This window comes from Bacillus carboniphilus (genome assembly GCF_020524035.2).
Classification (GTDB): domain Bacteria; phylum Bacillota; class Bacilli; order Bacillales; family JAIVKR01; genus Bacillus_CC.
On sequence record NZ_CP129013.1, the window covers coordinates 2652882 to 2697500 of the forward strand.

At 36.1% G+C, this 44619-nt stretch carries 33 protein-coding genes, 4 tRNA genes, 1 rRNA gene, 4 pseudogenes and 1 other annotated feature (2 of these 43 running past the window's edge); of the genes and pseudogenes, 14 read left to right on the top strand and 28 right to left on the bottom strand.

The window, feature by feature from the left end; genetic code table 11:
- Both walK and yycF read right to left on the bottom strand, forming a co-directional pair.
- On the bottom strand, nucleotides 1-940 hold the 5' portion of the coding sequence (gene walK / locus LC087_RS13565; protein WP_226541370.1) for a cell wall metabolism sensor histidine kinase WalK. The gene continues 893 nt to the left of window position 1, outside the view; the window shows 940 of its 1833 coding nt (coding positions 1-940); the start codon lies at nucleotides 938-940; the stop codon falls past the left edge of the window.
- Between the two features lie 5 nt (nucleotides 941-945).
- Nucleotides 946-1653 (bottom strand): response regulator YycF, encoded by a 708-nt coding sequence (yycF, locus tag LC087_RS13570; protein ID WP_226541368.1) that lies wholly within the window; start codon nucleotides 1651-1653, stop codon nucleotides 946-948.
- Nucleotides 1654-2226: 573 nt separating this feature from the next.
- Between yycF and LC087_RS13575 the strand changes: the two genes are divergently transcribed.
- The 5 genes from LC087_RS13575 (at nucleotide 2227) to opp4C (ending at nucleotide 7986) form a co-directional block, all read left to right on the top strand.
- Complete coding sequence (locus LC087_RS13575) at nucleotides 2227-3222, top strand: ABC transporter ATP-binding protein (RefSeq protein WP_371932602.1); 996 nt, start codon at nucleotides 2227-2229, stop codon at nucleotides 3220-3222.
- Complete coding sequence (locus LC087_RS13580; RefSeq protein WP_226541364.1) at nucleotides 3219-4187, top strand: ABC transporter ATP-binding protein; 969 nt, start codon at nucleotides 3219-3221, stop codon at nucleotides 4185-4187. Before LC087_RS13575 ends, LC087_RS13580 begins: the two co-directional genes overlap by 4 nt.
- Before the next feature lie 100 nt (nucleotides 4188-4287).
- Entirely contained in the window at nucleotides 4288-6006 is a 1719-nt protein-coding gene (locus tag LC087_RS13585) for a peptide-binding protein (protein WP_226541362.1), read from the top strand.
- Between the two features lie 84 nt (nucleotides 6007-6090).
- Nucleotides 6091-7053: an ABC transporter permease gene (locus LC087_RS13590; protein WP_226541361.1), complete on the top strand. Its 963-nt coding sequence runs from the start codon at nucleotides 6091-6093 to the stop codon at nucleotides 7051-7053.
- 12 nt (nucleotides 7054-7065) lie between these two features.
- A complete protein-coding gene (opp4C, locus tag LC087_RS13595) occupies nucleotides 7066-7986 on the top strand; it encodes an oligopeptide ABC transporter permease (RefSeq protein WP_226541360.1) in 921 nt (306 codons plus the stop codon).
- 193 nt (nucleotides 7987-8179) lie between these two features.
- Here opp4C and LC087_RS13600 read toward each other — a convergent pair.
- From LC087_RS13600 to LC087_RS13675, 16 genes and pseudogenes are all read right to left on the bottom strand, one after another.
- Nucleotides 8180-8252: transfer RNA gene (locus LC087_RS13600), tRNA-Phe, on the bottom strand.
- A 21-nt stretch (nucleotides 8253-8273) separates the two neighbouring features.
- Nucleotides 8274-8349, bottom strand: a tRNA-Asp gene (locus tag LC087_RS13605).
- Nucleotides 8350-8411: 62 nt separating this feature from the next.
- Nucleotides 8412-8483 (bottom strand) — tRNA-Glu (locus tag LC087_RS13610).
- A gap of 25 nt (nucleotides 8484-8508) precedes the next feature.
- Nucleotides 8509-8581: transfer RNA gene (locus LC087_RS13615), tRNA-Lys, on the bottom strand.
- Between the two features lie 211 nt (nucleotides 8582-8792).
- Nucleotides 8793-10079 carry an adenylosuccinate synthase gene (locus LC087_RS13620; RefSeq protein WP_226541359.1) on the bottom strand — a complete coding sequence of 429 codons (1287 nt, stop codon included), beginning with the start codon at nucleotides 10077-10079 and terminating at the stop codon, nucleotides 8793-8795.
- 180 nt (nucleotides 10080-10259) lie between these two features.
- Nucleotides 10260-11624 (bottom strand): replicative DNA helicase, encoded by a 1365-nt coding sequence (dnaB, locus tag LC087_RS13625; protein WP_226541358.1) that lies wholly within the window; start codon nucleotides 11622-11624, stop codon nucleotides 10260-10262.
- Nucleotides 11625-11761: 137 nt separating this feature from the next.
- Nucleotides 11762-12208, bottom strand: a complete 447-nt coding sequence (rplI, locus tag LC087_RS13630; protein WP_226541357.1) for a 50S ribosomal protein L9 — start codon at nucleotides 12206-12208, stop codon at nucleotides 11762-11764.
- A pseudogene (locus LC087_RS13635) lies at nucleotides 12205-14222 on the bottom strand (DHH family phosphoesterase). Before LC087_RS13635 ends, rplI begins: the two are co-directional and overlap by 4 nt.
- A 384-nt stretch (nucleotides 14223-14606) precedes the next feature.
- A complete protein-coding gene (gene rpsR, locus LC087_RS13640) occupies nucleotides 14607-14846 on the bottom strand; it encodes a 30S ribosomal protein S18 (RefSeq protein ID WP_226541355.1) in 240 nt (79 codons plus the stop codon).
- Between the two features lie 21 nt (nucleotides 14847-14867).
- Complete coding sequence (ssb, locus tag LC087_RS13645; protein WP_226541354.1) at nucleotides 14868-15380, bottom strand: single-stranded DNA-binding protein; 513 nt, start codon at nucleotides 15378-15380, stop codon at nucleotides 14868-14870.
- A gap of 92 nt (nucleotides 15381-15472) precedes the next feature.
- Nucleotides 15473-15760 carry a 30S ribosomal protein S6 gene (gene rpsF / locus LC087_RS13650; protein ID WP_226541352.1) on the bottom strand — a complete coding sequence of 96 codons (288 nt, stop codon included), beginning with the start codon at nucleotides 15758-15760 and terminating at the stop codon, nucleotides 15473-15475.
- Nucleotides 15761-15899: 139 nt separating this feature from the next.
- Nucleotides 15900-17000, bottom strand: a complete 1101-nt coding sequence (gene ychF, locus LC087_RS13655; RefSeq protein ID WP_226541350.1) for a redox-regulated ATPase YchF — start codon at nucleotides 16998-17000, stop codon at nucleotides 15900-15902.
- A 324-nt stretch (nucleotides 17001-17324) separates the two neighbouring features.
- On the bottom strand, nucleotides 17325-18572 hold the full coding sequence (locus LC087_RS13660) for an MFS transporter (protein ID WP_371932702.1): 1248 nt from the start codon (nucleotides 18570-18572) through the stop codon (nucleotides 17325-17327).
- Between the two features lie 72 nt (nucleotides 18573-18644).
- Nucleotides 18645-18899 (bottom strand) — a binding site (T-box leader).
- 106 nt (nucleotides 18900-19005) lie between these two features.
- The gene (locus LC087_RS13665) at nucleotides 19006-19203 is read right to left on the bottom strand and encodes a DUF951 domain-containing protein (protein WP_226541346.1); all 198 of its coding nucleotides are present in this window, start codon (nucleotides 19201-19203) and stop codon (nucleotides 19006-19008) included.
- Nucleotides 19196-20101 carry a mechanosensitive ion channel family protein gene (locus LC087_RS13670; protein ID WP_226541344.1) on the bottom strand — a complete coding sequence of 302 codons (906 nt, stop codon included), beginning with the start codon at nucleotides 20099-20101 and terminating at the stop codon, nucleotides 19196-19198. The genes LC087_RS13665 and LC087_RS13670 overlap by 8 nt, the downstream gene beginning before the upstream one ends.
- A gap of 144 nt (nucleotides 20102-20245) precedes the next feature.
- Nucleotides 20246-21259: a YkvI family membrane protein gene (locus LC087_RS13675; RefSeq protein ID WP_226541342.1), complete on the bottom strand. Its 1014-nt coding sequence runs from the start codon at nucleotides 21257-21259 to the stop codon at nucleotides 20246-20248.
- Nucleotides 21260-21432: 173 nt separating this feature from the next.
- Between LC087_RS13675 and yyaC the strand changes: the two genes are divergently transcribed.
- Nucleotides 21433-22062: a spore protease YyaC gene (gene yyaC / locus LC087_RS13680; RefSeq protein ID WP_226541340.1), complete on the top strand. Its 630-nt coding sequence runs from the start codon at nucleotides 21433-21435 to the stop codon at nucleotides 22060-22062.
- Between the two features lie 142 nt (nucleotides 22063-22204).
- Here yyaC and LC087_RS13685 read toward each other — a convergent pair whose 3' ends face one another.
- From LC087_RS13685 to rpmH, 10 genes are all read right to left on the bottom strand, one after another.
- Nucleotides 22205-23059: a ParB/RepB/Spo0J family partition protein gene (locus tag LC087_RS13685; RefSeq protein WP_226541338.1), complete on the bottom strand. Its 855-nt coding sequence runs from the start codon at nucleotides 23057-23059 to the stop codon at nucleotides 22205-22207.
- Nucleotides 23052-23813, bottom strand: a complete 762-nt coding sequence (locus tag LC087_RS13690; protein ID WP_226541336.1) for a ParA family protein — start codon at nucleotides 23811-23813, stop codon at nucleotides 23052-23054. The genes LC087_RS13685 and LC087_RS13690 overlap by 8 nt, the downstream gene beginning before the upstream one ends.
- Nucleotides 23814-24012: 199 nt before the next feature.
- Nucleotides 24013-24867: a nucleoid occlusion protein gene (gene noc, locus LC087_RS13695; protein WP_226541334.1), complete on the bottom strand. Its 855-nt coding sequence runs from the start codon at nucleotides 24865-24867 to the stop codon at nucleotides 24013-24015.
- 156 nt (nucleotides 24868-25023) lie between these two features.
- A complete protein-coding gene (gene rsmG, locus LC087_RS13700) occupies nucleotides 25024-25746 on the bottom strand; it encodes a 16S rRNA (guanine(527)-N(7))-methyltransferase RsmG (protein WP_226541333.1) in 723 nt (240 codons plus the stop codon).
- 108 nt (nucleotides 25747-25854) lie between these two features.
- Complete coding sequence (gene mnmG, locus LC087_RS13705; RefSeq protein WP_306019654.1) at nucleotides 25855-27741, bottom strand: tRNA uridine-5-carboxymethylaminomethyl(34) synthesis enzyme MnmG; 1887 nt, start codon at nucleotides 27739-27741, stop codon at nucleotides 25855-25857.
- A gap of 102 nt (nucleotides 27742-27843) precedes the next feature.
- A complete protein-coding gene (mnmE, locus tag LC087_RS13710) occupies nucleotides 27844-29229 on the bottom strand; it encodes a tRNA uridine-5-carboxymethylaminomethyl(34) synthesis GTPase MnmE (protein WP_226541331.1) in 1386 nt (461 codons plus the stop codon).
- Between the two features lie 600 nt (nucleotides 29230-29829).
- On the bottom strand, nucleotides 29830-30549 hold the full coding sequence (gene jag / locus LC087_RS13715) for an RNA-binding cell elongation regulator Jag/EloR (protein ID WP_226541330.1): 720 nt from the start codon (nucleotides 30547-30549) through the stop codon (nucleotides 29830-29832).
- Nucleotides 30550-30551: 2 nt separating this feature from the next.
- On the bottom strand, nucleotides 30552-31319 hold the full coding sequence (spoIIIJ, locus tag LC087_RS13720; protein ID WP_226541329.1) for a YidC family membrane integrase SpoIIIJ: 768 nt from the start codon (nucleotides 31317-31319) through the stop codon (nucleotides 30552-30554).
- 491 nt (nucleotides 31320-31810) lie between these two features.
- Nucleotides 31811-32155, bottom strand: a complete 345-nt coding sequence (gene rnpA / locus LC087_RS13725) for a ribonuclease P protein component (RefSeq protein WP_226541328.1) — start codon at nucleotides 32153-32155, stop codon at nucleotides 31811-31813.
- Nucleotides 32156-32387: 232 nt separating this feature from the next.
- Entirely contained in the window at nucleotides 32388-32522 is a 135-nt protein-coding gene (gene rpmH / locus LC087_RS13730; RefSeq protein WP_226541326.1) for a 50S ribosomal protein L34, read from the bottom strand.
- Between the two features lie 812 nt (nucleotides 32523-33334).
- Here rpmH and dnaA point away from each other — a divergent pair.
- The 8 genes and pseudogenes from dnaA to LC087_RS13770 all read left to right on the top strand — a co-directional run.
- Nucleotides 33335-34685 (top strand): annotated as a pseudogene (dnaA, locus tag LC087_RS13735) (chromosomal replication initiator protein DnaA).
- Between the two features lie 173 nt (nucleotides 34686-34858).
- The gene (dnaN, locus tag LC087_RS13740; RefSeq protein ID WP_226541322.1) at nucleotides 34859-35995 is read left to right on the top strand and encodes a DNA polymerase III subunit beta; all 1137 of its coding nucleotides are present in this window, start codon (nucleotides 34859-34861) and stop codon (nucleotides 35993-35995) included.
- Between the two features lie 148 nt (nucleotides 35996-36143).
- Entirely contained in the window at nucleotides 36144-36365 is a 222-nt protein-coding gene (gene yaaA, locus LC087_RS13745; RefSeq protein WP_226541321.1) for a S4 domain-containing protein YaaA, read from the top strand.
- 50 nt (nucleotides 36366-36415) lie between these two features.
- A pseudogene (recF, locus tag LC087_RS13750) lies at nucleotides 36416-37534 on the top strand (DNA replication/repair protein RecF).
- A gap of 572 nt (nucleotides 37535-38106) precedes the next feature.
- Nucleotides 38107-40029: a DNA topoisomerase (ATP-hydrolyzing) subunit B gene (gene gyrB, locus LC087_RS13755; protein WP_226541412.1), complete on the top strand. Its 1923-nt coding sequence runs from the start codon at nucleotides 38107-38109 to the stop codon at nucleotides 40027-40029.
- 96 nt (nucleotides 40030-40125) lie between these two features.
- Nucleotides 40126-42610: pseudogene (gene gyrA / locus LC087_RS13760) on the top strand (DNA gyrase subunit A).
- A 394-nt stretch (nucleotides 42611-43004) separates the two neighbouring features.
- The gene (locus LC087_RS13765) at nucleotides 43005-44063 is read left to right on the top strand and encodes an HD-GYP domain-containing protein (RefSeq protein ID WP_226541318.1); all 1059 of its coding nucleotides are present in this window, start codon (nucleotides 43005-43007) and stop codon (nucleotides 44061-44063) included.
- A 274-nt stretch (nucleotides 44064-44337) separates the two neighbouring features.
- Nucleotides 44338-44619 (top strand): 16S ribosomal RNA (locus LC087_RS13770); it runs 1278 nt beyond the window's last position.

Below are 44619 nucleotides of genomic sequence, written 5' to 3' on the forward strand. Positions count from 1 at the left end.
GAGTGACGTCCGTTCCGATTACTTTTTCATGAGCAATACTCAACATTTTTTCAGCAGGTCCATTTAGTAAAATAATTTCTCCCATGTGATTCGTTGCGATAACGCCATCTGTCATATGAGAAATAACAGAGGATAACTTTTTCCGTTCTTCTTCCGTCGTTTCTTGAGCATCCTCAAGCTCTGCGGTTAATTGGTTGAATGTCATGGCGAGCTGCCCAATTTCATCATCTCCGTATACCTTTACCCGATAATCAAAATTTCCTTTTGCAAGCTGCTTTGCTTGTTTGCGCATCTCTGTAATAGGCTTAATGATGGTTCGTGCAACTAAACTACCTAACACGGCCGTAATTGCTAAAGCGATCAACGTTCCTGTAGCAAAAATTTTATTAATGGCACCAATTTGGTCATACGTATTTTCGATGTCTGCTTCAACATAAATGACCCCTAATAATTCTTCTTCATTTTTCTCGATCGCTCTTGTAAATACGATCACTCGCTTATCATCTTGATTGACCATCATATCCTCTTGATTTTGTCTCGAAATTCCTGTTCCCGTTATCATTCGTTGATTTGTTTTTTTTCCTATGGTTAGGCTGTTTGTATCTCCAACAGACCCAACTACGACTATATCTTTATTAACAATCGTGATCTCGCTTATATTATCTGCTCCAATAATATATTCTTGTAGCAAATTATCGATGTTCGTATAGAGTGTTTCAGGGTCTTGCTGTCCTTCTTTGCTAAGCTCTTTTTCAATACTATAAGAGAGCGCTTGTATACTTGAATCAACCGATTCCTTAAAGTTGTCAATTAAGGACTCTTCCAGCTCATTGACAAAATAAACGCCGATAATTTGTAAGGTGACTAATGTAAGTAGCGCATAAATAATCGTTAACTTGAAGTGAATGGAGCGAAAAAAACTGACTTTCTTTGTATTCATTTACCTTACTCCTGTTCAGGGTTTCGTAAATAATAACCGACACCTCTTCTTGTCACAATCCATGCAGGGTGGCTTGGGTTATCTTCTATTTTCTCTCGCAACCTTCTTACGGTCACATCAACGGTGCGAACATCACCAAAGTAATCATAGCCCCACACGGTTTGCAAAAGGTGCTCTCTCGTCATGACTTGTCCAATGTGCTTTGCTAAATAATGTAACAACTCAAACTCTCGATGCGTTAACTCAATTTTTTCTCCTCTTTTTGAAACGATGTAGGCATCAGGATGAATCGTTAGCATCCCAATTTGAATCTCTGTAGACCCGTCCTCAGCAGCGGTATCAACAGAACTATGTCTTCGTAAGTTTGCCTTCACTCTGGCTAATAATTCCCTTGAGCTAAAGGGCTTTGTGACATAGTCGTCTGCCCCTAATTCTAATCCGAGTACTTTATCGATTTCCGAATCTTTTGCCGTTAACATAATAATGGGAATCTCATGTTTTTTTCGAATCTCACGGCACACTTCCATTCCATCTTTGACTGGAAGCATAATATCTAACATAATTAAATCCGGCTTGATTTCCTCTACCTTATCAATCGCTTCTTGACCATCATAGGCACAGTGAACCTCATAGCCTTCTTTGATAAAATTAAATTCCAATATATCGGCAATTGGCTGCTCGTCATCCACTACTAAAATTCGTCGTTTATCCATGTGGGAACGCTCCTTTATGTTAAATGATCATTTAGTTTATAGAGATTGTTTAACTTTCTATGGTGAAAAAGTTGAATTCGTTTTTTAAACATACATCATATCATAATCCAAATTCTTTCCATAAACATATCCATGAATAAATTAGACATGCTCTTCATATATACTTTACCACGATTACCTCTTTTTCATCATACATTAATCTGGACAGCTTTTTGTTACAACGACAATACAATTTCTGATCAAATCAATCTGTTTTAACATCACCAAGACATAATGAGTAGCATCATCTTTATTCATTACATTTTGATTATTTTTTTGCATATTTGTCATAAACAAAAAATAGTTTAGTAGAGGATTCTGTTAAAAGTTTGGATTTTTCTTTTAATTAAAATCTTCTAAAAATTTTAAAAATAAAAAAGGGTTTTTCGTACTTTTGAAGAAATAGCTAGAATACTCCATTATTCGAGATTTTTTTCGAAACTGATTGATGTTCTCTTATTCTAGTAAATAATCTAAAAATTGTAACAGCGAGGAGGGGAGATGTTGTGAAAAACACCAGTTTTTCATAGCAGAATGAATGTGTCAAATACACTACTACAAATACGGAACTTAAAAACACAATTTAAAACAAGTGATGGGAAGGTCCCCGCAGTAGATGGAGTCTCATTAGAAATTCGTAAAGGGGAAACACTTGGGTTAGTAGGAGAGTCTGGATGCGGGAAAAGTATGACCTCTCTTTCTATTATGAGATTAGTACCTGATACAGGAGAAATTTCAGGGGAAATCTTATTTGAAAATGAAGATTTAACTCAAAAGAAAGAAAAAGAAATGGCCTCTATTAGAGGAAATGATATATCGATGATTTTCCAAGAACCAATGACTTCCTTAAATCCTGTATTAAAAATTGGCGATCAAATTATGGAAGGACTCATCATTCACCAAAAGCTTTCCAAAGCGGCTGCCAAAAAAAGAACGATTGATTTACTAAAACTCGTTGGATTTGCGAGGGCAGCTGAAATGATTGATGAATATCCTCATCAATTATCAGGAGGTATGAGGCAAAGAGTGATGATCGCTATGGCAATGGCTTGTGACCCGAAGCTGTTAATTGCCGATGAGCCGACAACAGCCCTAGATGTAACAATCCAAGCACAAATTCTCGATTTAATGAGAGATGTCAAAAATAAGTTTGGTTCCTCTATCTTATTAATTACTCATGACTTAGGGGTAGTGGCCGAGATGGCTGACCGAGTAGTCGTTATGTATGCAGGGAGAGTCGTAGAAGAAGCAGATGTAGAAGAGATGTTTGCTAACCCTAGCCACCCCTATACACAAGGCTTGATGAAATCAATACCAAACATTGATGATGAGGAAGAAAAAAAAGAATTGTACTCAATTCGAGGGAGCGTTCCACCGCCAACTGAATGGCCAACAGGGTGTAAGTTTGCTCCACGCTGTGAACATGCATGGGAAAAATGCTATGAACAAGAACCGCCATTATATAAATCTTCTTCTAATCACCAAGTTCGTTGTTTTCTTCATGAAGATGAAGGAGGGAAAGCCCAATGAGTGAAGCCATTTTAACAGTCGAGAATTTAAGTAAATACTTCCCTATAAAAGGTGGCGTTTTAAGAAGAGTCGTAGGTCAAGTGAAAGCGGTCGATCAAGTCAGTTTTTCAATCAACGCAGGGGAAACTTTTGGACTTGTCGGTGAGTCGGGTTGCGGAAAATCAACGACAGGACGGACCATTATGAGGTTGCTTGATCCTACAGACGGAAAAGTGATTTTTCAAGATCAAGATATCGCTCAATTATCAAAAGACGGCTTACGAAAAGCACGTCGCGACCTACAAATGGTGTTTCAAGATCCCTATGCTTCATTAAATCCAACAATGACGGTCGGGCAATTAATTGAAGAGCCGATGCAAGTTCACAAGATAGGGACGAGTAAAGAACGAAAAGAGCAAGTGAAAGAATTAATGGAAACCGTTGGACTGAATTCAAGCTATGTCAGCCGTTATCCTCATGAATTTTCCGGAGGACAAAGACAAAGAATTGGTTTAGCAAGGGCTCTTTCCTTAAAGCCAAAACTAATCATTGCGGATGAACCCGTTTCAGCTTTAGACGTTTCCGTCCAGTCACAAGCCTTAAATCTTATGGAAAAACTACAAGAACAATTTAACCTTACCTACATTTTTATTTCCCATGATTTAAGTGTTGTTAAACATATTTCGGATCGCATTGGCGTGATGTATTTAGGAAGAATGGCTGAAATTGCACCTAAGAGACAACTCTACAAAGAACCTGCCCATCCATATACACAAGCGCTATTATCTGCGGTTCCTGTTCCAGATCCAACTCGTAAAAGAGACAGAATTGTCTTATCAGGAGATGTTCCAAGTCCATCTAATCCACCAAGCGGATGCGCTTTTCATCCTCGCTGTCCGAAAGCGTTTGATCGCTGTAAAGTGGATCGCCCTGAATTACAGTCAATTGGAAATGGTCAATACGTAGCTTGCCACCTATATGACTGATTAGCTTATTAACACACTTTAAGGAGGTGAGGCTAGGAAAGTAGAAACAACAGCTTCCTTTAACTGAAAATTTTAAATTATTAAAAATGGGGGTAAAAAAATGAAAAGAAAATCCTTTTTATTGGGCATCGCGCTCATGTTAGTGTTCTCTTTATTTTTAGCTGCATGTAACAGTGATGATACGAGTGGGGAGTCTGAGGATAAACCAAAAGAAGAAACAAATGATGAGGAAAAAGCCACTGCTGGTGAGCCTGTAGAAGGCGGAGAAATGACGTTAGCGATGTTTAGTGCTCCTAAAGGAGTATTTAATCCAATATTATATGAAGACCTATATGACAATTATGTATTAGATTTTGTTTTTGATCCTCTTTGGGAAGTTGATGACGAACTGAATATTACCATTCCAAAATTAGCAGAAAAGTGGGAGTTTTCAGAAGACGGAAAGGTTTTAACGATTAATTTACGAAATGATGTTAAGTGGCACGATGGAACGGCATTTACTGCCGATGATGTCATCTTTACTTGGGAAACAATTGCACATAAAGACTATACAGCAAGTAGGTATTATACTGTAGAACCAATTGAAGGTGCGAATGAAATGAAAGAAGGCAACGCTGACTCTTTATCGGGTGTCGAAAAAGTAGATGATCATACGATAAAAGTAACATTTACTAATCCTGCCGCTAACCATCTATCCAACTTATGGTCTACTCCGATGCCTAAACACCTTTATAAGGACACACCTGTAAAGGATATGCAAAATTCAGAATCTACAAAATCAACTATTATAGGAAACAGCGCATACAAAATTTCAGAAATTAAACCAAATGAATACGTTGTGTTAGAAAAGAATGAGGATTACTACTTAGGAAAACCATACATCAATAAAATCATTTGGAAAGTACTTGAACAAGATGTAACAATTGCAGCTCTAGAAAAGGGTGATGTCGATATGACAGCTCAAATATCACCAAAAGAATTTGAAGATTTAGAAGCAATGGATCATATTACTGTTAAAGAAGATCAAGATTTCGGTTATCAGTATATGGGCTTTAATTTAGAAAAAGAAAAACTCCAAAATAAAGAATTACGTCAAGCAATGGTTTATGCTATTAATCGCGAAGGAATTGTTGACGGTTTACTTAAGGGTCATGGAACAGTCTTAAACCAACATATTGTCTCAGCTAGTTGGGCATATAATGAAGACTTGAAAGATGCATACCCTTACGAACCTGATACTGCGAAACAAATATTAGAAGATGCAGGGTATAAAGATACGAATGGAGATGGATTTGTCGAAGACCCAGATGGAAATGAAGTTACATTTAAACTTTCTTATCCATCTGGTAACCCTGTTCGTGAACAATCGGCTCCTGCCATTCAAGCAGACTTAAAAGAAGTTGGTTTAAATGTTGAATTAGATCAGCCAGCAGAAGTTGCCGCTTATTATGAAGCAGTTGAACAAGGAGAATATGAACTATTTTTAGCTGGTTGGACCTTAGGGGTAGACCCAGATCCAAGTGGAATTTGGCTTAGTGATGATCAATGGAACTTCCCTCGTTGGAAAAATGAAGAAAGTGATCAATTGATAAAAGATTCCGTTTATGCTGAAGATGCTATTAGTGACCAAAACGCTCGTAAAGAATATTTAAAGAAATGGACAGAACTTGCTAGTGAAGAAGCTCCTTATGCATTTCTTTATTCTCAGAACATGATTGAAGCATGGAACAACCGCATTCAAGGAGTCGAGTTCAACTTTGAAGGAGCGGTTCTACACCGTGACCATCACAAATGGTGGATTCCGGAAGACCAACAATAATAGTACACTTTGAAACTACCCAAATGAGGCGACAGGCTTCTTTAGCTGTTCGCCTTTTTTCCCTATGAAAGGAGCTAGGTCAATTTGTTACAATACATTATTCGACGTGTACTAATCTTTATACCGATGACCATCATTATTTCTATTATCTTATTCTCACTTATACAAATTGCTCCAGGTGATGCTTTCACTGGTCAACTTGACCCTAATTTAGATGAAACCTATTACGAAAAAATGAGAGCAGAGTTTGGACTCGATAAACATCCTGTTGAACAATATTTTATTTGGGTTAAAAACATCTTTGAAGGTGAACTTGGGCTTTCTATTCGTCACAAAATTCCTGTTACTGAACTTATCGGAGACAGATTTGGAAACACTCTCTTTTTAGGAGTTGTTTCTCTTGCAATTACCTATTTATTGGCAATTCCTTTAGGGATCTTTTCTGCCCAACGACCATATAGTATAGCCGATTATACGTTAACAGGAGCTGCCTTCATTGGTTATTCAATTCCCTCATTTTTCGCAGGATTGCTACTCATCTATTTCTTTTCATATAAGGTGGAATGGTTTCCTTTTGGAGGAACCGTAACAGCAGGTGCGGGATATGAAGGTTTTCAAGCGTTACTTGATCGACTTCATCATGTTTTTTTACCTGCTATTACATTATCGATAATTAGTATTGCCCAATATACTCGCTATACAAGAGCGAGTGTATTAGAAGCAAAGCTACAAGATTATGTAAGAACTGCTTATGCAAAAGGGGTAAATGAACGCTCTGTCCTTTATAAACACGTATTAAGAAATGCTCTTCTTCCTTTAGTCACTCTTTTTGGATTAGATTTAGGTGTAATTATAAGTGGCGCAGTCATAACTGAAACCATTTTCACTTATCCAGGTCTTGGTCAACTACTCATTGAATCGATTGGAAATCGAGATTATCCAATTATGATGGCTGTTACGATGATCACTACCGTTCTAGTTTTAGTAGGAAATTTAGTTGCTGATATTTTATACGCAGTCGTAGATCCAAGAATTCGATATGATTGAGAGGTGATATAGATGGCTGAACCAGTAATTCGAGAACCTAATTTGAATCCAGACAAAGTGGAATTTAAAAAAAAGACAAGTAAATCTCCATTACAACTAGCATTGCAGAGGTTTTTAAAAAATAAAATGGCCATTGCTGGGATTGTCATTTTATTTATTGTTTCCTTCTTAGCTATTTTTGCTCCTTTATTAAGCAGTCAAGACCCTTATGCAACTGACCTGTATAATACTGAAGCAGAGCCTTCAAGTGAACATTGGCTAGGAACAGATGACTCAGGACGTGACATCTATACCCGATTGCTCTATGGAGGAAGAGTTTCCTTACTAATTGGTTTAATTACGATGATAGGTACCGTTGTAATTGGAGCCACTTTAGGAGCAGTCGCAGGTTATTTTGGCAGATGGATCGATAATATTATTATGAGAATTTCAGATGTCATTATCGCATTACCGTTCTTACTGATGATTCTCTTTGTTGTAACCGTTTTAGAGAAATCAAATATGTGGATACTAATAGGCATATTAATCGTGGTCGTTTGGCCTGTAACAACAAGGATTGTTCGTGCTGAATTTCTTTCCTTACGAGAGCGAGAATTTGTATTAAGTGCACAAGCTGCCGGATGTAAAAGCTCGCGAATTATTTTCAGGCACATTATACCTAATGCGATAGCACCATTAATTGTTAATGCGACTTTGTTAATGGGTACGATGATTACTATTGAATCGTCATTGAGTTTCCTTGGCTTCGGTGTACCAGAACCAACTCCAACATGGGGGAATATGCTCAATTCTGCAAGAAGTATCTCAACCTTAACCACAGAACCTTGGCGCTGGATTCCACCAGGATTTTTAATAGTCATTACAGTTTTAGCTATTAATTTTATCGGTGATGGCTTGAGAGATGCGTTTGATGGTAAGTCGACTCGACGTTAAAATAATGACACCATGACCACTATGGAGGCTCCATATGTGGTCAACCCTCTAAAATCAGGTATATCACAGTTCCTCATGAAGATTGCTTATCCCTCTAATATCTTCTACCATCCACAAAACCCATAGTAATAATAAAAAAAACCCAGTAAGAAGAAATCCTTCTTCACTGAGCTTAACTAAACAAAATAAAAAGTGGCTCGGGACGGAATCGAACCGCCGACACATGGATTTTCAGTCCATTGCTCTACCAACTGAGCTACCGAGCCAAACAAAAGTATATATATAAATGGCGGTCCCGACGGGAATCGAACCCGCGATCTCCTGCGTGACAGGCAGGCATGTTAACCGCTACACCACGGGACCACTTAGTAAACCTGTTCACCATTTAAAGCTGTTGCTAAAAAATATGTATACCGAGTAATATATGACCCGTACGGGATTCGAACCCGTGTTACCGCCGTGAAAGGGCGGTGTCTTAACCGCTTGACCAACGGGCCAACTATTTTTACTTCTTATAGAAAGTGAGCCATGAAGGACTCGAACCTTCGACCCTCTGATTAAAAGTCAGATGCTCTACCAACTGAGCTAATGGCTCATAGTTTTTAACAGGACGTTTTCTATAATACCAGTATCCAAATTAGTTGACAAGCTTTTTTTATAAAAAATTACGCAAATCATGAAAAAATTTTATTTTCGTTCAAAGGAAAAGTGAAACGAACTTAGTGTCTCAAGTGCAACATATAGGCACGAGTACCTTTTATAATGGTAAGAGGAGTTAGGGTTCCTAGCTCCTCTTATATAAAAAATTATGAATACACTCCACGAACAACATTCGTTTGCGTACGGTCCGGTCCTACAGAAAAAATCGAAAGGGGGATACCTGTTAATTGTGAGATTCTTTCCACGTAATGGCGAGCATTTTCAGGAAGCTCGTGTAATGACTTTACTCCTGTAATATCTTCTGTCCATCCAGGCATTTCTTCATAAACGGGTGTACATTCACTAAGCGATTTTAAGCTAGCAGGGAAGTGTTCAATGATTTCCCCCTTATATTGATAGGCAACACAAATTTTGAGTGTCTCTATGCCTGTTAAGACGTCAATGGAGTTTAGCGACAAGTCCGTTAATCCACTTACTCTTCTAGCATGCCTGACGACTACACTATCAAACCAGCCAACGCGACGAGGGCGTCCTGTCGTCGTTCCATATTCGCGACCGACTTCACGAATGTGATCGCCAATTTCATTTGTTAACTCCGTAGGGAAGGGACCATCACCCACTCGCGTCGTATAAGCTTTAGAAACGCCTACTACATGATCAATTTTTGAAGGACCCACGCCAGAACCAATTGTGACTCCACCAGCAACTGGGTTCGATGAGGTGACAAATGGATATGTCCCTTGGTCAATATCTAACATAACTCCTTGAGCACCTTCAAATAGGACTCTTCGGCCCTCATCCAACGCATCGTTTAATACGACAGAAGTATCACAAACATAGTTTTTAATTTGTTGACCATACTGATAATATTGTTCAAAAATCTCATCGATTTCAAATCCTTCAACATCATACATTCTTTGGAGAAGGCGATTTTTTTCGGCAAGATTAATCGAGAGTTTTTCTTTAAAAACGTCTTTATCTAACAAATCGGCCATGCGAATACCGATTCGAGCGGCTTTATCCATATAAGCTGGACCGATTCCTTTTTTAGTGGTACCGATTTTATTCGCGCCTTTTCTTTGTTCTTCTACTTCATCCAATTTAAGATGATAAGGAAGAATGACATGTGCACGGTTGCTTATTTTTAAGTTATCAGTCGAAATATGACGTTCGTGTAAATAGGAAAGCTCTTCGACTAACGCTTTCGGATCAACCACCATACCATTCCCAATCACACATGTTTTTTCTTTGAAGAAGATTCCTGATGGGATTAGATGTAATTTATATGTCTTTCCGTCGAACTTTATTGTATGACCTGCATTGTTACCACCTTGATAACGAGCGACGACTTCAGCATTTTGAGAGAGAAAGTCGGTGATTTTCCCTTTTCCTTCATCTCCCCATTGCGTTCCAACTACGACTACAGAAGACATTATAATTCCCCCTACTAGAGTTATATTTCATTCCTTTTCCGCCATGAAAACAAACTCATTTTACCAGTTTTTTTGGTATGTGTCAAAGTAATAACGAACATTTTATATATTTTAATATAAAATGTTCGTTATTATATTTTGCATAAAAAAACTAGTCTACTAAAAGACTAGCTTTGTTGTTTACGCACCTGGAGCAAAATCTTCATCCCCATAGCGACGTTCTAAGTTAACAAATTTATTGTATTCTTTTACAAAAGCTAAAGAAACGGTTCCAACGGGGCCATTCCGTTGTTTTGCAATGATAATCTCAATAATGTTTTTGTTTTCACTTTCTTTATCATAGTAATCATCACGGTAAAGAAAGGAGACGATATCGGCATCTTGCTCAATACTTCCTGACTCACGAATATCTGACATCATCGGACGTTTATCTTGTCTTTGCTCTACACCACGGGAGAGCTGTGATAAAGCAATAACGGGTACTTTTAATTCCCGTGCTAATGCTTTTAAAGATCTGGAGATTTCTGAAACCTCTTGTTGACGATTCTCTTTACTTCTCCCGCTTCCTTGAATAAGCTGTAAATAATCTATTAAGATCATCCCTAACCCTTTTTCTTGGGCTAATCGACGACACTTAGAGCGAATTTCATTCACTTTTATACCTGGAGTATCATCAATATAAATACCTGCATTCGATAAACTTCCCATCGCCATGGTGAGCTTGCCCCAATCTTCAGCAGTCAAATTTCCTGTACGTAAGTTTTGAGCATTGATATTTCCTTCCGCACATAGCATCCTCATGACGAGTTGGTCGGCACCCATTTCCAAACTGAAAATCGCGACATTTTCATCCGTTTTCGTTGCTACGTTTTGGGCGATATTTAAGGCAAATGCCGTTTTACCTACTGAAGGTCTCGCAGCTACGATAATTAAATCGTTTCGCTGAAATCCTGCCGTCATTGAATCCAGTTCCGTAAACCCAGTAGGTATACCTGTAATTTCACCTTTTCTGTTATGGAGAAGCTCAATATTATCGTACGTTCTCACGAGTACATCTTTTATATTTTGAAAGACACCGGCATTTTTCCGTTGCGATACTTCCATAATACTTTTTTCCGCTTCATCTAAAACGGCTTGTACCTCATCTTCACGATTGTATCCTTCTTGTGCAATCGTTGATGCCGTTCGAATCAATCGTCTTAAAATCGACTTTTCCTCAACAATCTTTGCATAATACTCTATATTAGCAGCTGTTGGTACAGAGTCAGCCAAATCACTTAAATATGAAACGCCACCTATTTCCTCTAACAGTTTTACATTAGCGAGCTCTTTCGTCACTGTTACAAGATCGACAGGTTCTCCTTTATCGTTTAAAGCTAGCATGCTAGCATAAATTTTTTGATGGGCCGCTCGATAAAAGTCTTCTGGAATGACAATTTCGGAGGCAACCGTTAAACTAGTAGGCTCTAAAAAGATCGCTCCTAAAATCGCTTGCTCTGCCTCAATATTTTGAGGAGGAATATTTCCTGTTAACAAATCATTCACCGACGTTTCACCACCCCATTAATATCTATTAATCTATATAAAATGATTCATATCCTATTTAATCATAAAAAAAAAGTGGCATTGCTTCAAGTGTCGTTTCTTTCCACAATCCCACATTATACTCATTCATTATCTTCTTACTGTTCTTTTACATGAACTTTTACGACCGCACTTACATCTGGATGAAGCTTAATAGGAACATTTGTATACCCTAAAGAGCGAATGGCATCGTCAAGCTCTATCTTACGCTTATCAATCTTATGTCCGAAGGTTTTTTTCAGTTCTTCTGCAATTTGTTTGCTTGTGATGGACCCAAATAAGCGACCACCTTCACCTGATTTTGCCGATAGTTCCACGGTAATTTTCTCTAGATCATTCTTCAGCTGCTTCGCTTGTAACAATTCTTCTTCTGCTTGTTGTTGTTGCTTTTTTTTCTGAGATTTTAGTGCGTTCACATTTGAAGCATTCGCTTCTACTGCTAATTTTCTTTTCAAAAGGAAGTTATGCGCATAGCCATCTGGTACTTCTTTTATTTCTCCTTTTTTTCCTTTACCTTTAACATCTTCTAAAAAAATTACTTTCATTGGGCATTTCCTCCTTCTACATACTCATAAATGACATTTAATAGTTGTTTCTCTGCTTCTTCTAATGTTATATTTTCGAGTTGAGTAGCAGCATTGGTTAAATGACCACCACCATCTAACTCTTCCATGATTAATTGAACGTTAATCTGACCAAGTGACCTGGCACTAATGCCAATCACATGTTCACTCTTTCTTGCTATAACAAACGAAGCCTCTACTTCGTTCATATTCAGTAACGAGTCTGCTGTCTGTGCTAATAAAACTTGTTCATAAAATTCATTCACATCAGCTCGAGCAATCGCAATACTCGAAGCAACTAATTTGCTGTTTTTTATGAGTTTAGCACGTTTTTTATATTGGTCAAGGTCTTCTTTCATAAATTTTTGAACCAATATGGTGTCGGCTCCTTTCGATCGTAAATAAGAGGCCGCATCAAAGGTACGTGCACCCGTTCGCAATGTAAAACTCTTAGTATCTACAATTATACCTGCTAGGAGAACGGTCGCTTCAATCATGGACATCTTCAATTGCTTTTCTTGATATTCCAATAGTTCGGTCACTAACTCTGCCGTTGATGAGGCATAAGGTTCCATGTACACTAGTAAAGGATTTGTAATAAATTCTTCTCCTCTTCGGTGATGATCAATGACCACTTTACGATCAATCTTTTGTAGCAACCGTTCCTCGATCACAAGGGAAGGCTTATGCGTATCTACTATAACTAAAAGAGTATCATTCGTGGCAATTTCCATAGCGTCCTCTGGTGTTATAAAGGTCGACCATAAATCTTCATAACCTTTCAAGTGCTTGAGTAAGCCTTTTACCCCAGAATCAATTTCTTCTTCGTTAATGACAATATACCCTTCTATACCATTGACTTGTGCAACCTTTAAGATTCCTATTGCACCACCGATTGCATCCATATCAGGGTATTTATGCCCCATAATAATCACTTTATCGCTATCGAGAACAATTTCCTTTAATGCATGAGAAATCACTCTAGCCCTTACTCTTGTTCTTTTTTCTATCGGGTTTGTTTTCCCGCCATAAAATTTAACCTTTCCATTCAATTGCTTTATTACCGCTTGATCCCCGCCTCGACCAAGGGCTAAATCAAGACTGGATTGTGCATATTCTCCTAATTCAGCTAAAGGAATGTCCCCACGTCCAATTCCAATACTGATTGTTAATGAGGCGTTTTCAATCTCCGTTTTTTCTCGTACCTCATCCAAAATTGAGAACTTTGTTCGTTCGAGAGACACTAATGTTTGTTCATTCATTACAGCTATAAAACGTTCTGAAGATACTCTTTTTAAAAAGATCGTGTAATCTTGAGCCCACTTATTTAATAGGTTCGTCACTTCACTATTAATATGATTTCTTGTTCGTTCTGCAATCCCATGAGTGACTTCATCGTAGTTATCCAAGACAATATAACAAAGGACCGTTCGATTGTTAAAAAACTTTTTCTCCGTTTCCACTTGTTCTGTTACATCAAAAAAGTAAAGTAATTTTTCCTCTTTTTTTTACAATCACTTCGAATTTCCGGTTATGAAGAGAGATAGTTTGTTTATCTATATCTTGTTGAAAAATAGGGACTAGCTCGTCAGATACATCATACATGGAACGTCCCACTAGTGTATCCTCAGCAAAGCAAGAAGCTAAATAAGGATTCGTCCATTCAATTTGATAGCTATCATTAACAAGCATAATTCCTATGGGCATTCCCATTAAAGCTTCTTCTCCTACTTTTTTCACTCGATAGGAGAGGGTGTCGATATATTCATCCACATCCTCCTTCATCTTTTTTTTGTGTATAGAGAAATACATAAACAAACAAAAGAAATAAACTAAGAAGGATGATTCCGATAAACAATCTATCTAAGCCTAATAGAAGTATGGAAATCACTGCTACGCTCATCAATCCAATAAAAGCAAAGCGGAATAATGGTTTTTCAAAAAATAATCGCAAATCTCTCAGCTCCTTGTAACAGTCGACTCCATATTTCCACATTATCTAGAGCACTTACTTTATACTTATCATCATTTATCGCTATATATAACAACCAAATGAGTACCGATCCTATCTAATTATACCTTATTTATAAGTAAGTGTTCAAAAGAAGAAAAACGCATAAGATAACGGAACATCAACTAAAGACAACCATGTCGAGAGAGCTAACAATAATGCTAGCACGTTATATGGGTCCAACTAATTACCAGTCTCTAGCCGCTGAAGTTAGAGGACAATGCAAGAACGAATGACATAAAGACATAGTTGATGCATTTTTCATTTACTTAAGGTGATGAAGCATAGAGCACCACCACCTTAAATAAATGAAAGTTTTATTAAAACAAAAAACAGTAAGACTACGATCGCCTTACTGTTTTCTTTATTTTATTTTTCTTCTGAAACATAAGGTAATAAAGCCATTTGACGTGAGCGTTTAATAGCAACTGTTAATTTACGTTGATACTTCGCACTTGTACCTGTTACACGACGAGGTAATATCTTACCACGCTCAGAAATGAATTTTTTTAGTAAGTCTACATCTTTATAGTCGATATGAGTGATACCGTTTGATGTAAAATAGCAAACCTTACGACGTCTGCCACGACCTTTACGTCCTCCTGCCATCGTTATTTCCCTCCTTTATTATTAGAATGGTAAATCATCATCGGATATATCAATTGGTTTTCCATCGTTCGCAAATGGATCTTCATTTAGGTTTGTCCGCTTATTTTGGTTTTGACTAGGTTGACTGTTAAAGTCTGATCCACCACCACCAAATGGATTTTCATCCTGGCGACCATAATTGTTACGGTTATTGTTGTTCCCTGCATTATTCGAATTTTTCGGTTCGAGGAATTGAACGCTATCTCCGACAACCTCAGTTACAAACACTCTTCTACCTGATTGGTCTTCATAACTACGAGACTGAAGGCGTCCGTCCACTCCTGCAAGGCTCCCCTTGTTTAAGAAGTTCGCAACATTTTCAGCTTGTCTTCGCCAAACGACACAATTAATGAAGTCTGCCTCTCGTTCACCTTGCTGATTCGTAAACGTACGGTTAACAGCTAAAGTAAATGTAGCAACCGCTACACCATTTGGTGTATAACGTAGCTCAGGATCTTTTGTGAGCCTACCGACAAGCACAACTCGGTTTAACATTTTCAAACCACTCCTAATTAAGACCATTTTAAAACGATTATACCATGTTTTTATTATGAAAGATGACTAAGCGCATCGATTAATCTTATTTCTTATTGCTCTTGTTTAACAACAATATGACGAATGATATCTTCGCTGATTTTAGCTAGACGATCAAATTCTTGTACAGCTTCAGCTGAAGCGTCTACATGAATTAACATATAGTATCCATCACGGAAATCATTGATCTCATATGCAAGGCGACGTTTGCCCCACTCTTTTACTTCTGTAATCTCCGCACCATTTGTAGTTAAAATACCATTGAATCGTTCAACTAAAGATTTTTTAGCCTCATCTTCAATGTTTGGGCGGATGATGTACATGATTTCGTATTTTTTCATCCTATTTACACCTCCTTTTGGTCTAAACGGCCCTCTAATAGGGCAAGGAGCAATTATTAAAATTACTCGCAAGTCAATATTATATCAGAATCGCTCCTATGATACAACAGCCTTCTTTTCCGGTTCAAAAGCAATTTTTTTAAACATTAAAGCGGAAATGTATTACATCTCCATCTTTTACAATATACTCTTTTCCTTCAAGTCGAACTTTTCCTGCTTCGCGGGCTGCTCCCATTGAACCGTTTGCTACTAAATCGTCGTAATGAACGGTTTCTGCTCGTATGAAGCCTCTTTCAAAATCAGTATGAATAATGCCTGCACATTGCGGTGCTTTCATTCCTACTTTAAACGTCCAAGCTCTTACTTCCTGCTCTCCAGCTGTGAAATAAGTCGCTAAACCTAACAAATGGTAAGCAGCACGTATTAACTGATCCAATCCTGATTCAGCAATTCCTAGCTCTTCTAAGAACATTTCTTTTTCTTCTTCATCTAATTCGACAATTTCTGATTCGACTTTTGCACAAACGACGATGACTTCTGCCTGTTCATTTGCAGCAAACTCTTTGACCATCTGAACATATTGATTATTAGAAGGATCACTTAATTCTTCCTCACTAACATTCGCTACATATAAGATCGGTTTTGATGTTAATAAATGTAGCTGTTTGACAAATTTTAATTGTTCCTCTGTAAAAGAAACCGTTCGTGCAGGCTGTTCATTTTCAAAAGCATCTTTCAATTTAGATAAAATGTCATGCTCAAAAACTGCTTCTTTATCTTTTTGCTTTGCCATCTTCGCTACTTTTGTTATACGTTTATCAACTGTTTCTAGGTCAGCTAAAATAAGCTCCAAGTTGATCGTTTCAATATCTGCAATTGGGTCCACTTTCCCAGAAACATGGGTAATATTTTCATCTTCAAAACAACGTACGACATGACAAATCGCATCGACTTGGCGAATATGAGATAAGAATTGATTTCCAAGTCCTTCTCCCTTACTAGCACCTTTTACAATTCCGGCGATATCAGTGAATTCAAACGTTGTTGGTACGGTTTTTTTAGGGTTTACTAGCTCTGTTAACTTTTGCAGACGCCCATCAGGAACTTCGACAATTCCTACATTGGGATCGATTGTACAAAAGGGGTAATTTGCCGATTCTGCACCAGCCTGAGTAATTGCATTAAATAAAGTTGATTTCCCCACATTGGGAAGACCCACTATTCCTGCTGTTAAAGCCATTCGTTCCACTCCTCTGCTCTATCACAAACGCTATTATAATCTCCACTCATTATAGTGATGAAGGAAGAAAAGCGCAAGCGAACGTTTAGCAAAGAAGACACGGGCATAGCTGAACACTTATCTTTTCCCTCACAGCAATAAATAAAATATACCATTTGTAAGAACTCACCTTCTTAATGCCCAGACTGTAGTGTACTCTCACCTATAAATCCCTCTCATTAAATACTCATTTATAAAAGTATAATTTTACTATTATATAGATACCCGGATTAGGTTGTACGTGTAAATATAACCCTGCATCAAAATGAAAAACATATACAAAACCTAAATAGCACCAGAAGTTTGTGTCTGATTTTTTTCAGAATAGAAGCTTGCTTTAGAGGGCTGCGTACTAAAGTAAAATAAGACAATCGTTACAGCAAACATTATTAAAGTTCCTATTATGACGGCATACTGAATAGAGATGGAATCTGCTATGGCACCTAAAATAATCGTCCCGATAATGATAAAAAAAGCTTCGATAAAACCATAAACACTACCAACTCTCCCCATTACATCGACAGGAACATTATTTTGATAAAAGGTGTAAAATCCAGTGTTAATAAAAGCCATCGCAAAGGATAGAATGAAAAAACCAATTGCTGCTATCAAAAAAGTATCCGAAAAAGCGTAAATCAAATAACCGATTGAAACCATTAAGGATCCAAGACCAATCAGCCAGGAGGTAGCTACTTTTTGAACAATTATGACGTTTACTAAAGCGCCCACTACGATTCCAACACCAGCAATACTTACCAGGAAACCATAATCTCTCTCTGATAAAGAAAGCATTTCTGTAGAAAATGCCGCTTCCAATGAATCTACAACAGTTGCCAAAACCATCACCGCACTGAATAAGAAATAAATGATCATAATGTACACGTGTTTAAGACTATAATTAACAACTAATTTCCAATCTTTTCCCAATACCTTTATAGTTATTTTTTCATCTTTTTTTTCAATAAAATCTTTTTTTTCGACATTAGGCATGAACAATGTAATTAGTACCGCTAAGAATAGGGCTAATGCATTAAAATATATTGCAAAATTAGGAGTACCACTCATGAATATGATTCCCGCAATGGCAGGTCCAATAACAAATGCGCCAGAATCAACTAAACTTACGAGAGAATTAAATCGTTTTCTTTGAGTATGAGGAATTAACTTAGTGATATAAGTCATTGATGTCGGCTCATACATGGAACTGGCTATATTAATAAAAAAAACAATAATGTATATGGTCCAAATAGATGATAATAAAGGTAGTAAGACAATAAATACTGATTGAATTATAGTCAGCCCCACCATAAGATGCTTTTTATTCAATCGATCAATGAAAGTACCTGACCAAATGCTTGTAAATAAAGCAGAAAGTGCTCTAAATATATATAGACCTGAGACAGCAAGGACCCCATTCATATCAAGAACAATTAAATTTAATGCTATAAAGTATACCCATCCCCCTATTCTTGAAAAACCAATAATAAACAATAAAGCGGATGGATACTTCCACGACCTAACAATCTCTTTTATTACCAATTCATTCCCTCCTTATTGAATGCATAAAATTGGACAATAAAAAAACTCACCCCCAAGACCTTAAGTCTTGAGGACGAGTTGTTGCGCGCCGTGGTGCCACCCCAGTTTGATAATACGTCACCATATTATCCTTATCAGGTACGGCATGAAAAACATACTTATACCCTAGCTCTATAACAGGAGCTCCTGTCACACCATCACCTGTAGGATCCGATGTGCTGCTCTGAGACTTGCTTCCAATCATTAATTATTACTCCTTTTCACCAACTGGAGCTCTCTTTTAATAATTGCCGATTATACTCTTCTCTTCATAGCATTTGTATTTGAATGTGACCTTATAAATTTAGTTAATCTTACCAAGTAACGTACAGAAAGTAAAGGACTCTTTTTAATAATTTTCGGTTTTAAGAGGGGATTCTTTCATCACTTATTCCTCTTCCGCTTTTAGAAGAATTTTTTTCATTTTGCGGGTGAATTCTTTTCTTGGAATCATCACGCTATGTCCACACCCTTGGCACTTAATACGAATATCCATTCCCATGCGAATGATCTTCCATTTATTCTCTCCGCAAGGATGAGGCTTTTTCATTTCAACGATGTCATTCAGCTCAAACACCTTATCCATTCATATGACCTCCTTCTTTCAAAGTTAACGATTCTTCTTCTTCTCGACTATACATAACTAGACGTGGAAATGGAATCTCAATATTATGCTCGTCCAAACAAAGCTTAATTTCTTTTCGTAACATACGGCCTATTTTCCAATGCTCCATTGGTTTCGTTTCACTAATTACTCGTAAGACAACATCTGACGCACCTAAGGTTTGTACACCGAGTAACTGTGGAGTTCCCACCATCTCTTCATACTTGAAAGGTAGTTCTTCTAATAACCGTTCAATCACACTTTCTGCTTCTACAATATCTCCTTCATATGCAATGCTCACATCGACAACCGCTATACTGTTATTGACTGAATAATTGGTTACTTCTGCTATATTCCCATTAGGGATGACATGTAACTCTCCAGTCCAACTCTTTATTTTCGTTGTTCTTAAGCCTATTTCCTCTACAAAACCTTGTTTATCAGCTATCTTAATATAGTCACCAACAGAAAATTGATCTTCAAAAATAATGAAAAATCCTGAGATGACATCTTTCACTAAACTTTGAGCTCCAAAACCAATCGCTAAACCAAGTACACCTGCACCTGCAATTAATCCCGTGACATCATAACCCAAGTTATCAAATAGCATAATTAGCGCAATAAAGTAGACGATATAAGATAGAATATTTTCCAAAAGTTTTTGTAACGTCGTTTCGCGTCTTTCTGATATTTTCATAGGACCCTTTGTCCGTATCGAAAAGACTCTTCTGATCGCTTTTCTTCCAATCTTAACGAGAAGCCAAGAACCGATGATGATTGCTAATATTTTCATTGTGAACACGCTGAAATTCAACCAATTTTCACCATTTAGTAAATAACTTTTTATGTCTTCATATATATCTTGAAACATTTTAGTCATATTAGCCTCCGAGAATTCTTTTAAAGAATTATAGCAAGAAATGACTGCTATTCATACTAAAAAACCATGACAAAAATGGATGACCTGTAACAAAAACTTTATTTGCTTTGCAAAACTCTAGACAGACTAGCATAGGAAGCTTTTCTACTTATATCGCTTCGTAATGGGAAATAATAATATAGCTACCAGCAAGTACAAGTTCACCAAAGCAAAGAGAGGATATAAAGTAGTTACTAAGGTAGCGAAACCAAATTTTGTGAATGGAATCATTAATAAAACAAATAAAAATGCTAGCATCCAAAGAGGAAGATTCCACCCTCCTTTGAATCTTGTTGCCATTCCAAAAACACCTGAAACAGCCGTTGTAAAAATGGCAAAAAGAAGCATTGCAGATACGGCTATCAGCATTGTTATCGGTGAGTCATGCAATATCGCGAATAAAGGAATCTCATAATCTACCAATAAGTTCGCAACTTGTAATAAGGACTCGTTATATAAAAATGATAACCCTCCTAAAATAACCCCACTTGTAATACTGACGATTTTCGCTTCCGTTTTCCCTTTCATTTCTTTTCCTATGGCAGATAAGACAGCAATCAGTGAAAGTATGTTTAATGAAGTAAAAGTAAATGCAGAAGGCCATTTATATTGTTGGTCTAATTGAAAATTCCAAGAGTGAGGGTGATTCAGTTGAAAAGAAACTAAAATAAAGACTAAACCAACAATTAAAATGGGGATGATTACATTATTCAGGCGAAACAACCCCTTGACATCCCAGAAAAATAGCAAAATAAGTGGAATACAAAATAATACAACCCCGCCCCAATAAGGAATAGAAAACAATTGAAGTGTAGCTCCGCCGCCTGCAATCATCACAACCGTTGTTGTATACAAGTACAATAAGATGATGACATCATATACATAGGACAGTTTTCGACCAATTAATCTTTCTAATACAGGAAAAAAATGATTCGATTTCTCTTCATAGCTAATACTCATAACTACATAACAGGAAATCGAGAAAAAGATCGAAAATAAAAGAATAGCTAGTCCACTTTCAAAGCCAAAAAATTGCCATAATTCTCTTCCTGATGCATAACCTGCTCCAATAACTGTACCCAGAATCAAAAATATCCACTTAAAGCTTGACTTCAGCATTTTTTCACCTCATCCATTTTTTAAGCACCGATCATGCGTGTCCAACTAGTAATGAACCTAAATACATCTATAGAAACCTTCTTGGAGAACATCTCTACACTTTTTAAGTATGGATGTATAGAAAAATAGAATGTACCGTATACTGTTACTAATATGAAGAAGAGGAGAATCCTATGAATCTGAAATCTGTATTTTTTTCTAACTCTCAGAAAAAGAAACACATATTTTATAATCACGAAGATGCAGCTTTATCTTTAAGTAACAATATTTCTCCTTTATTACCATCCATTCATACACATTCAATCATTGTATTTTGTATAGGAACAGATAGATCTACTGGTGATTCACTAGGCCCTATTATTGGTTCAATCTTACATGAAAATATGAATACTTCTCCCTTTAATGTATATGGAACGCTAGAGAAACCTATTCACGCTGTAAACCTTGAGGAACAACTAGAGAAAGTTAACAAAAACCATGAGAATCCATTTATTATAGCGATTGATGCATGTCTTGGAAGAGTCAATGATGTAGGTTCCTTGCAAGTTGGAAAGGGAGCAATAAAGCCTGGTGCGGCCGTGAGGAAGGAGCTTCCTTCTGTAGGTCATATTCATATTAAAGGGATTGTCAATGTAAGTGGGTTTATGGAGTTTTTTGTCCTACAAAATACTCGGCTACACATTGTCATGAGTATGGCAAGAACAATTGCTCAAGGTATTGAAATGACTGCAAACCAGTATAGCAATGGAATAAATTATAAACAGCAATTAACATTTAAACGTATCAAATCGAATAGTGAATAAATTTATTTGGAATTTTATAAAAGGTTTAGTCGAATAGATTGAATCACTGTTTTTTTACATATTTATATATGTGTTATTCAAAAATCCAAAGAGATGGACATAACGAAAGGGACACCAAACCGATGCCCCTTTTCCTTAAAAATTATTCACCTTCTAGATCATGCTCAATAATGTGTAAAATTCGTTCCAAATCTTCATTAGAAAAAAATTCGATTTCTATTTTTCCTTTTTTCTTTTGTCTCTTAATCGTTACAGCAGTTCCTAACCTTTCTCGTAAAACGGATTCACTTTCCTTCAAAAAAACATCTTTCTTAGGCGCTGTTTTTGTTTCACGTGGAACATGTTCATTTAATTTTTGCACAAGCTGCTCAACATGTCTCACACTTAACTTTTCTCGAACGATTTTTTCTGAAAGAGGAGTTAACTTTTCGGTATCCTTTAAACCTAAAAGAGCCCGACCATGGCCCATAGAAAGCTGATTTTCATTTATAAACTGTTGTACTTTCTTCGGTAAAGTAAGTAACCTTAAATGATTGGCTATATGAGGACGACTTTTCCCAATACGAACAGCTAATTCCTCTTGCGTCAGTTGTAAACTTTTCAATAGCTTGGAATAAGCAATAGCCTCCTCGATAGGCGTTAGATCTTCTCGCTGTAAATTTTCCAATAAGGCTAACTCCATCATCTGTTGCTCTGTTAGTTCACGAATGACAGCCGGAATGGTGGAGAGTCTCGCTTCCTTACAAGCTCGATATCTACGTTCTCCTACAACAATTTCAAACCCTTTAATACTCCTGCGTACAATGATAGGTTGAAGAACACCATGTTCTAATATCGACTGTTTTAACTCCTCAATGGATTCTTTTTCAAACGTTTTTCTTGGTTGATATGGATTCGGTCGAATATTATTTAAAGCAATTTCTTGGATGGACTCTCCATTATTAACATCAACATTGGCGAATAAAGCATTAATTCCTTTTCCTAATCCTTTAGACATTATTAGTCACTTCCCTTGCTAAATCTGTATATACTTCCGCGCCTCTTGATCTAGCATCATATGAAATAATAGGCTGTCCATGACTAGGTGCTTCACTCAAGCGTATGTTTCTTGGGATGACGGTTTGATAAACTTTTTCTTTGAAATACTTTTTCACTTCTTCAATCACTTGTATACCAAGATTTGTTCTTGCATCTAACATCGTTAAGAGAACCCCCTCAATCATTAAGTCATGATTGAGATGCTTCTGAACAAGACGAATGGTGTTGAGAAGTTGACTTAAACCTTCCAAGGCATAATATTCACATTGAACAGGAATTAAAACAGAATTCGCAGCAGTTAATGAATTCAAGGTTAAAAGTCCTAGTGATGGAGGACAATCGATTAATATATAATCATAGTTATCTTTCACTTGATCTAATGCTCTTTTTAAACGAACTTCTCGTGATATAGTGGGAACTAACTCTATTTCAGCACCGGCTAATTGAATCGTCGCAGGAATGACGTCTAAATGTTCTACTGATGATGGCCGTATGACTTCAGTAACAGGGGTATCTTCAACTAAAAGGTCATATACACAAGCCTCAACATCTGCTTTCTCAATACCAATACCACTCGTTGCATTCCCTTGAGGGTCAATATCTACTAACAATACCTTCTTTCCAATATGAGCTAAACAAGCTCCTAAATTGACAGAAGTCGTTGTTTTTCCGACACCACCCTTTTGATTCGCTACAGCAATAATCTTACCCAAGATGCCACCTCATTTCTATGACGACTAAAACTATTAATTATTCATATTTTATCATGAAATCAAATACAAAGTAGATGTTTTTACGTATAATTTTTTCCAGAAATTATTTATACGGAGGAAAGGAAAAGAAGTGTAGAGCATCACCTCTTAAACACTTGTAATCGGGATGCTCTAGGAGAAGCTAAGGGATAAAAATGAGCTATTTCGGAATCTTAATTGTCAATTGTATATATTCTTCAAACTCTTCTTCTTTTGAGTCAATTGAAATCCCACTATCACTAACCATACTTAGTGATTGTCGAATTGTATTCATGGCTATACGTGTGTCTCTACTAAATGACTTTCTCTTCGGTTTCGCCTTCTTTTCTTCTACATCTTGATTTAAAACATGTTCAACACGATCTTCTGTTTGCTTTACATTGAGATTTTTTTCGATTACTTCATTTAAGACCTTCACTTGAAGTTCAGGATGTTTTAATGGAATCAAAGACCTCGCATGTCTTTCAGTAATTTGTTTTTGTAGTAAAGCTTCTTGAATTTCTTGTGGTAGCTTTAATAATCTTAATTTATTTGCAATTGTAGATTGTCCCTTACCTAATCGTTGTGCTAATGCTTCTTGAGTTAGATTATGTAGTTCTATTAGTTGTGCAAAAGCCATTGCTTCTTCAATTGACGTTAACTCTTCACGTTGTAAATTTTCAATTAATGCAACTGAAGCTGTTTCGGTATCATTATAATCTTTAATGATGGCAGGAATGGTCTCCCATCCAATTTCTTGAACCGCTCTCCATCTTCTTTCCCCTGCAATAATTTCATATCTTTCTTCATCTACAGAACGTATGACAATTGGTTGAATCATTCCATGCGTACGAATGGTCATCGCCAGTTCTTCTATTTTCTCTTGTGAAAAAACCGTCCGAGGTTGAAATCGATTTGGAATTATTTCTTTAACTGGAATCTCTTTTACTTGTTCAAAATGCTCCTGTTGATTTTGGATCTCTTCCACTTCTTCCTTCTCACTCATTCCAAATAATCGAGTAAATGAATTTTTCATTCATTAACACCACCTTTAAAAACTACCAAATTAGTATTCTCTATTTAGAGCCTATTTTCCTGCTACATTAGTAACAGACATATGTATAATAGGGACATTCAACAACAAATGTTTCACGTGAAACTTTCCAACATAAAGGATGAGAAGATATACACCTTATTCTTCTCCTAACGGATTTTTATTCGGTGTCCCAGGTTTACGTGGAAATTTCTTTGGTGTTGATCTCACTTTGTCAATTTGTATAATGTTTCTTTCACTTTCTTCAATGGGGAGGATGAAAGAATGCCCTTTTCCTAATGCCCCTCCTAAAAGGTGAATAGCCTTCTTCGATTGCTCTAACTCTTCATTTGCTGATGCAGCTTTTAATGCTATAAATTGTCCACCTATTTTAGCAAGAGGCAAGCATAGCTCACTGAGGACAGACAGTCTTGCAACAGCACGCGCTGTCACTAAATCAAAATTCTCTCGAAATTCTTTCTTTTTTGCAAAGGTTTCTGCTCTATCGTGATAAAGAGAAACATCTGTTAGTTGAAGTTCTGAAACAACCTCTTGTAAAAAGGTAATTCTCTTATTTAAAGAATCAACAATCGTTACTTGAAGTTCAGGATAACAAATTTTTAATGGTAAACTAGGAAAACCTGCTCCAGCTCCTACATCACATAACGTTTTTTCACCAGAAAAGTCCACATAAAAAGCAGCTGTAACAGAATCATAAAAATGCTTTAAAAAAACATCTTCTTTTACAGTGATGGAGGTTAAATTAATTTTTTCATTCCATTCAATAAGTAATGTATAATAGCGTTCAAATTGTTCTATTTGGTGCTTTGTTAAATGAACACCACGTTCTTGCAATACAGTTTGAAATTGATTCGTATCCATCTTAAAACCCTTTCATTATTTCAATGACATGAGACACCTTTTTCTAATAATCAGCTTATAGGGACATCCAATTACGATGTTGGATGTCCTAAACACGCACTTATAATACTAGTTTTTCACTTTTGCAAGTCTACCCTGCTCTAGGTATACAAGTAAAATAGAAATGTCCGCCGGATTCACACCGGAAATTCGAGAAGCCTGTGCAACAGAAAGCGGTCTTACTTCCTTTAATTTTTGCTTTGCTTCTGAGGCAATTCCTTTGATTGCATCATAATCAAGATTTTCTGGAATCTTCTTGTTTTCCATCTTCTTCAGTTTCTCAACTTGTTGTAAAGATTTTTCGATATAGCCCTCATACTTAATTTGAATCTCTACTTGCTCCTTCACATCATCTGGGAGATGATTTTCATCTGGAACTAACCTTTCAATATGAAAATAACTTATTTCAGGTCTCTTTAATAAATCCGAAGCTCTAATTCCATCTTTTAATGGACTCCCTCCAACTTCCGTTATCAACTGCTGTGTTTCTTCAGTCGGTTTAATGATCATTGAAAATAATCGCTTTTTCTCTAATTCGACTAAACGTTTTTTCTCTTCAAATAGGCGATATCTTTCTTCTTTTATTAGTCCAATTTCAAATCCTATATCCGTTAAACGTAAATCAGCATTATCATGACGAAGTAATAGACGATATTCGGCACGTGAGGTTAACAAGCGATACGGTTCATTTGTTCCCTTAGTAACTAAATCATCAATTAACACGCCAATGTATGCATCTGACCTACTTAAAACGACCTCTGATTGACCTAATGAGCGTCTACCTGCATTTATCCCTGCCATAATTCCTTGACCTGCAGCTTCTTCGTATCCTGAGGTTCCATTAATCTGGCCTGCCGTAAATAAACCTTGAACCCGCTTTGTTTCAAGAGTGGGCCATAGTTGTGTAGGGACAATCGCATCATATTCAATAGCATAGCCTGGTCTCATCATTTGTACTTGCTCTAACCCTGGAATAGTCGAGAGCATTTTACGTTGAACGTCTTCTGGAAGGCTCGTAGATAAACCTTGAACGTAGACCTCTTGTGTATTTCTTCCTTCGGGCTCCAAAAAGATTTGGTGACGCGGCTTATCATTGAAACGGACAACTTTATCTTCAATGGATGGGCAATATCTTGGTCCCGTCCCTTTAATCATTCCTGAAAACATAGGCGAACGATGTAAATTTTCATCGATGATTTGATGTGTTTCATAGCTTGTATACGTCAACCAGCAAGGAAGTTGATCTGTAATATACTTTGTCGTTTCATAAGAGAACGCCCGAGGGACTTCATCTCCAGGCTGAATTTCTGTTTGGCTATAATCAATGGAGTGGCTATTCACTCTTGGTGGAGTTCCTGTTTTAAATCTTACCAAATCAAAACCTAATTCCTGCAAGTGTTCTGCTAATTTAATTGATGGTTGTTGATTATTAGGTCCACTTGAATAAGAAAGATCACCTAGAATGATTTTTCCTCTTAAAAAGGTACCTGTAGTTAAGACTACTGCTTTAGCAGAATATTCTGCGCCTGTTTGAGTAACGACGCCTTTACACACATGATCCTCTACAATTAACTTCTCTACCATTCCTTGAAGAAGGGTGATGTTTTCTTCATTTTCTAACGTCTTCTTCATTTCATGTTGATACTGAAATTTATCAGCTTGTGCGCGTAAAGCACGGACAGCAGGTCCTTTACCTGTATTCAACATTCTCATTTGAATATGGGTTTTATCGATGTTTTTTCCCATTTCCCCACCGAGTGCATCAATTTCCCTTACAACAATTCCTTTAGCTGGGCCACCAACAGATGGGTTACATGGCATAAACGCCACCATATCTAAGTTGATGGTAATGATCAAGGTTTTTGCACCTAGCCTTGCAGAGGCTAAGCCTGCTTCCACTCCAGCATGTCCAGCACCAACAACAATGACATCATAAGTTCCAGCATTATAACTCATTCATTAACCTCCTTTTAATAGGTGTTCAAGAACGGAAAGTGATCTTAAAAGCCTCTTCCCTTACATCATCAATCCCTTTGAACAACCTTTTGTGTTAAAACCTTATTTCCCTAAACAAAACTGAGCAAATAACTGGTCAATTAAACTTTCTTCAACAGAGTCTCCAATAATTTCACCTAATTGCTCCCAGCATCTTGTTAAATCAATTTGAACGATATCAATTGGCACGCCAGCTTCCACTCCTTGGATCGCTTCATCAATTGAATTTTTAGCTTGATTTAGTAAGGAGATATGTCTTGAATTTGATATATAAGTCATATCCGTATTTTCAATATTCCCCTCAAAGAAAAGTGAACGAATCGCTTCTTCAAGATCATCGATACCTTCATCCTCTTTTAATGAAGTTGTCACAACAGGTCTACGATTTGCTTTCTTTTTAACTTCATTTATATCGATCTTAGTTGGAAGGTCTGTTTTATTGACAATGACAATAACGTTCATTTCTTCAACTGCTTCAAATAACTTCATATCTTCTTCTGTTAACACTTCACTATTATTTAAAACAAGTAAAATTAAGTCTGCTTCTTTTAAGGCTTGCCTTGACTTTTCAACTCCAATTTTCTCCACGATGTCTTCTGTTTCTCTGATACCTGCCGTGTCAATTAAACGTAAAGGAACGCCTCTTACATTGACATACTCCTCAATGACATCTCTAGTCGTCCCAGGTATATCCGTTACAATTGCTTTATTTTCTTGAATAAGGCTGTTTAAGAGCGAGGACTTTCCTACATTAGGACGACCAACAATGGCCGTTTTAATACCTTCTCTTAATATTTTCCCCTGTTTTGCCGTTGATAATAACATATTAAGTTGCTCACTAACATAAGATGCTTTTTCAATCAAAACTTGATGAGTCATTTCTTCTACATCATCGTACTCAGGATAATCAATATTGACCTCTACATGAGCTAAAGTTTCTAAAATTTGTTGTCTAAGTTTTTTAATTAAATTAGATAAACGTCCTTCCATTTGCTTCAAGGCAACATCCATCGCACGATCCGTTTTTGCACGTATGAGATCCATCACTGCCTCTGCTTGAGATAAATCAATTCTTCCATTCAAAAACGCTCGTTTCGTAAACTCTCCTGGTTCAGCTAGTCTTGCCCCATGACTTAATACAAGCTCGAGTACCTTATTTACAGATACTAAACCGCCATGACAATTGATTTCAATAATATCTTCTCTCGTAAAAGTTCGAGGGGCTCTCATACAAGAAATCATTACTTCTTCTATCATATCTTCTGTAGTGGGGTTAATTAAATGACCATAATGAATGGTATGAGTATCTACTTCGGTTAATTGTTTACCCGTTGGTGACTGAAACAAACGGTTTGCAATCGCAAACGCTTCTTGTCCACTTAAACGTACAATCGCAATGGCTCCTTCTCCTACTGGGGTTGAAATTGCAGCAATTGTATCGAATTCCATGGTCTTTCACCTCTCTTTATCGTAATTTCATTTTATATTCAAAGAGAAAAACGATCTATAGTTAAACGACGCACGTTTCTTTATCCACAAAAGAACACCTAGCTCTTTATTTTATCTTATCCACATGTGAATAACAACAGATCACGCTAGGTAAATTTATGCCTGTTGATAAATAAGAAAAGCGCAAGCGCCTTGCTCAGCCACGACAAGCATAAGGCGCGGAGAAAAGAAAGATGTTCTTTATCTTTTGTTCTACGTGACTTATGACCTCGAGTGGTTAGGCGCTGGAGCTAGACAGCAATGTTAGCACCTTCTTATAAAGGACAAAGTTTATACATTCTAATCTTTTAAGAAAAACGCAAGCGCCCGTTTAGCAACGCAAAGAAAAGGAACGTCAACTAAGAACAGTCACATCCTGTGACTAACGTAGATCCACCTACTTCCTGTAGGCGTCTCCTGGTTAGGCGCTGGAGCTAGACAATAAGAAAAGTGAAAGCAGCCGTCTAATCATGAAAATAAGGTTAGAACCATGTTTTCTTATATTTGTACATAAAAAAACTGATTTAGAACATAAACATGTTCCAAATCAGTTTATCTACATTACTTTTTAGATGGTGATATCACAATATAACGATGTGGATCCGCCCCTACAGAAGCTGTTTTCACTCTATGATCATGTACTAACGCTGCATGGATCACTTTCCGCTCATATGAAGGCATTGGCTCCATTGCAACATCTTTACTCGTTTTAAAAGACTTATCTGCCATCCTTTTTGCTAACTGATGAAGCGTTTCTTTTCTTCTTTGACGGTAATTTTCCGCATCAACAACAATATTTAAATATTGAGTTGCGTACCGATTAGCAACAAGTTGTGTTAAATATTGTAGAGAATTTAATGTTTGACCCCGTTTTCCAATCACAAGAGCTAATTGCTCTTCACCTTCGATGAAAAAAGTCACCGTTTTTCCTTCTTTAATTGTACGAACCTCTGCATTTATGTTCATTTTTTCGATAACTTTCGTTAAAAACTGATAAGCTTTTTCAATGGGATCTATTTCCTCTACAACCATCTTGGTATTAGTGGATTCAGAAAAGAGCTCTGAAATCGTCTCTTTTAATGGATTATATTCTTCATCAATGTCTACCTTTTTACATTTCACATTGACAATGGCGGGCTTTTGACCAAAAACACCTAAGAAACCTTTCTTTCCTTCATCAATAATACGAACATCAACATCTTCACGAGCTAAATTTAACTCTTTTAATGCCGATTGAATTGCCTTTTCGACAGTTTGTCCTGTAGCTGTTACTTCTTTCACCCTTATTTTCCACCTGCTTTTTCAGTGGTATTTTGAACAACTGGACCTTTAATAAAAAATGTTTGAATAATCATAAAGATATTTCCGACTACCCAGTATAAAGAAAGTGCTGATGGAAGAGTAATCGCAAAAACAACAATCATAACTGGCATCAAATAAAGCATCATTTGCATTTGTGGGTTCTGGTTTTCTGTACCAGCCATCATTAATTTTTGTTGTGCAAACGTTAAAATACCAGCTAAAACAGGTAAGATATAGTACGGATCACTTACCCCTAAATCAAACCATAAAAACGTATGGTTTTTAATCTCTGACGTTCTCATAATCGCATGATAAAAGCCGATTAAAATAGGCATTTGAATAAGTAGCGGGAAACATCCTGCTAATGGATTAACCCCATGACTTTGGAATAAACTCATCATTTCTTGTTGGAGCTTTTGTTGTGTTTGTTGATCTTTAGAACTATACTTCTCACGTAATTTTTTCATTTCTGGATTCAAAGCTTGCATTGCTTTAGAATTTTTAGTTTGTTTAATCATTAATGGTAAAATCGCAATACGTATAATGAGCGTTACAATAATAATTGAAAGTCCATAACTATTCCCTGTCAGTTCAGCAAAGAATATAATTAGTTGCGATAATGGATATACAATGTACTGATTCCAAAAACCTGTACTATCGGATGTAATAGGATCATTTATTTCTGTACAACCAGATAAAACTGCTACGATCCCTACTAATCCAAGTAGTAATAACATTCGTTTTTTCAAGCGAAATTTCCTCCTAATCTAAAAAAATCTTCTAAAGATCTTGTTCAAAAAAGCAAAGATTAAAGTGCGTGTTCAAAAAGTAGGGAAAAAAGGACGCTGAAGAACGAGGCGGTCTGCTTAATGAACACAGGCTAAGTACAGCCACGTCGCGAGAGCAACGCCTGCGCTAGCCCGTCCTGGGCGTCGAAGCACTCACAGTGTACGTTCTTGGTACATGAGGAGCGGAAAAGCAAACCAACAAAGTTATTCAACCGACATTTTTTTAGGACTTTTTGAACAACCTCTTAAAGAAAGAATTTCTTTTTTCACTTTTGAACATTCACTTTTACAATTTCCAATCCAAACCATATATTAAAAAGCTTGTCCAAACCACAAAGGTATTGTATCATTTTTTAACCTTTTTTTCTCTCAAAACTTAATCCTAAAGGAAGGAGGTCTTATCCATCTGGACAATACTCCACATAATGAAAGACATGATACAGGAACAAACTTTAATTTCTGTTATAAATTTTTGCTTTCTTAAATACATGAAGCAGGCTTTTTTTCACTTCATAGTAGTTCATTTGACTAGTTGGTTTCCTAGCAATAATAATATAATCTTTTCCTGAAGAAAGCTGATCTTTTTCTTCTAAGACTACCTGCCTAATAAGACGTTTAATACGGTTTCTAGTTACCGCGTTCCCAATCTTTTTACTAACAGATAAACCAATTCTAAACTCGCTTAGTTCTGGTCGCTCCATAATATAAATAACAAACTGGCGATTTGCCATTGATCGACCCTTTTGAAAAACTAATTGGAAATCTTCATTTTTCTTTATGCGGTTTTTCTTTCGCATTTTTTTCACTCCACAAACTCATCATAAATGCAAACGTATGAACGAACATCCTGTCCTCTAAAATTATTAGCAACTAGTTTCAATCACATTATGACAAAAAATTCGTTCATTCATTCTCATTTTTTTAGTATTCAACTGTCCAATTTTTTAAAAATCATAGTATCCATCTCTAGCGAATGCACTTTTTTTCTCTTTTTCACTATAAAAAAGATCACTGACAAACTTCAGTGATCTATGCAGACAATACTTTTCTACCTTTCTTACGTCGACGAGCTAGAACCTTACGTCCATTCGCTGAGCTCATGCGACTACGAAAGCCATGTACTTTACTATGTTTACGTTTATTTGGTTGATACGTTCTTTTCATTATATGACACCTCCCTATGAGGAATAGCTTCTTACGACAGTCTAATTAAGTATAGGGAATCACCCTTGCTGTTGTCAACCTTATCAGCAATGAATATTTACGATTATATGTAAAACATTCTTCCATTTTTCCAACCATCAGTTAGATCTAAATGACAAGCTCAATTCATAGAAATGTAGATCTTGTATCTTAAAACATCAAGATTGATCCACGGTTAATTTCATCGTTGACCAGGTGCTCTTAGCTTTTCTTTGATTGTAAAATGCAAATGAAGCCTCTTTCACTTCTTATATTTCAGCAGAAGTCCTTCCCAAAAAACTTTCTGAATTTGTGTGTAACAAATACTTAATGGTTTTCTTAATCGTACATCCTATTGTGGATAATTTTCAAAAGAGTATTTTCTTTCTCCACTTTTTATCGACAAGATTTTCACATATTATCCCCTTGTGGATATTTATTTTAAACAACTTCTTTATATTGTGGATAAGCACAAAAGAATCATTGCAACATCTGATTTATTTTGCTATTATATTTGTGTTTTCACTTTACAAAAAGGAACCAGAAAAGAAGATTATCCACAGTTTGTGGATGAATTGTGGAAAGTTTATTTACAGGGTGTAGATTTGCTTGTCCACATAATAGTGGATAATGTCAGTATGACGTTTTTCTTCTATAATAATTAAACGATGCACATTTTATCCTCAGTGAATAAATATACAACTGTTTGTTTTTTTGAATTTAAACTGCTTAAAAAGGCTTATTAAAGCCACATTATAGTTAGTATTAATTCGTAAGGGAGGGATTTAGAACCATTGGAAAACATAGCTGAATTATGGGATCGTACTTTGCTTGAAATAAAGAAGAAGATTAGTAAACCTAGCTTCGAAACGTGGTTACAGTGGACAAAGGCCCATTCTATACAACAAGACACGTTAATTGTCATTGCACCTAACGATTTTGCTCGTGATTGGCTTGAAAATCGTTATTTGCAACCTATAACTCAAACTTTATTTGATATCACGGGCGAAGAACTATCCATTAAATTCATTATTCCTGAAAATCAAATGGATGAAGAAGTCGTTCCAAAAACACCAATAAAAGCAATTCCTTCACAACAAGAGAGTCAAGACGTTCCGCAACATATGTTAAATCCAAAGTACACCTTTGATACATTTGTTATTGGAACAGGCAACCGCTTTGCTCATGCTGCATCATTAGCTGTGGCTGAAGCTCCAGCAAAAGCTTATAATCCATTATTTATTTATGGAGGAGTCGGTTTAGGTAAAACTCATTTAATGCATGCAATTGGCCATTATGTTATTGATCATAACCCTAATGCTAGTGTTGTTTATTTATCATCAGAAAAATTCACAAATGAGTTTATCAACTCCATTCGTGATAATAAAACCGTTGAATTTAGGAATAAATATCGAAATGTAGATGTTCTTTTAATTGATGATATTCAATTTCTAGCTGGAAAAGAACAAACTCAAGAAGAGTTTTTCCATACGTTTAATTCTCTTCATGACGAAAGTAAACAAATTATTATTTCCAGTGACAGACCACCTAAAGAAATTCCTACTCTCGAAGACCGACTTCGTTCACGTTTTGAATGGGGATTAATTACAGATATCACCCCACCAGATTTAGAAACAAGAATTGCCATATTAAGAAAGAAAGCCAAGGCTGAAGGATTAGATATTCCTAATGAAGTTATGCACTATATTGCTAACCAAATTGATTCAAATATTCGTGAATTAGAAGGAGCGCTTATCCGAGTCGTTGCTTATTCATCTTTAATTAATAAAGATATAAATGCAGACCTTGCCGCTGAAGCCTTAAAAGATATTATTCCCAACTCTAAACCGAAGGTCATTACTATCTTAGAAATTCAAAAAATAGTCGGACAACACTACAATGTAAAATTAGAGGATTTCAAAGCGAAAAAAAAGAACGAAATCTGTTGCTTTTCCTAGGCAAATTGCAATGTATTTATCTAGAAAATTAACAGATTCATCTTTACCGAAGATTGGAGAAGAGTTTGGCGGAAGAGATCATACAACTGTCATTCATGCCCACGAAAAAATATCTAAACTCTTAAGCTCTGACAATCAACTTCAAAAACAACTAAATGAATTAGAAGAAATGATAAAGCGATCATAATGTTAATAACTTAGTCCATTCCATACACAGTCTATCCACATGTGGATAGACTGTGTTTCCCTATTGATTCCCGTGGTTATCCACATATTCACAAGCCCTACTAGTACTTATATATTTTTATATAATAAATATATAACGAATCACTGTTTAATTTTAAGGGAGGTTTGTCATCATTGAAATTTGTCATATATAAAGATAAATTAGTCGAAAGTGTTCAAAATGTTAGTAAAGCTGTATCTTCTAGAACGACAATTCCAATCTTAGTGGGAATTAAAGTTGTAGCAACCGATGAAGGAGTTATATTTACAGGAAGTGATTCTGATATTTCAATTGAGTCCTCCGTAGAAAAACATGAAAACGATCAAATCAATGTTGAAGTTATTCAAACGGGAAAAATCGTTCTACATGCTCGTTTTTTTAGTGAAATCGTAAAAAAATTACCCGATAAACAAGTGGAAATTGAAGTAACAGATAATTTTCATACCATTGTTCGTTCTGGAAAAGCTGAGTTTAATTTAATTGGTTTAGATGCAGAAGAATTTCCTCGTTTGCCAGAGATAGAAGAAGGTTTGTCGTTTCAAATTTCTAATGATCTACTCAAAACAATCATAAGACAAACGGTTTTTGCCGTTTCAACAGCTGAATCAAGACCAATTCTCACGGGAGTAAATTGGGTTATTGAGAAAGACTTGTTAACATGTATTGCTACTGATAGTCACAGGCTGGCTTTAAGAAAAGCGCCAATCTCTATTAATCCAAACAAATCATTTAATGTTGTTATTCCAGGAAAAAGCTTAACCGAATTAAATAAACTTTTAGATGATAATCAAGAGCCTGTTGAAGTTGTCTTTATGGAAAACCAAATTGTGTTTAAAACGAAAAATTTACTTTTATTTTCAAGATTGTTAGAAGGGAATTATCCAGATACTTCTAGGTTAATACCAGATGAAAGTAAGACAGAGTTAACTTTACAAACAAAAGAATTTCTTCAAGCAATTGATCGCGCTTCATTATTGGCAAGAGAAGGAAAACACAATATTGTCAAATTATCAACGTTAACAAACAATACGGTTGAAATTTCTTCTACATCTCCTGAAATCGGAAAAGCAGTCGAAGAACTCCAACTTGAACGTGTAGAGGGAGAAGATTTAAAAATATCCTTCAGTGCAAAGTACATGTTAGATGCTTTAAAATCTTTAGAAGAACAGGAATTAACCATTAGTTTCACAGGAGCTATGAGACCTTTCATATTGCATTCAATCAATGATCAGTCACAGATTCAATTAATTTTGCCAATCCGAACATATTAGATTGAAAATCGTCTCATAAATAATAATTTAAATTAAGGCTACTTCTTTATTGATTAGGATAAAATAATAAATAAAGAGGTAGCTTTCTTTTCAATTGTTTATTTTTTTAGTAAAATAGAAAGTTAGAGACTATATTGAAGGTGAAGATATGAGTCAAATAATTAAAATTGATACTGATTATATAACTCTGGGACAGTTTTTAAAATTAGCAGAAGTGATCCAATCAGGAGGAATGGCTAAATGGTTTCTCCAAGAATATTCTGTTTATATAAATGGTGACAATGACCAGAGACGCGGAAGGAAATTAAAGAATGGAGATCAAGTGGTCATTGAAGAAATTGGTGAATTTGTTGTAGAAGCTAAACAATAAACGGGCGCCCTAAGCTTTTCTTATTCATCTTTAAAGTTGGTGAAACAAGATTGTTTATCAAACATTTAAGTTTGAAAGAATATAGGAATTATCAACATTTACAATTGGATTTCAATAATAAAGTAAATATTTTGATAGGGGAAAATGCTCAAGGTAAAACAAATATTATTGAATCACTTTATGTATTAGCCATGGCTAAATCTCATCGAACAACAAATGATAAAGAGCTTATCCGATGGGAAAAGGAATATGCTAAAATAGAGGGTAAAGTAGCCAAAAGTTCTGAAACGGTATCCTTGCAATTAGTTATCTCCAAAAAAGGAAAAAAAGCTAAATTAAATCACTTAGAGCAAAAAAAATTAAGTCAATATGTTGGTCAATGTAATGTTATTATGTTTGCCCCTGAAGATCTTAACTTGGTAAAAGGAAGCCCACAAATTAGAAGGAAATTCATGGACATGGAAATTGGCCAAGTTTCTCCCCGTTTACTTGCATGATTTATTGCAATATCAAAAAATTATGCAACAAAGAAATCATTATTTAAAACTCCTTCAAGTAAAAAAACAGACAGATGAGGCGATATTAGATGTATTAACTGCTCAATTATGTGAGTCTGCAGCCAAAGTAACATCTAAAAGACAACAGTACATTCATCAACTAGAAAAGTGGGCTAGCCCAATTCATAGTGGAATTAGCAGAGGAACGGAAACATTAACTATTGAGTATGTACCGTCTGTTAATGTATCAAATAATGAAAAATTGTCGAAAATAATAGAGGTATATGAAAAAAAAGTTTCTTGAAACAAGAAAAAGAGAAATTGAAAGAGGAATCACCCTATTTGGTCCTCATAGGGATGATTTAGCTTTTTTTTGTAAACGGGATGGATGTTCAAACTTATGGTTCACAAGGACAGCAACGTTCAACGGCTTTATCTCTTAAATTAGCTGAAATAGAATTGATTTATGAGGAGATAGGTGAGTATCCTATTTTATTGCTTGATGATGTCCTGTCAGAACTTGATCATCACAGACAAACACACTTATTAAATACCATTCAGGGGAAAGTACAAACGTTTGTTACAACTACAAGCACTGAAGGGATTAATCATAAAACAATACACGAGGCCTCTATCTTTCAAGTCGTTTCTGGTACAGTCCATAAAAATTAAAAGTTGGATATGCGTTTAAATTAAGATTGAATACTATTTTAAAACTTGTTTCTATACTGTTTTTTAAAAACATTCTATTTTGCATTAACTTTATATATAGTTGACGATGCATTTTCATCGTTCTTATAGATTTAAACTGTTAACAAAAGTATTAGTCATTCAAAATTATATTATACATGTTAAAAATCGTTTAGAATTTTTTATATGTATTCTCTCTTAAGTCAGATCCTCTTAAGAAAGACGCAAGCCTACGAGTGGTTGGACGCTAGGGAGATAGACAAGAATGAAACAATTGTCTAAAGACGCCCACCTCTTGCGGGCAAAGAAGGAAACATATGCGGTGGAGGATGGTATGTTCTTTCTCTTTTTAGATGGCTTATGAATTTTTGAGACTGACGCTAAAACTGTACATCTAAAAAAGAAGTTTGTTTTTATACTTTCTTATTTCTTAACATAGCTCTTAGTGTTATACTCCACTGTTCTTTTCCCCTACTTTTTGAGCAAGTATATGAAAACCTTTTATAAAAAATATCAATTTGGCAAGAAGAAAAGTGTAGGTGATCGTAATGTCGATGGAACAAGATCGAAATCAACAACATTCATATGATGAGAATCAGATTCAAGTACTTGAAGGATTAGAAGCCGTAAGAAAACGACCAGGAATGTACATTGGTTCAACGAGCGCAAAAGGACTTCATCATCTTGTATGGGAAATTGTTGATAACAGTATTGATGAAGCTCTTGCGGGTTTCTGTACAGATATTAATGTCATTATTGAAGAAGACAATAGTATAACCGTTCAAGATAATGGACGAGGAATACCTGTAGGGATACATGAAAAGATGGGACGACCAGCAGTTGAAGTTATCATGACTGTATTGCATGCTGGTGGGAAGTTTGGCGGTGGCGGTTATAAGGTTTCAGGAGGACTTCATGGAGTAGGTGCTTCTGTTGTTAATGCGCTATCAACCGAACTGGAAGTATTTGTCCATCGAGATAATAAAATATATTACCAAAAATTCCAAAGAGGGGTCCCGGCTGCTGACTTAAAAGTGATTGATGAAACTGATCGTACCGGAACGATTACTCGATTTAAACCAGATCCTCTGATATTTCAAGAAACAATCGAGTATGATTTTGATACGTTAGCTCATCGTTTGCGAGAGCTTGCCTTTTTGAATAGAGGAATTAAAATTACGATAGAAGACCGCCGTGAGGTCAAACAAGTAAAAGAATATTATTATGAAGGTGGAATAAAGTCGTATGTTCAGCATTTGAATCGTACGAAAGAAGTTTTACACGATGAACCTGTCTACATTGAAGGGGAGAAAGATAATATTACTGTAGAGGTAGCCCTTCAATATAACAGTGGCTATACAAGTAACCTTTATTCTTTCGCCAATAATATTCATACGTATGAAGGTGGTTACCATGAGTCAGGTTTTAAGACAGCACTGACTAGAGTGATTAATGATTATGCTAGAAAAAATAACCTCTTCAAAGAAGCTGATTCAAATTTAAGTGGGGAAGATGTACGAGAAGGTATTACAGCCATTATTTCGATCAAGCATCCTGATCCACAATTTGAAGGACAAACGAAAACAAAGCTAGGAAGTTCTGAAGTTCGAACGATTACAGACTCGATATTTACAACAACGTTTGAAACGTTTATGTTGGAGAACCCAGTTGTTGCAAAGAAAATTATCGAAAAAGGATTAATGGCTGCAAGAGCAAGGCTGGCTGCCAAAAAAGCACGTGAATTAACGAGAAGAAAAAATGCTTTAGAGGTGTCAAATTTACCTGGTAAGCTTGCCGACTGTTCTTCCAAAGACCCATCCATAAGTGAATTGTATGTGGTTGAGGGGGATTCTGCAGGAGGTTCTGCTAAACAGGGACGAGACAGACATTTTCAAGCGATATTACCGTTAAAAGGTAAAATTATTAATGTTGAAAAAGCAAGATTAGACAAGATTTTGTCTAACAATGAAGTTCGAACGATTATTACAGCATTAGGCACCGGAATTGGTGAGGACTTTGATATTGGAAAGGCACGTTACCATAAAGTGGTCATCATGACGGATGCAGATGTGGACGGAGCTCATATTAGAACGTTATTACTCACGTTCTTTTATCGATATATGCGAGAAATTATTGAAAGAGGATATGTTTATATTGCACAGCCTCCCCTTTATAAGATTCAACAAGGAAAACGAATTGAGTATGCCTATAATGAGAAGAAAATGAATGAAATTTTTGCTATGCTCCCACAACAACCGAAACCATCGATTCAACGATATAAAGGTCTTGGAGAAATGAACCCAGAACAGCTTTGGGAAACAACACTAGATCCTGAAAATCGTACGCTCTTACAAGTAACTCTAGAAGATGCGATTGAGGCAGATGAAACGTTTGAAATTTTAATGGGAGATAAAGTTGAACCACGTAGAAATTTCATTGAAGAAAATGCTCAATACGTAAAAAATTTAGATATTTAATTTTTAAATAATTACTAGCGACGGAGAAAACGAAGGTGAATATCCTCCGTCCCTTTTAACCTTAATGTTATACACAATTTAGGGAGGTCTTTAAGTATGGCTGAAGATCGAACGTCTGTACATGAAGTAAATATCAGTCAAGAAATGCGTACTTCCTTTTTAGATTACGCAATGAGTGTAATTGTCTCAAGAGCCTTGCCTGACGTTAGAGATGGACTAAAACCTGTTCATCGTAGAATTTTATATGCTATGAACGAACTAGGTATAACCCCCTGATAAACCACATAAAAAATCTGCCCGTATTGTTGGCGATGTTATTGGTAAATATCATCCCCATGGTGATAATGCTGTATACGATACGATGGTAAGAATGGCACAAGATTTTAATATCAGATATATGCTAGTTGATGGCCATGGGAACTTTGGGTCTGTTGATGGTGATGCAGCAGCAGCAATGAGGTATACAGAAGCACGTATGTCCAAAATTGCTTCTGAAATTCTACGAGATATTAATAGAGATACGATTGATTACCAAGATAACTATGATGGATCAGAGAAAGAACCCATTGTTCTTCCGTCTCGTTTTCCTAATTTACTTGTAAATGGAGCTTCTGGTATTGCCGTAGGTATGGCAACGAATATCCCGCCTCATCAGCTTGGTGAAGTGATTGATGGGGTATTGGCACTAAGTGAAAATCAAGATATTTCAATACAAGAGCTTATGAATATTATTCCTGGCCCTGATTTTCCAACCTCTGGCCAAATTTTAGGTCGAAGCGGTATTCGTAAAGCCTATGAAACAGGTAGAGGTTCCATTTTAATACGTGCTAAAGTTGAGATCGAGGAAAGATCCAATGGAAAACAAGCGATCATTGTAACTGAGTTACCATATCAAGTGAATAAAGCTAAATTAGTTGAAAAGATAGCCGAGCTTGTGCGTGACAAAAAAATTGAAGGTGTAACGGATCTTCGAGATGAATCTGATCGAAATGGGATGAGAATTGTCATTGAGGTTCGTAAAGACGCAAATGCAAATGTTTTATTAAATAATTTGTATAAACAAACAGCATTGCAAACTTCATTCGGTATTAATATGCTTTCGTTGGTAGATGGACAACCTAAAGTATTAAATCTTAAAGAGTGTCTGTATTATTACTTAGAGCATCAAAAAGTGATTATTAGAAGAAGAACAGCATTCGACCTTAGAAAAGCAGAGGCTAGAGCACATATACTTGAAGGGTTACGCATTGCCCTTGATCACATTGATGAAGTCATCAACCTGATTAGAAGCTCAAAAACAACTGAGATTGCTCGTAATGGTTTAATGGACCAATTCTCCCTTTCTGAAAAACAAGCTCAAGCAATATTAGACATGCGTTTGCAACGGTTAACAGGTCTTGAAAGAGAAAAAATTGAAGGCGAGTATAACGAGCTTCTTGAACTCATTGCTGAATTAAAAGCAATCCTTGCTGATGAAGAAAAAGTTCTAGCAATCATTCGCGAAGAATTACAAGAAGTGAAAGATAAATTTAATGATGAAAGAAGAACAGAAATTATTACCTCTGGTATTAATGATATTGAAGATGAGGATTTGATTCCAGAAGAGAATATCGTCGTTTCATTAACACGTAATGGCTATATTAAGAGACTACCCGTATCCACTTACCGTAGTCAAAAAAGAGGTGGTCGTGGGATACAAGGTATGGGTATGAATGAAAACGACTTTGTTGAACATCTTTTAACAACGTCTACCCATGATACACTCTTATTTTTCACAAATAAAGGAAAAGTGTATCGGTTAAAAGGGTATGAAATTCCTGAGTATAGTCGTACGGCAAAAGGAATCCCTATCATCAACCTTCTGGAAATCGAAAATGGTGAATGGATTAATGCGATTATTCCTGTTCATGAGTTTGCTGATGATTGGTATTTATTCTTTACGACGAAACAAGGAATTTGTAAACGTTCATCTTTGTCGGCATTTGCTAACATTCGAAAAGGTGGGTTAATTGCCTTAACCTTAAGAGAAGATGATGAATTAATGTCGGTTCGATTAACGGATGGTTCTAAAGAAATGGTAATCGGAACAAAGAATGGGATGCTCATTCGTTTTCATGAACAAGATGTTAGAAATATGGGAAGAACGGCTGCAGGTGTTAAAGGAATCACTCTAGGAAATGATGACCGAGTTGTAGGCATGGAAGTCGTAGGAGAAGACATGCAAATATTGACGGTTACCCATAATGGCTATGGGAAAAAGACGGATATTGAAGAATATCGAAAGCAAAGTAGAGGTGGTAAAGGAATTATCACCTGTAAAATAAAGCCTGATGTTAATGGTCCGATTGTCTCCTTAAAGGCAGTCACTGGCGAAGAAGACTTAATGATTATTACAGCAAGTGGAGTCATTATTAGAATGGATATTAATGATGTTTCAACTTTAGGTAGGAATACACAAGGTGTTAAGTTGATTCGTTTAGGTGAAGAAGATTTTGTTTCTACAGTAGCTCTAGTATCAAAAGAAGAAGAACCTGAAGAATTAGAAGAAGAGATTGAACAACCTACAGAAGAAACTGAATGATACCTTATAGAGGTTGTTTAAAAAGCCCTACGATGGCCTGGATGGCCTAGCATCATCGTTGGCCATAGGACGTGGCTGAACTTAGATGATGTTCCTTAAATGTCGGTTGAATAACTTTGTTGGTTTGCTTTTCCGCTCCTCAGGCGCACACGATGTGCTAGCATCATCGTTAGCCGCAGGACGCGGCTGTTCTTAGATGATGGACTTACAAAGGGCTTCAGCTTTTCTATTCAGCGTCCTTTTTTTCCCTACTTTTTAAACAAACACTTATAGTAAAAAAAGCGCTGTTGATTGAAACGTCAACAGCGCTTTTTTACGGTTGTATACTAGAGCTTACATTATACAATAGTCAATCCTATGTATAATTCGTTATAATAGTCATAGGAGGGTTAAAATGAAAATAAATATCCAAAATTTGCATATAGGAAGCATCATATCGAAAGATGTTTATTCTAAAACTGCAAAACCTATCATTTATCGTGATACAGTGGTTACAGAAGAAGTAATCAATTTATTAAACGTATTCTTAATTGAAAATGTATACATAAATCAAAAGATAATGAAGGATGAAGAAGAAACAGAATATCAGTCAGCTAACTTTTCTAACAATTCCATCGAAGTGAAATTCAAAGAGGTAGCAAATGAATATAGAAGATTATTTAAATCTTGGCAATCTGGTAGCTACATTGATATTGCGAGTGTTAGAAATGTCATACTTCCTTTAATAGAAATCGCTTTGAAAGAACAAGAAAAAGTATTTAATTTATATAAAGTGATCCCTAAAAACGAGTACCTCTATTACCATTCTTCTTATGTAGCTGTAGTTTCAGCTATATTAGCAAATAATATGAAGTACTCATTAGGAGATATTAACCAACTATCACTTGCTTCTTTTTTAATTGATTCTGGTATGTCCAAGATTGATGAAGCGATCTTAATAAAAGAAGGTCCGTTAACCAACGAAGAGATGAAAGAATTAAGGCAGCATCCTTTGTATAGTTATCAATTAGTGAAGGATATTCCTTCTTTAAAAGAAGAAACGGTTTTGGCTGTAATGCAGCACCATGAAAGAATGGATGGTTCAGGATACCCGTTAATGATAAAAAAAGAATCTATCCGTTCCTATTCTCGTATTATTTCAGTAGTGGACTCCTTTTGTTCAGCAATTTCAGTTAGACCTTATAGAAGATGTTTAAATCCATTCACTGTTATGAAAAAGATGTTAAGTGAAAAGGTAGGCAAGTATGACCTAACCGTTATTGATAGTTTAAAAGCTTTTTTTATAAACTCTATCCTAGGTACTAGAGTGAAATTGTCGAATGGTCAAGTTGGAGAGATTGTTTTTATAGACGATAAGAACTTAACAAAGCCGATAGTGAAAGTGAATGATGAAGTAGTAAACTTATTAGAGGGTGATAATCAAAGTATTGAGATTGTTGATATATGTAGGTAGTCATAGATTTCATAATTTTAAATGGTTATGGAGAAGTAGAAATACTGTTTAATAGCTTCTTCTGTCAGATCGAAACGGAAGGTAAATAAATTTATCTATAAAAAATCTATTTTAGTTGTTGACTTATGCTTTTTTTATAGATATAATAAGAAAGTCGCTTAAGAGAGGCGAAGAAATGATCTTTGAAAACTAAACAAACCAAAAGCGTCAATTTTTTTGAAACAACAATGAGTTAGCAAACTCATAAAATGATCAGATTGAATCTGACACCATTTTATCGGAGAGTTTGATCCTGGCTCAGGACGAACGCTGGCGGCGTGCCTAATACATGCAAGTCGAGCGGACTTGATGGAAAGCTTGCTTTCCATCAAGTTAGCGGCGAACGGGTGAGTAACACGTGGGCAACCTGCCTGTAAGACGGGGATAACTCCGGGAAACCGGGGCTAATACCGGATGAACCTTAAGACTACCTAGTCTAAAGTTGAAAGGTGGCTTTTAGCTATCGCTTACAGATGGGCCCGCGGCGCATTAGCTAGTTGGTGAGGTAACGGCTCAC

Coding starts and splice junctions, on each gene's coding strand:
- yycF (WP_226541368.1), bottom strand. CDS start 1,653: ATGGATAAACGACGAATTTTAGTAGTGGATGACGAGCAGCCAATTGCC.
- LC087_RS13575 (WP_371932602.1), top strand. CDS start 2,227: ATGAATGTGTCAAATACACTACTACAAATACGGAACTTAAAAACACAA.
- LC087_RS13580 (WP_226541364.1), top strand. CDS start 3,219: ATGAGTGAAGCCATTTTAACAGTCGAGAATTTAAGTAAATACTTCCCT.
- LC087_RS13585 (WP_226541362.1), top strand. CDS start 4,288: ATGAAAAGAAAATCCTTTTTATTGGGCATCGCGCTCATGTTAGTGTTC.
- opp4C (WP_226541360.1), top strand. CDS start 7,066: ATGGCTGAACCAGTAATTCGAGAACCTAATTTGAATCCAGACAAAGTG.
- LC087_RS13620 (WP_226541359.1), bottom strand. CDS start 10,079: ATGTCTTCTGTAGTCGTAGTTGGAACGCAATGGGGAGATGAAGGAAAA.
- rplI (WP_226541357.1), bottom strand. CDS start 12,208: ATGAAAGTAATTTTTTTAGAAGATGTTAAAGGTAAAGGAAAAAAAGGA.
- rpsR (WP_226541355.1), bottom strand. CDS start 14,846: ATGGCAGGAGGACGTAAAGGTCGTGGCAGACGTCGTAAGGTTTGCTAT.
- ssb (WP_226541354.1), bottom strand. CDS start 15,380: ATGTTAAACCGAGTTGTGCTTGTCGGTAGGCTCACAAAAGATCCTGAG.
- rpsF (WP_226541352.1), bottom strand. CDS start 15,760: ATGAAAAAATACGAAATCATGTACATCATCCGCCCAAACATTGAAGAT.
- ychF (WP_226541350.1), bottom strand. CDS start 17,000: ATGGCTTTAACAGCAGGAATAGTGGGTCTTCCCAATGTGGGGAAATCA.
- LC087_RS13665 (WP_226541346.1), bottom strand. CDS start 19,203: ATGGATAAGGTGTTTGAGCTGAATGACATCGTTGAAATGAAAAAGCCT.
- LC087_RS13670 (WP_226541344.1), bottom strand. CDS start 20,101: ATGACTAAAATGTTTCAAGATATATATGAAGACATAAAAAGTTATTTA.
- LC087_RS13675 (WP_226541342.1), bottom strand. CDS start 21,259: ATGCTGAAGTCAAGCTTTAAGTGGATATTTTTGATTCTGGGTACAGTT.
- yyaC (WP_226541340.1), top strand. CDS start 21,433: ATGAATCTGAAATCTGTATTTTTTTCTAACTCTCAGAAAAAGAAACAC.
- LC087_RS13685 (WP_226541338.1), bottom strand. CDS start 23,059: ATGTCTAAAGGATTAGGAAAAGGAATTAATGCTTTATTCGCCAATGTT.
- noc (WP_226541334.1), bottom strand. CDS start 24,867: ATGAAAAATTCATTTACTCGATTATTTGGAATGAGTGAGAAGGAAGAA.
- rsmG (WP_226541333.1), bottom strand. CDS start 25,746: ATGGATACGAATCAATTTCAAACTGTATTGCAAGAACGTGGTGTTCAT.
- mnmG (WP_306019654.1), bottom strand. CDS start 27,741: ATGAGTTATAATGCTGGAACTTATGATGTCATTGTTGTTGGTGCTGGA.
- mnmE (WP_226541331.1), bottom strand. CDS start 29,229: ATGGAATTCGATACAATTGCTGCAATTTCAACCCCAGTAGGAGAAGGA.
- rnpA (WP_226541328.1), bottom strand. CDS start 32,155: ATGCGAAAGAAAAACCGCATAAAGAAAAATGAAGATTTCCAATTAGTT.
- rpmH (WP_226541326.1), bottom strand. CDS start 32,522: ATGAAAAGAACGTATCAACCAAATAAACGTAAACATAGTAAAGTACAT.
- yaaA (WP_226541321.1), top strand. CDS start 36,144: ATGAGTCAAATAATTAAAATTGATACTGATTATATAACTCTGGGACAG.
- gyrB (WP_226541412.1), top strand. CDS start 38,107: ATGGAACAAGATCGAAATCAACAACATTCATATGATGAGAATCAGATT.
- LC087_RS13765 (WP_226541318.1), top strand. CDS start 43,005: ATGAAAATAAATATCCAAAATTTGCATATAGGAAGCATCATATCGAAA.